At 40.3% G+C, this 57,671-nt stretch carries 49 protein-coding genes (2 of these 49 cut by a window edge); 28 read left to right on the forward strand and 21 right to left on the reverse strand.

Translation table 11 applies throughout. The features are described from left to right. Positions 1-334, reverse strand: partial view of a family 78 glycoside hydrolase catalytic domain gene (locus BUF13_RS08895; RefSeq protein ID WP_073571419.1) — the 5' end (the start) only. Its footprint begins 3,290 nt before the window's first position; the window shows 334 of its 3,624 coding nt (coding positions 1-334); it begins with the start codon at positions 332-334; its stop codon lies beyond the left edge, outside the window. Between the two features lie 449 nt (positions 335-783). Here BUF13_RS08895 and BUF13_RS08900 point away from each other — a divergent pair, with 449 nt between their 5' ends. The 9 genes from BUF13_RS08900 (at position 784) to BUF13_RS08940 (ending at position 10,090) form a co-directional block, all read left to right on the forward strand. Beyond that, positions 784-1,626 (forward strand): alpha/beta hydrolase, encoded by an 843-nt coding sequence (locus BUF13_RS08900; RefSeq protein ID WP_073571420.1) that lies wholly within the window; start codon positions 784-786, stop codon positions 1,624-1,626. A gap of 107 nt (positions 1,627-1,733) precedes the next feature. Beyond that, entirely contained in the window at positions 1,734-2,639 is a 906-nt protein-coding gene (locus tag BUF13_RS08905; protein WP_073571421.1) for a DnaJ C-terminal domain-containing protein, read from the forward strand. Continuing rightward, complete coding sequence (locus BUF13_RS08910) at positions 2,639-2,926, forward strand: chaperone modulator CbpM (RefSeq protein ID WP_073571422.1); 288 nt, start codon at positions 2,639-2,641, stop codon at positions 2,924-2,926. Before BUF13_RS08905 ends, BUF13_RS08910 begins: the two co-directional genes overlap by 1 nt. Positions 2,927-2,956: 30 nt before the next feature. Continuing rightward, complete coding sequence (locus BUF13_RS08915) at positions 2,957-3,301, forward strand: protein-tyrosine-phosphatase (protein WP_073571423.1); 345 nt, start codon at positions 2,957-2,959, stop codon at positions 3,299-3,301. A gap of 36 nt (positions 3,302-3,337) precedes the next feature. Further along, positions 3,338-4,846 (forward strand): phage tail sheath family protein, encoded by a 1,509-nt coding sequence (locus BUF13_RS08920; protein WP_073571424.1) that lies wholly within the window; start codon positions 3,338-3,340, stop codon positions 4,844-4,846. A 51-nt stretch (positions 4,847-4,897) separates the two neighbouring features. Then, the gene (locus BUF13_RS08925; RefSeq protein ID WP_073571425.1) at positions 4,898-5,314 is read left to right on the forward strand and encodes a cupin domain-containing protein; all 417 of its coding nucleotides are present in this window, start codon (positions 4,898-4,900) and stop codon (positions 5,312-5,314) included. 88 nt (positions 5,315-5,402) lie between these two features. Then, positions 5,403-8,483 carry a sialidase family protein gene (locus BUF13_RS08930; RefSeq protein ID WP_073571426.1) on the forward strand — a complete coding sequence of 1,027 codons (3,081 nt, stop codon included), beginning with the start codon at positions 5,403-5,405 and terminating at the stop codon, positions 8,481-8,483. A 140-nt stretch (positions 8,484-8,623) separates the two neighbouring features. Continuing rightward, the gene (locus BUF13_RS08935) at positions 8,624-9,517 is read left to right on the forward strand and encodes an NAD-dependent epimerase/dehydratase family protein (protein ID WP_073571427.1); all 894 of its coding nucleotides are present in this window, start codon (positions 8,624-8,626) and stop codon (positions 9,515-9,517) included. A 24-nt stretch (positions 9,518-9,541) separates the two neighbouring features. After that, complete coding sequence (locus BUF13_RS08940) at positions 9,542-10,090, forward strand: GNAT family N-acetyltransferase (RefSeq protein WP_073571428.1); 549 nt, start codon at positions 9,542-9,544, stop codon at positions 10,088-10,090. 17 nt (positions 10,091-10,107) lie between these two features. Here the strand turns inward: BUF13_RS08940 and BUF13_RS08945 are convergent, their stop codons facing one another. From BUF13_RS08945 to BUF13_RS08960, 4 genes are all read right to left on the reverse strand, one after another. After that, positions 10,108-10,773 carry a heme exporter protein CcmB gene (locus BUF13_RS08945; RefSeq protein WP_073571429.1) on the reverse strand — a complete coding sequence of 222 codons (666 nt, stop codon included), beginning with the start codon at positions 10,771-10,773 and terminating at the stop codon, positions 10,108-10,110. A gap of 24 nt (positions 10,774-10,797) precedes the next feature. Further along, positions 10,798-12,306: an amidase family protein gene (locus BUF13_RS08950; protein WP_073571430.1), complete on the reverse strand. Its 1,509-nt coding sequence runs from the start codon at positions 12,304-12,306 to the stop codon at positions 10,798-10,800. Between the two features lie 66 nt (positions 12,307-12,372). Continuing rightward, on the reverse strand, positions 12,373-14,166 hold the full coding sequence (locus tag BUF13_RS08955) for a patatin-like phospholipase family protein (RefSeq protein ID WP_073571431.1): 1,794 nt from the start codon (positions 14,164-14,166) through the stop codon (positions 12,373-12,375). 208 nt (positions 14,167-14,374) lie between these two features. Beyond that, the gene (locus BUF13_RS08960; RefSeq protein WP_073571432.1) at positions 14,375-15,508 is read right to left on the reverse strand and encodes a DmpA family aminopeptidase; all 1,134 of its coding nucleotides are present in this window, start codon (positions 15,506-15,508) and stop codon (positions 14,375-14,377) included. A 95-nt stretch (positions 15,509-15,603) separates the two neighbouring features. On the opposite strand from BUF13_RS08960, the gene nth reads away from it, so the two are divergent. From nth to BUF13_RS08975, 3 genes are read left to right on the forward strand one after another with little or no spacing between them, the layout of a single operon-like run. Next, positions 15,604-16,269, forward strand: coding sequence for an endonuclease III (gene nth / locus BUF13_RS08965; protein ID WP_073571433.1), 666 nt, complete (start codon positions 15,604-15,606; stop codon positions 16,267-16,269). Continuing rightward, on the forward strand, positions 16,269-18,044 hold the full coding sequence (asnB, locus tag BUF13_RS08970; RefSeq protein WP_073571434.1) for an asparagine synthase (glutamine-hydrolyzing): 1,776 nt from the start codon (positions 16,269-16,271) through the stop codon (positions 18,042-18,044). Before nth ends, asnB begins: the two co-directional genes overlap by 1 nt. Beyond that, entirely contained in the window at positions 18,041-19,264 is a 1,224-nt protein-coding gene (locus BUF13_RS08975) for a glycosyltransferase family 4 protein (RefSeq protein WP_073571727.1), read from the forward strand. The genes asnB and BUF13_RS08975 overlap by 4 nt, the downstream gene beginning before the upstream one ends. Here the strand turns inward: BUF13_RS08975 and gldB are convergent. After that, positions 19,227-20,234 carry a gliding motility lipoprotein GldB gene (gene gldB, locus BUF13_RS08980; protein WP_073571435.1) on the reverse strand — a complete coding sequence of 336 codons (1,008 nt, stop codon included), beginning with the start codon at positions 20,232-20,234 and terminating at the stop codon, positions 19,227-19,229. The genes BUF13_RS08975 and gldB overlap by 38 nt on opposite strands. A 101-nt stretch (positions 20,235-20,335) precedes the next feature. On the opposite strand from gldB, the gene BUF13_RS08985 reads away from it, so the two are divergent. The 10 genes from BUF13_RS08985 (at position 20,336) to BUF13_RS09030 (ending at position 33,020) form a co-directional block, all read left to right on the forward strand. Then, on the forward strand, positions 20,336-21,340 hold the full coding sequence (locus BUF13_RS08985) for a radical SAM/SPASM domain-containing protein (RefSeq protein WP_073571436.1): 1,005 nt from the start codon (positions 20,336-20,338) through the stop codon (positions 21,338-21,340). Positions 21,341-21,456: 116 nt separating this feature from the next. Further along, positions 21,457-24,042 carry an SLBB domain-containing protein gene (locus BUF13_RS08990; RefSeq protein WP_073571437.1) on the forward strand — a complete coding sequence of 862 codons (2,586 nt, stop codon included), beginning with the start codon at positions 21,457-21,459 and terminating at the stop codon, positions 24,040-24,042. Next, positions 24,042-25,106: a GumC domain-containing protein gene (locus tag BUF13_RS08995; protein WP_073571438.1), complete on the forward strand. Its 1,065-nt coding sequence runs from the start codon at positions 24,042-24,044 to the stop codon at positions 25,104-25,106. Before BUF13_RS08990 ends, BUF13_RS08995 begins: the two co-directional genes overlap by 1 nt. Positions 25,107-25,120: 14 nt before the next feature. Next, positions 25,121-26,410: an oligosaccharide flippase family protein gene (locus BUF13_RS09000; RefSeq protein WP_073571439.1), complete on the forward strand. Its 1,290-nt coding sequence runs from the start codon at positions 25,121-25,123 to the stop codon at positions 26,408-26,410. Beyond that, positions 26,394-27,356 (forward strand): glycosyltransferase family 2 protein, encoded by a 963-nt coding sequence (locus BUF13_RS09005; RefSeq protein WP_073571440.1) that lies wholly within the window; start codon positions 26,394-26,396, stop codon positions 27,354-27,356. The genes BUF13_RS09000 and BUF13_RS09005 overlap by 17 nt, the downstream gene beginning before the upstream one ends. Then, positions 27,347-28,747 (forward strand): hypothetical protein, encoded by a 1,401-nt coding sequence (locus BUF13_RS09010; RefSeq protein ID WP_073571441.1) that lies wholly within the window; start codon positions 27,347-27,349, stop codon positions 28,745-28,747. The genes BUF13_RS09005 and BUF13_RS09010 overlap by 10 nt, the downstream gene beginning before the upstream one ends. Position 28,748: 1 nt before the next feature. Further along, on the forward strand, positions 28,749-29,873 hold the full coding sequence (locus tag BUF13_RS09015; RefSeq protein ID WP_073571442.1) for a glycosyltransferase family 4 protein: 1,125 nt from the start codon (positions 28,749-28,751) through the stop codon (positions 29,871-29,873). A 3-nt stretch (positions 29,874-29,876) separates the two neighbouring features. Then, positions 29,877-30,767: a class I SAM-dependent methyltransferase gene (locus BUF13_RS09020; protein ID WP_073571443.1), complete on the forward strand. Its 891-nt coding sequence runs from the start codon at positions 29,877-29,879 to the stop codon at positions 30,765-30,767. After that, a complete protein-coding gene (locus BUF13_RS09025; RefSeq protein WP_073571444.1) occupies positions 30,760-31,920 on the forward strand; it encodes a glycosyltransferase family 4 protein in 1,161 nt (386 codons plus the stop codon). Before BUF13_RS09020 ends, BUF13_RS09025 begins: the two co-directional genes overlap by 8 nt. Next, entirely contained in the window at positions 31,896-33,020 is a 1,125-nt protein-coding gene (locus BUF13_RS09030) for a glycosyltransferase (protein WP_073571445.1), read from the forward strand. The genes BUF13_RS09025 and BUF13_RS09030 overlap by 25 nt, the downstream gene beginning before the upstream one ends. A gap of 550 nt (positions 33,021-33,570) precedes the next feature. Here BUF13_RS09030 and recG read toward each other — a convergent pair. From recG to BUF13_RS09045, 3 genes are all read right to left on the reverse strand, one after another. Then, complete coding sequence (recG, locus tag BUF13_RS09035) at positions 33,571-35,664, reverse strand: ATP-dependent DNA helicase RecG (RefSeq protein ID WP_073571446.1); 2,094 nt, start codon at positions 35,662-35,664, stop codon at positions 33,571-33,573. An 86-nt stretch (positions 35,665-35,750) separates the two neighbouring features. Beyond that, positions 35,751-36,809: a phosphotransferase enzyme family protein gene (locus tag BUF13_RS09040; RefSeq protein WP_073571447.1), complete on the reverse strand. Its 1,059-nt coding sequence runs from the start codon at positions 36,807-36,809 to the stop codon at positions 35,751-35,753. An 87-nt stretch (positions 36,810-36,896) separates the two neighbouring features. Next, the gene (locus BUF13_RS09045; RefSeq protein ID WP_073571448.1) at positions 36,897-38,396 is read right to left on the reverse strand and encodes a choice-of-anchor I family protein; all 1,500 of its coding nucleotides are present in this window, start codon (positions 38,394-38,396) and stop codon (positions 36,897-36,899) included. A gap of 290 nt (positions 38,397-38,686) precedes the next feature. Here BUF13_RS09045 and BUF13_RS09050 point away from each other — a divergent pair, with 290 nt between their 5' ends. Then, positions 38,687-40,462 (forward strand): sodium:solute symporter family protein, encoded by a 1,776-nt coding sequence (locus tag BUF13_RS09050; RefSeq protein ID WP_073571449.1) that lies wholly within the window; start codon positions 38,687-38,689, stop codon positions 40,460-40,462. On the opposite strand, the gene gldD is transcribed toward BUF13_RS09050, so the two are convergent. Continuing rightward, entirely contained in the window at positions 40,459-41,031 is a 573-nt protein-coding gene (gene gldD / locus BUF13_RS09055; protein ID WP_073571450.1) for a gliding motility lipoprotein GldD, read from the reverse strand. The genes BUF13_RS09050 and gldD overlap by 4 nt on opposite strands. A 78-nt stretch (positions 41,032-41,109) precedes the next feature. On the opposite strand from gldD, the gene BUF13_RS09060 reads away from it, so the two are divergent. Then, complete coding sequence (locus BUF13_RS09060; RefSeq protein WP_073571728.1) at positions 41,110-41,640, forward strand: DinB family protein; 531 nt, start codon at positions 41,110-41,112, stop codon at positions 41,638-41,640. Between the two features lie 71 nt (positions 41,641-41,711). On the opposite strand, the gene BUF13_RS20515 is transcribed toward BUF13_RS09060, so the two are convergent. From BUF13_RS20515 to BUF13_RS09080, 5 genes are all read right to left on the reverse strand, one after another. After that, positions 41,712-41,864: a lmo0937 family membrane protein gene (locus tag BUF13_RS20515; RefSeq protein ID WP_134204377.1), complete on the reverse strand. Its 153-nt coding sequence runs from the start codon at positions 41,862-41,864 to the stop codon at positions 41,712-41,714. Between the two features lie 204 nt (positions 41,865-42,068). Further along, complete coding sequence (locus BUF13_RS09065) at positions 42,069-42,677, reverse strand: nitroreductase family protein (protein ID WP_073571451.1); 609 nt, start codon at positions 42,675-42,677, stop codon at positions 42,069-42,071. A 16-nt stretch (positions 42,678-42,693) separates the two neighbouring features. Then, complete coding sequence (locus tag BUF13_RS09070; protein ID WP_073571452.1) at positions 42,694-44,046, reverse strand: FAD-dependent oxidoreductase; 1,353 nt, start codon at positions 44,044-44,046, stop codon at positions 42,694-42,696. A 24-nt stretch (positions 44,047-44,070) separates the two neighbouring features. Then, positions 44,071-45,348 (reverse strand): kynureninase, encoded by a 1,278-nt coding sequence (kynU, locus tag BUF13_RS09075; protein WP_073571453.1) that lies wholly within the window; start codon positions 45,346-45,348, stop codon positions 44,071-44,073. Positions 45,349-45,466: 118 nt separating this feature from the next. Then, positions 45,467-45,979 (reverse strand): 3-hydroxyanthranilate 3,4-dioxygenase, encoded by a 513-nt coding sequence (locus BUF13_RS09080; RefSeq protein WP_073571454.1) that lies wholly within the window; start codon positions 45,977-45,979, stop codon positions 45,467-45,469. Positions 45,980-46,100: 121 nt separating this feature from the next. On the opposite strand from BUF13_RS09080, the gene BUF13_RS09085 reads away from it, so the two are divergent. Then, a complete protein-coding gene (locus BUF13_RS09085) occupies positions 46,101-47,081 on the forward strand; it encodes a dipeptidase (protein ID WP_073571455.1) in 981 nt (326 codons plus the stop codon). Next, a complete protein-coding gene (locus BUF13_RS09090; protein ID WP_073571456.1) occupies positions 47,081-47,692 on the forward strand; it encodes a thiamine pyrophosphokinase in 612 nt (203 codons plus the stop codon). The genes BUF13_RS09085 and BUF13_RS09090 overlap by 1 nt, the downstream gene beginning before the upstream one ends. On the opposite strand, the gene BUF13_RS09095 is transcribed toward BUF13_RS09090, so the two are convergent. The 4 genes from BUF13_RS09095 to BUF13_RS09110 all read right to left on the reverse strand — a co-directional run bounded on the left by BUF13_RS09095 (position 47,689) and on the right by BUF13_RS09110 (position 50,923). After that, positions 47,689-48,171, reverse strand: coding sequence for a GAF domain-containing protein (locus BUF13_RS09095; protein ID WP_073571457.1), 483 nt, complete (start codon positions 48,169-48,171; stop codon positions 47,689-47,691). The genes BUF13_RS09090 and BUF13_RS09095 overlap by 4 nt on opposite strands. Next, positions 48,164-49,189, reverse strand: coding sequence for a bifunctional diaminohydroxyphosphoribosylaminopyrimidine deaminase/5-amino-6-(5-phosphoribosylamino)uracil reductase RibD (ribD, locus tag BUF13_RS09100; protein WP_073571458.1), 1,026 nt, complete (start codon positions 49,187-49,189; stop codon positions 48,164-48,166). The genes BUF13_RS09095 and ribD overlap by 8 nt, the downstream gene beginning before the upstream one ends. Beyond that, positions 49,189-49,989 carry a DUF4382 domain-containing protein gene (locus tag BUF13_RS09105; RefSeq protein WP_073571459.1) on the reverse strand — a complete coding sequence of 267 codons (801 nt, stop codon included), beginning with the start codon at positions 49,987-49,989 and terminating at the stop codon, positions 49,189-49,191. Before BUF13_RS09105 ends, ribD begins: the two co-directional genes overlap by 1 nt. A 97-nt stretch (positions 49,990-50,086) precedes the next feature. After that, positions 50,087-50,923, reverse strand: coding sequence for a DUF4382 domain-containing protein (locus BUF13_RS09110; RefSeq protein ID WP_073571460.1), 837 nt, complete (start codon positions 50,921-50,923; stop codon positions 50,087-50,089). A gap of 103 nt (positions 50,924-51,026) precedes the next feature. On the opposite strand from BUF13_RS09110, the gene dgt reads away from it, so the two are divergent. Together dgt and BUF13_RS09120 are read left to right on the forward strand one after the other, a co-directional pair. After that, positions 51,027-52,373: a dGTP triphosphohydrolase gene (gene dgt, locus BUF13_RS09115; protein WP_073571461.1), complete on the forward strand. Its 1,347-nt coding sequence runs from the start codon at positions 51,027-51,029 to the stop codon at positions 52,371-52,373. Positions 52,374-52,473: 100 nt separating this feature from the next. Beyond that, a complete protein-coding gene (locus BUF13_RS09120) occupies positions 52,474-55,476 on the forward strand; it encodes an AsmA-like C-terminal region-containing protein (protein WP_073571462.1) in 3,003 nt (1,000 codons plus the stop codon). Positions 55,477-55,574: 98 nt separating this feature from the next. On the opposite strand, the gene BUF13_RS09125 is transcribed toward BUF13_RS09120, so the two are convergent. Then, positions 55,575-56,024 carry a cupin domain-containing protein gene (locus BUF13_RS09125; protein WP_243839714.1) on the reverse strand — a complete coding sequence of 150 codons (450 nt, stop codon included), beginning with the start codon at positions 56,022-56,024 and terminating at the stop codon, positions 55,575-55,577. 93 nt (positions 56,025-56,117) lie between these two features. After that, positions 56,118-57,671, reverse strand: partial view of a helix-turn-helix domain-containing protein gene (locus BUF13_RS09130; RefSeq protein WP_073571463.1) — the 3' portion only. 585 nt of this gene lie beyond the right edge of the window; only the last 1,554 of its 2,139 coding nucleotides appear in the window; its start codon lies beyond the right edge, outside the window; the stop codon is at positions 56,118-56,120.

The following is a 57,671-nucleotide window of genomic DNA, read 5'->3' on the forward strand; positions in this document are numbered from 1 at the left end:
CGGTCAGATTCCAGTAATATCGAGTCGTAGGCTGAAGTGGTTTTCCAGCATATTTGATTCCCAAAGATTCACTTCCGTCTACTTTTCCAGAGTTCCAGACTTCAGCATCATTTTCATCTTTTACTACAATCTGCCAAGCTTCCTGAGAAAGACCTCTTTTTGTACCAATAGCATCCATTTGCCAAGAGAACCTGGGATTTGTACTCTCGATACCCATTGGTTTGGCAGCATATTCGGTTTTGAGATTGGTAATTTGAAAATCAGTCTGAGCAGGACTTTCAGAAGCAAAAGCTATTAGGAACAGCAGGAAAAAAGAAGCAGTCAAGTTTCTCATTTGGAATTGGGTTCTTGTTAATCAGATAATTAGAGCAGGGCCACTCTATTGTTCCAAAATGAGAAAATAAATTGAAAAATGTATCCTGTGGAGAAAGGTTTGGGAAATTGTTTAGTTCAAAGATGTTGTCAAAGTCTAAAAAGAATGCTTTTGATACTCTTTAAAGATAGCCTATTAACCCGCTGTTCGAGATTTGCAATCTCGAACCCTAATCCATTGAGTTTGCAACTCAACAATCAGATGATTAAAAAAAGGATGATTCCGTTTTCTCCTCTGCCACGAAAATATTGTTGCGCAGGTAGCGCAATTCTCTTGACTCGTGCTTTTAACATTGAAGTCTAAGACTGCAATATTTTTAGATTCAAGTCGAGAGACTTGAAACGCAGAAAACAAGAAAGTAAAACCAAAGAAAAAGATTAATTTAAAGCCTGAACCTCAACCCAAAAGCCATGAAAATCAGACTTTTCTTTTCTGCTTCTTTCCTTTTTTTAATTATTCTTTCAACCCATGCTCAAGAACTCTTTCTCTACAAGGAACTCGATACCACAAAGCTTTTTGTGGAAGTACTTTATCCTGAGGAAATGGAAGAGGGACAGGAGTATCCAGCAGTGGTTTTTTTCTTTGGAGGAGGATGGGTTGGCGGATCCAGAGAGCATTTTCGCCCACAGGCAACCTACTTTGCCAAAAGAGGCTTGGTTTGTTTTCTGGTAGATTATCGCACCAGAAGTGTCCATCAGACTCCTCCTTTTGAGTCTCTGAAAGATGCCAAATCAGCTATTCGCTTTGTTCGTTCCCATGCAGATCAATTTCATATAGATCCAGATCAAATCATCGCTGGTGGTGGATCAGCCGGTGGTCATTTAGCCGCTGCCACCGCTTTGGTTTCCGGATTCAATGATGAAAAAGACGATTTAGCGATCAGCCCCATTCCCAACGCATTGCTACTTTTCAATCCAGTGATCGACAATGGTCCCGGAGGATATGGATTTGAGCGAGTTGGAGAGGCTTTCAAGGAATTTTCTCCGCTTCACCTGATTCGAAAAGGAGCTCCACCCACTTTATTTCTATTAGGCACGAAGGACAATTTGGTTCCTGTGGCAACTGCAGAATACTACAAAACCGTCATGGAAAAAGTAGGCAGTCGATGCGATTTACATTTGTACCAGGATCAGCCTCATGGCTTTTTCAACTATCGGAATTTTGAGTTTTACGAGAAGACTTTGCTGGCTGCTGATGAGTTTTTACAGTCATTGGGATATCTAAGCGATCAGCCAAAAGTGAAGATTGAATGACAAAAAGCAGAAAATTAAATCACAAAAATTCTGTTACAAGCCAATCAAAATCACGAGATTAAAGAGGAGTTTTTACCGATTTAAAACCCAAAGAATCAGATCCATTTATGGCATTCATAGATTATTACGAAGTATTGGGTATCCCCAAAACTGCCGATGAAAAGGAGATCAAAGTGGCCTATCGAAAAATGGCCCGGAAGTACCATCCCGATCTCAATCCTGACAACAAGGAGGCTGAAAAGAAATTCAAGGAAGTCAACGAGGCCAACGAGGTCCTCAGCAATCCTGAAAATCGCAAGAAATACGATAAGTATGGCAAAGACTGGAAGCATGGAGAGGAGTTTGAAAAGGCCCAACAACAGCGTCGCCAGCAGCAATCCCAATATTCTCAACACGGTTCAGGTGCTGAAGGCTTCGGAGGGCAGGATTATTCTGATTTCTTTGAATCCATGTTTGGAGGGGCCAGTGGACATTCCCGACAGAGCCATAGACCCAAATTCAAAGGCCAAGATTACAATGCCGAACTGCATCTGGAACTCAAAGATGTCTACACCACCCAAAAGCAAGTGCTCACTGTCAATGACAAGAAGATCCGGATCACAATCCCTGCTGGGGTAGAAAATGGACAGCTGATCAAAATCAAAGGCAATGGCGGCCCTGGAATGAATGGTGGTCCCAATGGTGATTTGTACATCAAGTTTATCATCAACAACCACACAGAATTCAAGCGAGAGGGAAATAATCTCTATAAGGACCAGCCAGTCGATCTATATACCGCGATTTTGGGGGGAGATATTCATGTAGACACCTTTGACGGCAAAGTCAAACTGAAAGTGAAAGCTGGAACAGGAAACGGAACCAAAGTCAAGTTGAAAGGCAAAGGCTTTCCGGTTTATAAAAAAGATGGAGAATTCGGAGATTTGATTTTGACCTATCAAATCCAGATTCCGGAAAATCTATCCGAAAAAGAAATCGAGCTGTTTAAAGAATTACAAAAAATTAAAGAAGGATAATGGAAACGCAGTTTATATCGATCAGTACCATTTGTGTCAATTACCATATTGAATCCTCCTTTTTGATGGATTTAAGCAATATCGGTTTGATACAAATCGAAATTATAGAGCAAGAACAATACATCCACCATGATCAAATTGCAGATCTGGAAAAGATGATTCGTCTGCATGATGAATTGGATCTGAATCTGGAAGGAATTGATGTGGTTTTCAATTTGCTGGCAAAACAAAGAGAGCTACAAAAGGAGCTGACTACTTTGAGGAATAGATTGAGGCTTTATGAGTAAGTCTTATTTTTAGGCTTTAAACAAAATTGAATGATAGAAAGACCCAATCTGCTCGTAGTCTGTGGAAAAAATAAAAAGAGAAGTAGAACAGCAGAATCCATTTTTAAAAACGACCCACGATTTGCCATTAGATCGGTCGGATTAAGCCCAAAAAGCGAAAGAAAAATCTCAGAAAATGACCTAAACTGGTCTGATTTAGTATTGGTGATGGAAACAGATCATCGCCAAAAAATCGTGAAATTGTATAGAAACTTAGACTTACCTATTATCAAGGTCCTCCACATTCCAGACGATTATGAGTATATGGATGATGAGCTAATTGATTTATTACATGATCGAATTAATGAAGCTTTTGAATTAGAATTTGAAATCTAATTTTTGAAAATTTTATCTTTTTAAACCTCAATTTTTATGTCAGAAATCAAAAAGCCAGGTGTTTATATTGAAGAACAAAATACCTTTCCAAATTCAGTAATTGAAGTAGCTTCGGCCATTCCCGCCTTTGTGGGATATACTGAAAAAGCTTCTTACGAGGAGAAATCATTAATCAACAAACCTATTAAAATCAGTTCATTGAATGATTTTCAAGCTTGTTTTGGTGGTCCGCCTCTTCCTCAATTTTCTATCGAGAAAGTTGCTGTTCAGAGTTCGTCAGATTTGGTTTCCCATGGTCAGTTCTATCAGATCAAACAATCGGATAATAGATATCTCCTCTATTCCAGTATTTTACTTTTCTTTCAAAATGGCGGAGGCAGCTGCTATATAGTATCGGTTGGCGATTACAAAAGTCCTATTGGTGCAAATTCATTTTTTTCAGGTATAAAGACTCTGGAAAATGAGCAGGAACCAACCCTTTTGCTTATTCCAGAGGCCATCCTTCTTCCTGATTCAGATACTTGTGCAACAGTCCAAAAGGAAATGCTCAGACATTGCGGTGAAGTAATGAAAAACAGAGTTGCAATTCTGGATCTGTTTGATGGCTATAAATCTCAAAATGACTTAATAGGAAATCCAGTAGAGAGTTTTCGGAAAAATATCGGAACCGATAATCTTAGCTATGGGGCAGCATATTACCCTTGGCTCAATACAAGTATAGTCGAGAAATCTGATTTGGGAATAGCAAATATTAGCAGTGCGGAAACACTTCAAGAAATCCTAAAAAATGAGCTTATCCAAAAGGGAATTAAAGACGACGATCCCAAGTACAAGTTAGTCTATGATGATATCGACAAAATCACCGAAAGTAACTTATCCGATAGCGATCAGACTAGACTGAATCAGACTTTCTTCCAAATCGGTCAGGCCTTTCGATCCATTATCCAATCCATTCAGCAACAATTAAATCTTCTTCCTCCATCCCCTGCTTTAGCTGGAATTTATACTCTTGCAGATAATTTTGAGGGAGTCTGGAAAGCCCCTGCCAATATGAGTTTAGCATCTGTTATTTCCTTACCGGTTGCTATCAGAGATGAAGAACAAGGTGATTTGAATAGTCCTTTGGATGGAAAAGCAATCAATGCTATCCGATCTTTTATTGGACAAGGAGTTTTGGTCTGGGGAGCCAGAACATTGGATTCAAACTCCCAAGATTGGAGGTATATCAATGTTCGAAGAACAATCATCGTGCTTGAACAATCAATAAAGTTAGCTTGCAGAGCCTATGTTTTTGCTTCTAATGATACCCAAACCTGGACATCTGTCAAAAGCATGATTTCTAATTTCCTGACCAATTTTTGGAAAAGCGGCGGATTGGCGGGGCCTAGTCCGAATGATGCTTTTCAAGTATCTGTTGGACTTGGAGAAACGATGACGGCCCAAGATATTTTGGAAGGATTAATGAAAGTGGTAGTCAAAGTAGCTATTCTACGTCCTGCGGAATTCATGATAATCTCCATTGATCAACAAATGCAAAGAGCGTAATCATCCAATAGCCATTTTGATCAAACCTTGAATCTTATTTATCTTTTATCCATGAAAAGACTTTTTCTCTTAGCCATTGCTGCCACTTTTTCATTTTTTAGCTGTGAAAAAGCCAGTTCTGAAGCCCCAAGCTCCGAACTACTGATCGAGTCATTCTTATCCTGGAATGGAGATTCTCTTCCTGATTATCCTGATGGAAAACCCAAAATTTCCATCGTCAAAGTGACCATTCCTCCGCATTCCGAATTACCTAAACACTATCATCCTGTAATCAATGCTGGTGTGCTTTTGACAGGGGAATTGACTGTAATCGACACAAAAGGTGATACGCTTCATATGAAAGCCGGAGACCCAATAGTTGAGCTAGTCAACCAGGTTCACTTTGGAAAAAATGAAGGAGAGATCCCTGCAGAAATCGTAGTTTTTTATGCAGGAACAGAAGAAAGTGAAATCGTAGTGAAAAAATAAACCCACTTGATCAGACCCATTCCTAAAAAATTGACTTGAAGCATCGAGTCAAAGGGTTATATTCCAATTCATTCAGAAAACCACCTTTATGAAATTCAAATCAACCTTACTCCTTCTTGGACTAGGACTGTGCGTCCATGCGCAAGCTCAGGAATTGTCCTCGGAGCTTTTAGACGGATTACCCCTACGAAATATCGGACCGGCCACGATGAGTGGGCGAATTGTAGACCTTGCAGTCAATGAGTCAGACCCATTTACTTTTTATGCAGCTACCGCCACTGGCGGGATCTGGAAAACCACCAATAACGGGGTTTCTTTTGAGCCTGTTTTTGAAAATGAAAATACGCATTCCATCGGCGCGATTGCCTTAAACCAAGAGCACCCCAATATTATTTGGGTAGGAACCGGTGAAAGAGCTAATAGACAAAGTAACTCTTGGGGAGACGGCGTTTACGTTTCTCACGACGAAGGCAAGACCTGGAAAAATATAGGTTTAAAAGACTCCCATCATATTGGTCGAATTGCCCTGCATCCGACTGACACCGCAGTCGCTTACGTTGCTGCCATGGGACATCTTTGGGGCCCGAATGAGGAAAGGGGTCTATACAAAACTTCAGATGGAGGAAAGTCCTGGGAGCAATTGATCTATGTCGATGAAAATACCGGAGTAGTCGATGTGGCCATGGATCCTTCCGATCCTAATATTTTATATGCTGCAACCTATCAAAGAAGAAGGAAACCTTATGGATTCCATGGAGGAGGACCGGGTTCTGGCCTTCATAAATCCACGGATGGAGGAAAAACCTGGAAGGAATTAACAAATGGCCTTCCTGAAGGAGATTACGGGAGAATCGGAATTTCCATATTTAGAAATAACCCCGATGTAGTATTCATTTCTTTGGAGCAGGGCTTTCAATACAATGCCTCCACTGCTTACAATGAAAGAAGAGCCGGATTATATCGAAGTAAAGACAAAGGGGAAAGCTGGGAATTGATGAGTGACTGGAATCCAAGACCCATGTATGCTTCTCAGCCATTGGTTGACCCAAGTGATGAATCCAGAATCTACATGATGAACCAATACAGCTATTCTAGTGATAGCGGTAGAACATTTACAGCTCCCCGCCAGTCCCTACATGGAGATGATCGAATCCTTTGGGTCAATCCGAAAGACTCTCGGCATGTAATTAAAGGTGATGATGGAGGAATAGGGATTTCCTATGACCGAGGCATCCAATGGCTTTTCATCAATAATCTTCCGGTCAGTCAGTATTATCGGGTTACAGTGGATGATGCCAAACCATATAATGTTTATGGTGGATTGCAAGACAATGGAAGCTGGGTTGGACCGAGTGAAACTTACCGTAGAGATGGGATTTTGAATGAGGACTGGAAACGACTGGGTGGAGGAGATGGCTTCCTCAATCAGGTTGATCAAAATGATCCAGACGTCGTCTACACCGAATCCCAATATCTGGGACTTTCTAGATTGAATATGAAAAATGGACAGAGACAGTCCATTCGTCCGGGCGATCCAAAAGGAAAAATCGGTGCCAGAAGAAACTGGGATGCTTGGGGCCCAGGACTTCCAGAACCTGAATTGGGCAATGCCATGGCACCGGGTAACTGGGACGGTCCTTTCTTTTTGTCAAAGCATGATCCCAATACTATTTATGCAGGTACCAATGTCCTTTGGAAAAGTACGGACAATGGATCCACATGGCTTTCTTTGGGAGATCTTACTACCAAAGTGAATCGAAGAGAGTTGCTGATCATGGGCCAAAGACCGGATGAAAACACTGCCTCTTTGGATGATGGAATTCCTTACTATCCTACTTTGACTGCCATCGCTGAGGACTTATTTACTCCGGGAATGCTCTATGTCGGAACCGATGATGGATTATTGCAAGTTTCTTGGGATGATGGCAAAACTTGGAATGATATGACCAGTGCTTTGAGCGGCCTGCCAAAAGAAACCTGGATCAATACATTTGAGCCATCCAAACATACAGCAGGAACAGCCTATGTCGCTATCAATAATTATAGAAATGATGATTTCAAAAATTACATCTACAAGACCACGGATTTTGGAAAAACATGGAAATCTGTAGAAGGAGACCTGCCTGCAAATCGGGTAGCAAGAACACTTAGAGAAGATCCAAAAAATCCAGATCTTCTTTATTTGGGTACTGAATTTGGGCTTTTCATCAGCAATGATGGAGGAAATCATTGGGCAGAGCTAAAAAGCAATATGCCGACACTTCCTTTCAATGATTTGGTGATACATCCAAGAGATAATGATTTGGTTCTGGGTTCGCACGGCAGAGGGGTATGGATTCTGGATCATGTAAATGCACTTCAAGAATTGACTCCAGAAGTTCTTAAAAGTCCAGCAGCTTTATTTTCAATTTCTGAAGCTGAAATCATAAACTATACCAATGACGGTGCTCATACTGGAGATATGTACTATCGGGGTGAAAACCCAGATTTCGGAGCTGCTCTAGATTATTATTTGAAAGATTCTGTGTCTGCAGATGCTATTAGTTTGAAAATTTATGACAGCCAAGGAAACTTTGTTTCTGAAGCAAAAGCCAAGAATAAACCTGGGCTTCATCGAATCATGTGGGACCTGCGATATCAGAATGATCAAGCTGGAAGCGGAAGATCAAGAATGAGTGGTCCTTATGTCAATCCGGGACTTTATACAGCCAAATTAACTGTGAATGGAGAAGAATTTGAGCAAAAATTCAGAGTAAGTGATGATCCTAGATTGGATATTTCCATAGATGTGAGAAAAGAATGGACTGAATCTCAAATGCAGGTTTTGGCACTATCTAAAGAAATCGAAGCGGATCGAGCTGATCTAGTCAAGCTAGAAGAGCAAATCGAAAAATTGAAAGAAAAGGAAATCACGATCGATAAGAGTACAGCCGCTCCATTACTTGATTTCATGAAAAAATATGGAGAGTTAAGCAGTCGAGTTAGAGGTCTATATTCTGAAATAGGAAATTATATTGGCCCTTGGACTACTGATCAAAAAGAGCAATACGCTTATTATCTTTCCATGAAAGACAAATTGAAAGCTGAAAAAGACCAAGTAATCAAAAGCACTTTGCCTAAAATCAACAAAGGCTTGAAAAAGGAAAATTGGTTGCTGATAGCAAAGTAAAAACTTGAGGCTGTTTCAAAAAATTATTTCTTGTCAGGCTGAGCGGAGTCGAAGGCCATTTTATGTGCAAAAGCTACATTTCGACTTCGCTCAATGTGACAAAATACATTTCTGGGTAAGCCTATAAACATAAATCCAAAATGCGAATATTCTTTACAGGAGGTTCAGGAAAAGCTGGCAAGCATGTGATTCCTTACCTTTTAGAACAAGGACATCAGGTCATGAATGTGGACCTGAAACCACTTGATCATCCGGGAGTGGATAATCTCATTGCTGACATTACAGATTCTGGTCAGATGTTCAATGCGATGAGTTCTTACACCAATTTAGGCGAACTCGAACCTGGAAATGGAGTTCCAAAATTTGATGCGGTTGTACATTTTGCAGCAGTACCACGTATCCTGATCAATCCTGACAATGAAACCTTCAGAGTCAATGCAATCGGCACCTACAATGTGATTGAGGCAGCAGTGAAGTTAGGGATCAAAAAAATCATCATTGCATCCTCGGAAACAACTTATGGAGTTTGTTTTTCGGATGGAGAGACTGATCCCCATTCCCTTCCTCTGGAGGAGGATTATGATGTGGACCCAATGGATAGCTATGGTCTTTCCAAAGTTGTCAATGAAAAAACAGCCCGGACATTTCAAAGGAGATCCGGATATGATATCTATGCCCTACGTATTGGAAATGTGATTGAACCACATGAGTACAAGGAGCTTTTCCCGCACTATTTCAAACATCCTGAGGTGCGCCGTAGAAATGCTTTTTGCTATATCGATGCGAGAGATTTGGGACAGATCGTTGATCTATGTATTCAAAATGACGGCTTAGGTTTCCAGGTTTTCAATGCCGGAAATGATCATAATGGAGCTGTGATTCCAAGTAAAGAATTGGCTGAAAGGTTTTTCCCAGGTGTACCAATCACTCGTGAATTGGAAGAACATGAAGCTTTATTTTCCAATAGAAAAATCAGGGAAGTTTTGGGCTTTAAAGAGCAACATAATTGGAGGAAATACCTGGATTGGGAATAAATGTAGAAAGGTTTAGGAAGGAATATGATTACTGAATTAGAAAGTGACAGATTGGTTTTAATTCCAATTACGATTTTGGATTTGGAAAAAATCCATGCACTTCATTCCCTTCCTGAAACTGATCAATACAATACGCTGGGAATACCTGAAAGTCTAGAAGAAACCCAAACGATTATTCAGGATTGGGTAGATAAAAATTCCAATGGCCTCTACCGGAACTTTGTATTCAAAATCGAATCAAAAGAGACCAAGGATTTTATTGGATTGATCGCCATCAATTTGGGTAGCGAGAAATACAAAATTGCCGAGGTCTGGTATAAGCTTCTACCCAATTTTTGGAAAAATGGATATGCGACCGAGGCATTAAATAGAGTTCTTGAATTCGGATTCAAATCCTTGGGACTTCATCGAATTGAAGCAGGATGTGCTGTGGAAAATATTGGAAGTATCCGCGTTCTGGAAAAAGTCGGAATGACTCGAGAAGGGAGAAAAAGGAAAGTTTTACCTCTAAAATACGGCTGGACAGACAACTTCTCCTTTGCGATTTTGGAGGAGGATTTTAATTCAAACTGAGAGTTCAGCCTTGTTGATTAGCTTTTCCACAAATAAGGAAACAAAATATATCCGGCTGCCGCTACGATGGCATTGATGGCCAAAAGGCTCAGAACCTTATCAGCACTGACCGACCAATCCAGTCCGTCCATGGCATTTTTAGAAATTCGGATAGCCATCAACAAAATCGGGATGATTACAGGAAAACTTAAAATAGCCATCAAAGTGGCATTATTTCCTGCTTTGGAAGCAATCCCAGAAACCATGGTCAAACTTGCTGAAAATCCCATTGCTCCCAAGATCAGGTTCAATAAAAATAAGCCTTGATCCTGAATAGGATTTCCCAAAATCACCGAAAAAACCCCATAACCCAACAAGGCCAAAATCAATGTCAAACCCGTGTTGTAGATGATTTTTGAAAGAATAATCGCCTCAGGAGAAGCAATCATATAGTAATACAGTTGTCTTCCCTGATGTTCTTGCACAAAGCTTTTCGCCACAGCATTCACTGCCGAAAACAGGATAATGATCCAGTACAGTGCATTCCAAGTTGGGCCAGAAAGATTCCCCATTTTGGCCCCAACACTCAAATAAGTGATGAAAACCGCCGAAACCACATAAAGCAAAATCCCATTGAGGGCATACTTTTGCCTCCACTCTAAAGTGATTTCTTTTCGGATCAAAACGGAAATTTCCTTTAACATGGCCCAAAGATAGGGGATGAAATGTTAATTCGGAGTTTTTCTATGATGGGTTCCCTGCTCATAGGCATAAGTCAACTCAATCAACTTTCCTTCATCAAACATTCTTCCCAAAAATTGCAAACCAGCAGGTAGATTCCCGCTCACAAAACCCATTGGAACTGTGAAAGCTGGCTGGCCGGTATGAGGAGCGATTACTTGGGAATTATCTCCCTTATATTCTTCCTGGAAATGATCGATTCTAGCTGCAGGATGATTCCAACTCGGATAGACCAAAGCATCCAAATTCAGTGAATCCATGACATTTTCAATCGCTTCTCTGAAAGCAATTCGATGCAGATCTGTAAAAGGATCCCCACATGGTCTATCTTCTGGATTAGTCACTTCAGCAGCATATTCCAATCTAGCTTGGGCAAATTTCGAATGAGTACCTATCCGGATCACATCTTCCAAAGTTGAGACGGTATCTCGCTTGACGTAAGTTTGAAGGAAGTCCTCCAAATCATTTTTGAACTCCGGACACCACTGATTTTGTCTCAATTCTTGGAATCCTGGGACCTCCACATAATCCACTATTTCAGCTCCAAGAGTTGCCATATCCACCAAAGCTTGATTGAATAAAGCTGTAACTTCAGGGTTTGGATCGTTTTCACTCAAAGTTCTAAAAACACCGATTCTGGCATTTTCAAGTCCATTTTCCTTTAAAAAGCTGGTATATGTTTCAGGGATTTTGCCTTCCGAATGTTGAGTAATCGGATCTTTGGTATCATAGCCAGCTATCGCATCAAGCATCCGGGTTGCATCCTCCACAGTTCTACACATCGGCCCAACGACATCATTTCTCAAGTACAAAGGCACAATACCTTCTCTACTAATCAAGCCCAAAGTCGTCCTGAAACCAACCAGAGAATTGTGTGAAGAAGGACCTCGAATAGAGTTTCCTGTATCTGTCCCCAAACCAACAGTTCCAAAATTATCCGCCACTGCCGCACCTGTTCCACCACTGGATCCAGCGGGCACATGATCGAGATTATAGGGATTATGAGTTGTTCCTTTGGTTGAGCTTTCGGAGTGCATCGGGCTAAAAGCCCATTCTGCCATATTGGATTTAGCTATCACAATTGCACCGGCTTCTTTCAGTTTTTGGATTATAAAAGCATCCGATTCTGGATAGAAATCTGCCAATGCCAAAGAACCAGCTGTCGTAGGCATTCCAATCGTATTGATATTGTCCTTCACGATAACAGGTATTCCGTGAAGTGGTCTTAACTTCCCTGTTTCTTTAAATTCCAAGTCTAAAGCTTTTGCATCCTCAAGTGCTTTGGGGTTGGTCTCAGAAATTGCATTGATTGCAGAATCTTCCAAAGCAATCCGATCCAAATATGCCTGAACCAAATCCTCGGCAGTAAATTTTCCGGATTGATAGGCTTGGTGAATAGACTCAATCGTTAACTCTTCGAGAACGATGGGATCCTTTTTCTTTTCACATGAGACGAAAAGAAAAATAAGTAAGGCAAAATAGGCATAGAACTTCATGAAGGAAATTAGCAAGTTTCCTCGTATTCAAGAAATTATATTTTGTGGACTTGGGAAAAGATTGAATCAGACCAATTCTTCGTTGGTATTTTGCTTCCAAAAATGCTCTTCAGGTGGTAGGCTATCCAGGTAAAGATTCGTCTGTTCATAGCCTTTATCCAAGATTTCCTTCCACCTCTTATCATCCATAAAACCGATTCCTTTTAGATTCAGCTCAAAATAATGTGAAACTTTGGACTTGGTGACTTCTTCCTTTTGAAGGCTATTGAGCGTCAAAGAATTAATAATGATCGATCCTAAGCTTGGAATCTTAAACCTTCTTTTCTTCAGCATTTTATCCCAGAAAAGGGACCAGCCTGTCGGTGTTTCCTCATAATTGACTTGGCGATCTGGCAAGCCTCCTAGAGAAACTGCGAATATCCTGGCAACCGGAAACCGATACATAGGTTCGATTGGTAGATTATCCATTACTGAGCCATCGACATGCAAATAGTTTTCGATCACCACTGGAGGAAATACACCCGGGATCGCAATACTTGCCATCACTTGTTTCCAGATCAAACCGCTCTCATGGATTTTGGCGGATGCTCGAGAGAAATTGGTTGAAACGCAATAGGAATTAACCCAGATGTCCTCCAAATGATGATCTGAGTACATGTCTTTTGCAAACTTCTTGATCTTTTTACCTGAAAGAATCGAGACCATTGGAAAGGTCATATCATTGGAGGTAAGCTTTGATTTTACTGCGATTTCGGTCGCCTCCACAATCCTTTTAGGATCAAAATCCGCAAAACTCATCGAAATCCCATAAATCGCTCCGGCACTGGTTCCGCCTAAGAAATCAATCTCAATCCCTCTTTCCTCAAGTGCTTTCACCACACCGAGATGGGCATAGCCTTTGGCTCCTCCACCTCCCAAAACCAATCCGGTGGCATTATTAGTAATGATCCTACAAAAACGACGGATGTCTCTCATGTTCTTTTTCCTCACATGAAGATGAAGATTGACCTGTCGGTCTTCTAACCACTGACTGGTATTTTTTGGGGTTGAGGCATTCTCCTCATGAAGAAGTAGAAGGTAAATTTTCTTATTGAGGATACTCTGGGAATAAAGATCCAATTCCTTTTCTATCGAATACAATCCAGGATCCTGATCGAATCCAACAGCCAAAATGACCAAATCAGCATAAACCATGCATTGGTGAGACCATTCTGGTTCCGCTTCACTACAGACCAAAATATTGATCCCTTCGTGCTGCTCCAAAGAATCAAAAAATGCCTGATCCGCATGCTCCAATTGGGATTCGTAATCATAAACTTGGACAGGAACGCGGTTATCTTGAAAGTAATTTTCCATATCCACTGTCCAAGGAGTCAGGTCAAAATCTGCCTTCAGATTCACCAAGGCAATATTTTTAGGGGGAGTGGATTTATTCTGTTGGAAGGTATTTCTCCTCAATCTGTTGATCACAAAACCAGTCAAGGAACTAGCAAACCTTGGATATTTGGCAACAAGAGAAAGATACTCTTCTTGATCAAACTCCAACACAACAGATTTCCGAATTGCCAAAACTGAAGCCATTCTGGGCTCTCCAGTAAAAAGGGCAAATTCTCCAACTGGCTCGCCTTCTCCAATATCACCCAGGATTCTGGTTCCATTTTTATCCTCTTTGATGGCACGAAGCCTACCTGATAAAACCAGATAAAGAACATTCTCGGATTCCCCTTGATGGAAAAGGTATTCTCCTGTATTGATTTCTTTTTTGGTACCAATTTTTAAAATCTGATCCAATAATTGATCGTCCATGCCTCCAAAAAGTTTGTGGAAAAGGCGATGGTAATGTGCATTAACATCCTGCATAAACTCGGGGTCTATTTGGGTCTATTTGAAATTTTCGAAAGAAGAAAATCAGATTTGGGGTTTTGAAAAAGATCCGACTCTCCCTTCAGTATTAATTTTGTACAGCTACTAAAGTTTTCTCACAATCTGGCGAAAAATTGCTGATTTTCAAACTATAACGAAAAAAAGCCCTCAAAGGGCTTCGATATTCTCAATGGAAAATAAAATCTTAGGGATTGTTGCTCTTTATCCATTCCAAAACCTGTTCTTTCGGCAAAGCCTCGATCACTCTTCCCTCTTTTCCTGTCATGGTTTCGGCAGCAAAAAGAGAGTTAATTACTGCCTCTTCCGTTGCTTCGATCACTGCTAGAAACAATGAACTCATATCATCATTTCTGAGAAAGCTGGCTTCTTCTTTTGTACCGAATTTGGCAGAGTAGGGAATTCGCAAACCCTCAGCAGTTGAAAAGGCAATTACATAATCCCCCGAACCATTGGAAGCTATACCTCCAGTTTTGCCTAAGCCCATCATGGCTCTTTGGGCCATTCTTTCCAAATTTCTTTCCAAAACTGGTGCATCTGTAGCAATTACAATCATGCAACTACCGTCTGCTTTTTCCAAGGCATCTTTGAAAGGATATTTTCCCAATTTTTCACCAACTGGTACCCCAGCAATTTGAAGGTTCCCTCCAAAATTGGTCTGTACCAAAACACCAACAGTATATCCTCCCAAGCTTTCTGGAAGTTTTCGAGACGAACTTCCAATTCCTCCTTTCCAACCAAAGCATATCGTACCCGTACCAGCACCTACATTTCCTTCTTCCACGGAAGCTGATTTAGCGGATTTGATGGTTTGAATTACTTCTTCAGGACTGATGTGCATTCCTCGAATGTCATTGAGAAACCCATCATTAGTTTCTCCAACAACTGCATTGACAGAACCGACATTTTCATTTCCAGGACGCTCTAGAGAATACCTCACAGCTCCTTCTATTCCAGCAGCTACCGAAAGAGTATTGGTTAATATGATCGGGCTCTCGATATTTCCCAACTCCTGAACCTGCGTCACACCAGCCAATTTTCCGAAGCCATTCCCAACAAATATGGCGGCTGGGACTTTTTCCTGAAAAAGATTTCCACCATGAGGTAAAATTGCGGTCACTCCGGTTCGGATGGATTCCCCTTCAATCTTTGTAAAATGCCCAACTTTGACACCCGGCACATCCGTGATGGCATTCCAAGATCCTGTAGGCAATATTCCAAAAGGAATCCCCAGTTCTCGGGGTCTATTTTGAGCAAAAGAGTTAGAATTCATCAGAAAAAGGGATAGAAATATCAATAAAGAGCGGTTCAATTTTTTCATGCTTTGGGGAATGGGAAGCCAATTTTTTAAATTTTTCAATTTTCCAATCTTCCAATATTACCTATCTTAACCCCTCCATCCAAGAATTTCATTTCATGCTTAAAAAAGAGCGATACGAAGCTTTCATCCAATACTTTTCTGAGAATATGCCTGTGGCAGAAACAGAGCTCGACTACGAAACCCCATTTCAGCTTTTGGTGGCGGTAGTGCTCTCAGCTCAATGCACAGACAAAAGGATCAATCTAGTAACACCGGCTCTTTTTAAGGATTTTCCAACTCCGGCCCATTTGGCAGCAACTCATTTTGATGAGTTGTTTCCATATATCAAAACCGTTTCTTACCCAAATAATAAAACCAAACATTTGATCGGTTTGGGAAAAATGTTGGTAGAAGACTTCAATAGTGAAATTCCAGAGACAGTTGCTGAATTGGTGAAACTCCCAGGTGTAGGTAGAAAAACCGCCAATGTGATCACCTCTGTGGTTTGGCAACAACCAAATATGGCTGTTGATACCCACGTCTTTCGAGTTTCAAAAAGGCTAGGTCTAGTCCCCCAAACTGCCAAAACTCCTTTGGAAGTAGAAAAGCAATTGATCAAACATATTCCCAAAGAATACATCCACAAAGCTCATCATTGGTTGATTCTTCATGGTCGGTATACTTGCCTAGCAAGAAAACCCAAATGCGAGGAATGTGGAATCACCCATTTCTGTAAGTATTTTGAAAAGAACTTTGGCAAAGTAACCCGAGAAGAAAAGTAATGTGTGGAATCCATTTGATTTGGGGAAAAGGAGCTAACCAGGAATCAATTGAGTTTCTGGTTAATCATTCTACTCATCGAGGACCTGATCAAAAGGCTTTTTTCAGCCCTTGGCCTAGCTTGTGGATCGGTGTCAACCGACTAAAAATCCTTCACCCTGGTCCAGATGCAGACCAGCCATTTTTTGCTCCAGACGGAAACAGTTTTCTCATTTGGAATGGAGAGGTCTACAATTACAAAAACCTGAGAAACATCCTTGAAAAGATGGGTATTGAATTTATCACCCAGTCTGACACAGAAGTTCTTTTACATTGGCTCAAGATTTTTGGGGCCAAAGGTCTTGAAAGTGTCAAAGGAATGTTCTCATTGATTTTTGTTGATTTGGCATCTCAAAATGTCTTGGTTGCCAGAGATAAAAATGGAGAAAAACCCCTCTATTACCATCAAGATCCAACTACCTTAATGATCTCCTCTGAGTCCAAAGGTTTGGGGAAATTATTGGGTTCCAAACTGGATGAGGGCCAATTGGACAATTATTACTTCATGCGTACCGCTCTTCCTGGCAAGACATTCTACAAAGGGGTCAAAGAATGGAAAGCAGCACGGTTTTCATTGATTCGCCAGCATTCTGCATTCCGATGGGATAATATTCCAGAAATCAAGAAAGAGGAGTCTTTATTTAACAAGGAACGTTTCAAAGAGCTTTTACTGCAATCAATTCAGAGACAATTTCATGCTGATATGCCAGTTGGAATGCTTTTGAGTGGTGGTGCTGATAGCTCTTTACTGTATTCGCTTTGGTACAAAGAAACAGGGATTTCCCTTCCGACTTTTACTATCGAACACGAGGCAAAATATTCCAAAAAGTACGATGATGCGCAAGCTGTATCAAAGCTTGAAAATAGCATCCCTTTGGAAAAAAACCCTATTCAGGTCAGTCAAAAAATCTTTTGGGAAAACTGGGGTGAGTACCTTTTACAACTTGATCTACCAGTCGGGGATTCCGCCAGTTTTTTGACTTGGCTGATTGGGAAAGAAGCCAAGAAATCAGTGAAGGTTTTGATCTCAGGGGCAGGAGCTGATGAATTGTGGGGTGGATACAATCGTCATCAGGCTTTCCTGAAATATCAGGAAAATAAAGGCTTATTTCTACCATTAAAGTCCTTTTTGGGTATGCTTCCTTTGGGAAGAAACTGGAAAAAATTTCTGGAAGGAATAGAACCGGATTCCAAAAAGACATTTCTGAACTTTACTGCATTGGAGCGTATAGATCATGATATTTTCTCTGATTACGAACGGATTTTTGATCAAAAATTAAGTCCTTATAAACAGATTCTGGATTTTGACAGAAGGGTCTTTTTGGTTCAGGATATATTAAAGATTCAGGACAATGCCTTAATGGCTCATGGCTTGGAAGGAAGGTCTCCTTATTTGGATGAGGATCTTTTGAATTTTTGGCATCAAATCAAGGATGAAGAAGTCCTCAAAGGCAAAAAATGGATCAGGGAAATCCTCACAGATCTAGACTTAGAATGGGTTAGTCAGCGCAAAAAATTGGGATTTGGCCTACCTCTTTTAGAATGGTTTTCAGAGGAAGGCGAATTTGCTTCACGAGTTTACGCCTCTCTGGAATCCTTTAAAAATAAATACAAATCCAGCCTTCCAAAACCAGCCCTACAACTTTTGGAGAATCCTCGAAAGCATGTCAAAACGCATTTCTTAACTTTATACAATCTGTTTTTACTGGCAGAATGGCTCAAGTTGAACAAGCTATGAAAGTCTATTACATCCATCAATATTTCAAAACACCTGAGGAAGGAGGAGCCGTAAGGTCTTTTCATCTTGCCAAAGGCTTAGTGAAAAATGGAATCAAGGTGGAAATCATCACTGCCGGCAACCAGCAAGGTTATGATCAAAAATGGATTGAGGGTTTTAAAGTCCACTATTTACCTGTTTCCTATCAGCAGGAATTTGGTTTCTTGAAAAGAATTCAGGCCTTTTATTCCTTTGTCAAGCAAGCAAAAAAACTGATTCAAAAGCTCCCGCGACCGGATTTATTGTATATCAGCTCCACGCCTTTGACCACAGGTTGGATTGGGCTTTGGGCAAAAAAGAAATTCGCTCTTCCTTATATTTTTGAAGTACGAGATCTTTGGCCGGAAGCGCCTATTCAGGTGGGAGCGATTCGTCAGAAATTCCTGAAAACTTACCTATACGGATTAGAAAAAAGGATTTATCAACAGGCTTTGAGTATAGTGGCTCTTTCTCCGGGAATTGCTTCTTACATCCGAACCAAAGTTTCAAACCTGAAAATTTCCATCATCCCCAACTTTTCAGATTTGGAGCAATTTTATCCACAAAACAAAAATGAAAAGCTCCGAGAAGAACTGAGTTTAAAAAAGGGTTTGACCATTGCCTATGCCGGAGCTTTGGGAAAAGTAAATGCCGTGGATGAATTGATTGATCTGGCAAATATGGCCCAGCAACAAAAGAAAAACTGGCAGTTTCTCATTATGGGCGAAGGGAGTAAAAAGGGACTCTTAGAGGAAAAAAGCAATCGTCTGGGCTTAAAAAATCTGGTTTTTGTGCCTTTTGGCCCAAAAGAGGAAGTCAATCAAATTTTAGGTTTGGCAGATTTTGCCTGGATTTCATTTGCTCACCTGCCAGTACTGAAAACTAATAGTCCCAATAAGTTCTTTGATGCTTTGGCAGCTGGTAAAGCCATTATCGTTAACCACAAAGGCTGGGTACATCAGCTGGTGAAGAAAAATGATTTGGGCATTTCTTGCCTTCCTGGCAAAATGGGAAACTGCTTCAGTAAGCTTGAGAAATTGGAATCAAATCCTGAAAAACTGGCTCGATTTCAGCAAAACTCCAGACAATTGGCAGAGCGATATTTCACCAAAGAAATTGCTGTTGAGAAGCTCGCATCAATCATTGACCCGAGTAAGACTCCTCCTACGCAGGGGGACGAGGTCTATATCCTGACTGCCTGAAAATCAACTCTGCATCCGGATTCATCATCAGCATCTGCAAGGTGACATCCTGATTCATTACATAATCATCGACAATATTCCACCCTAACCATCTACCGAGTCTTCCAGGAGCCTTGGTGCTAATGGCGTCAGTAAATGGAGCCTCTCCCATGTATTTTCTGATCTCAAATGGATTAGTCTCATAAAGCAGTTCATTCTGGACAAAATGTGACCAGATAAATTCCTCATTTGCATAGCACTCAGAAATCTCGTCAGGAGTATAACCAATGATAAATTGATCTGAAGTGCAAGGAATAATTGCCTTTGTGAAATGATATGCTTTGCCATAATAGATCATCTCCGCCAAGAGCGTATTATCCTGAGGGTTGGTATTGTTGAATTGTGAGGAGATCGCAGTCACAATCATCGGAACGATATAAGGTCTGTCATATCTCTCAGCCATGTACCTGGCTAGCTCGGGCTGAAACTCATGTGTAGGAGGTAGAAAATAATCCAAACCTATCACGATCACTTCTTCCGTGACTACCAAGTCTGTATTGAAACCAGAAACAAATGTGTAGACTTTCGGAACCTGAAATTCTGGAAAGTAATATTTGATGGCTTTGAAAGCAGTTTCAAGCTCTTTTTCAATATCAGAGAAATCATTGAACACTAATTGTACCGAGTCATTTAAGGTTCTCATCGAAGAATCCTGATGGATCATCAACAATTCAGCCGTCAATGTATCCAATGAAGGGTATAAATCTGGTCGTAAATATGTCTCCGTAAACTCTGGGTACTTTTCAATCAAAAATGAAAAATCCTCTTGGCTTTTGGCATCAAAAAATTCCCTTTCCAATCGGACAATTTCCAAATCCAATTCCTGATTTAGGATCTCCGAATCCAACTCACAATTCTCCTCCTCCTTTTTTCCGCAGGAGAAAATCAGAAGACAAATGCCGGCAATCCAAAAAAGATTTGAATACTTCATAGGTGATTATTTTGTTCAAAAGTAATGATTTCAATGTGAATCTTAGAAAACGCAAAACTCATCATTTGAGTATTCTAGCAAGTTTGCCTTAACTTTCTGATGTGAACAACTCTTTTCAAACGGCCATCTCCTATATCCAACATCTCAACATTCAAAAGTTGACCAATTTGGCTTTACTGGGCCTTTCTTTTCAATTGAGCAGAGTTGTCAACAAACCGATTCTTTGGGGAAAGCCTACCACTTTAAGCATCGAACCAACTACTTCCTGCAATCTTCGATGTCCAGAATGTCCCTCAGGCTTGAGAGCCTTTTCCCGACCTACTGGCATGCTGGATGAAGTACTTTTTGAAAAGGTGATCCAGCAATCCAAAAAGCATCTGACCTGGTTGCATTTATATTTTCAGGGAGAACCATTTTTACATCCCAATTTTTCAAAACTAGTGTCTCTGGCTTCCAAAAATGGGATTTTCACCTCCACCTCTACCAATGCACATTATTTAACAGAAAACCGAGTGGAAGAAATTCTCGAGAGCAGATTGAAGCAATTGATTATCTCGATGGATGGAATTTCTCAAGATGTCTATGAGAAATATCGAATTGGGGGAAACCTGAAAAAAGTGCAGGAAGGGATTTCTCTATTGGTTAGAAAACGAAAAGAGGCCAAGAAATCATATCCACGAATCGTCCTTCAATTCTTAGTCACAGGACAAAATGAACATCAAATTCCTTCTCTCAAATCTTGGGCGGATGAGATTGGAGTGGACGAATTGCAACTCAAGACCACCCAAATTTATGGCTTTGAAAATGGATCTGAATTGATCCCATCAGATTTGAAGTACGCCCGATATATCCCAGATGGTAATGGAAAATGGAAGCTGAAAAAGGAAATCGAAAATAAGTGCTGGAGAATGTGGCAAGGAGCCGTCGTAACTTGGGATGGAAAAGTCGTTCCATGTTGCTTTGACAAAGATGCCAAACATGTCATGGGAAGTTTTGAAAAGGAAAGTCTTGATTCCATCTGGAAATCCAATAAATATCAACAGTTCCGAAGTCAATTGCTTAAAGGCCGAGATCAAATCGATATTTGTAAAAACTGTACCGAATAGCCGCCGCTGCAGCTCGCAAAACAATCCTTTTTGGAACTATTTTTGGTTTGGAAGAGAAATTCACGGATTTTTAGGGTGCATATTTGTTTGAAATTCACCCGGGACAGCATTTTCGCATGATTTTAAAAAAACGATTCTGGTACTTTTTAGGCCTTTTAGGATTTATCCTACTCGCTTCTCCTGAGCCTATTCAAGCTCAACAGACCACAGACATTTCTACTATTAAGGTAGACGAACTCAGCGATGAGCAAGTAGAAGAGCTACTTAACAGGGCAAGTGAAGCAGGACTGAGTGCCGAAGAATTCCTTCAAATGGCCCAATTAAGGGGCATGCCCTCTTCTGAAGTAGCAAAGCTCCGTAACAGAATTGAGGCTTTGGACCCAAGTGGTGCCGCTAGCAGAAGTACAAATGCTTCCAAAAGAGATCCTCGCCAGCAAGTAGATATCAACAATATCACCCAAGGAATTTATAATCCTCAAACTGAATTGGTGGATGTAGATCAATCCAATCAGATTTTTGGAAACTCACTTTTTTACCAGAATAATAGACGATTAAGCTTTGAACCAAGCTTGAATCAAGCTACACCAAAAAGCTACGTTTTGGGACCAGGTGATGTGGTCTATGTGGACATTTATGGGCAATCTGAACAGTATTATGAAGCGACTGTCAACCCTGACGGCTTCGTTTTGTTGGATAATATTGGTCCGGTTTCAGTTTCTGGAAAAACAATTGAAGAGGCTACTGGAATCATCAAAAACCGAGTGAGTAGATTTTACACTGGTTTGAATGGAGCAAATCCAAATACTTTCATTCAAGTAACTTTGGGGAATGTCAGAACCATTAAAGTTCACATTTTAGGGGAAGTTAGATTACCGGGAACTTTCACATTGAGTGCTTTTTCCACTGTTTTCAATGCCCTTTACGCTGCTGGTGGTCCCAATGAAAACGGAACCATGCGTGAAATCAAAGTGGTCAGAAATAACAAATCACTTGCATCGGTTGATGTCTATGACCTTTTGATCAATGGAACTGCCAATTTGGATATTCAGCTTCAAGATCAAGATGTGATTTTGGTAACTCCTTTTATCTCCAGAGTTCAGATTAAAGGTGAGGTGAAAAGACCTATGAAGTATGAGGTCAAAGAAGGTGACACATTCAAAGACTTGGTTGAATATTCAGGCGGCTTCACGGATTTGGCCTTCAAAGACCGCGTAGCAATCTCGAGAATTACAGACAATCAAAGGTCCGTTTCTGATGTCTATCAAAATCAATTTGGGATGTTTATCCTAAAAGGTGGAGATGAAATCACGGTTGGAAAAATCTTGGATCGATATAGCAATAGAGTTCAGATCAAAGGAGCCGTTTACCGAGAAGGCACTTTTGCTTTGGAAGATGATTTGACTTTGAAAAAACTCATCCAAAATGCCGATGGTCTTCGTGGTGATGCATATACGGATCAGGCTAGCATCCTTCGGACCAAAAAGGATCTAAGCACTGAAATGATTGAGGTGAATTTGAAGGCTGTTCTGGATGGAACTGCCCCAGATATTACCCTTCAGAGAGAGGATGTTGTTCGTATTTCCAGCATTTACGATATCAGAAACGAACAATATGTTCAGATTCTAGGGGAAGTGAAAAAGCCAGGGGTTTATCCTTTCTCAGAATCCATGACCGTGGAAGAACTGGTGATTTCGGCAGGAGGTTTCCAAGAATCTGCCAATCCAAATGACATTGAAATTGCAAGAAGATTGGAAGATGCTGATTTGGGCACTCTTTCAGACATAATCCCTGTTCAAGTCAATCCAAACTTATCTTATCGATCCGATTCCAAAACATTGCTTCCATATGATCAAGTGATCGTAAGAAAGAAGGCAAGCTTTACCATGCAGAAACTGGTGGCAGTAGAAGGCCAGGTGAATTCGCCGGGGATGTTTGCGATTCAAAGTTCAGATGAAAGAATCTCGGATTTGATTAATCGAGCTGGAGGTATCAACCAATTCGCCTATGCGAAAGGAGCAACTTTGATCCGCAGAACGGAGTTTTTCAATACCGAATCTGAGGAAATCAGAAGACAAAGAAATCTAGAAGCTCTTCGCCTCAAATTGATGGAAGATCCAAACAATTCAGAGGCTCAGGAAGAATTGATTCAACGATTATTTACCAATCTGCCAAAGGCGGAAAACCCTGTAGACAATCAATTGGCTCAGACTAAAAAAGAGTCTTTGGATCAAATCGCTTCAGAAACACCTGGTTTTGCAGTAAAGATTAAGGATACCGAAGCAGTAGCCATCGATTTGGAAGCAATCCTTAAAAATCCGGGGTCTGAAAATGACCTTTTACTTGTAGAAGGAGATATCCTTTCGGTACCTAAGTTATTGCAGACAGTCCGCATGCGAGGAGATGTCGTATATCCGACTACCATGCGTCACGAAAGTGGTAGAAGCTTGAAACACTATATCAATGGGGCTGGAGGTTTCGAAAGAAGAGCCAATAGAAAGCAAACTTATGTAGTCTATGCCAATGGGGCTGTAAAGCGAACCAAGGGCTTTTTGGGTATTAGAAATTATCCTCCGGTAGAACCAGGAGCTGAAGTAATTGTTCCAACCAAAGGACCAAAAGTTCCCCTTAGACTGGGCGATGTAGTGGGTATCACTACCGGATTGGCAACACTCGCATTGGTAGTTTCACAAATCAACTGGTAATGGCTTCGAAACACTTTTCAGACAATCAATTTACACTCAAAGAAGTCATCCAAAATCTGGGTGAATGGTTTGCCTATTTCCTTTCCAAATGGAAAATTTTAATTGCAGCCGGAATCTTGGGAATGGTTTTGGGAGCCTTGGTTTCCATGTTCAAAAAACCAGTTTTTCATGCGGAAACCTCCTTTGTATTAGAAGAAGGTGACGCTGGAGGGATCGGGCAAATGTCAGGATTGGCATCTCTAGTAGGAGTGAACTTAGGTTCACTAGGCGGAACATCCGGACTGTTTCAAGGAGACAATATCATGGAGCTTTATCGATCTGATCGGATGCTTGGAGAAACGCTTTTAAGACCTTTTAGCGAGAATCAGCTTTTGATTGATCGCTTTGTGGAGTTCGAAGAGCTAGATAAGAAGTGGGCTTCTAAAGTTGATATACCTTCAATGGACTTTTCCATTCCAAGAGATCAATATTCAGTATCCCAAGATTCTGTGGTAAAGGAAGTCTCTAAACTCATCAGAGAAAATCAACTCAGCGTAGCCAAACCGGATCGTAAGTTGAGCATCATTCAGGTAAGCATTTCTTCCAAGGATGAGGATTTTGCGAAAGCCTTCAATGAAACTTTGGTCGACAATGTGAATACATTCTACTTTCAGACCAAAACGAAGAAAACGGGTGAAAATCTTCAGATTCTCCAATCTCAGGCAGATTCTGTAAGAGCTATTTTGGATGAAAGTTTGGCTGAATTTGCAACTGCCACAGATCGAGTTCCAAATGCCAACCCACTATTGAGTTCCGCTCAAGTGGAAAGCCGAAAAAGGCAAATTGACGTGCAGGCAACTGGTGCTGTTTATCAAGAAATCGTCAAGAATCTGGAAATAGCCAAGGTCAATCATCGCAATAATTCGCCCTTGATCCAGATCATTGATTCACCAAGATTTCCTTTGAAAAGAAGTGAAATCAGATTGGTAAAAGGAATTGTTTTAGGAGCCATCATCACAGGGCTATTGGTACTTTTTGGATTGTATTTCCATCGACTGTACCAAAAACATGTGCAGGAAAGCTAACCCATTAAGCTGCCATGTTCGAAAAATTATCCCTCATTTCTTTAAGCAATTTCATCCGGAATAAGTCTATTCAAAACTTCTTATTTCTGGCAGTTATTCAATCTTCCAATGTCCTGATTTCTATCATTTCAATGCCTTTGTTGATCCAAGGTATTGGAGTGGATCAGTTTGGCTTGGTCAATCTTGCCCTATCCGTCATTATTTTGCTGAATATCCTGGTGGGATTTGGATATAACTTGAGTGCTCCCAGAGAAGTAGCGGTCAATCAACAGGACAAGGACGCCCTTTCACACCTAGTTTCTAATGTATTTTCCAGCAAAATCATCCTTGCCAGTATGGCAACTTTTGTGATTTTTCTGGGAGTATTTGGCTTTAACTTGTTTCAGGAATACCAAATGATTTTGGTTTTCTCATCTCTGCTTTTGTTTTCAGAAGCCACGCTTCCTTTGTGGTTTTTCCAGGGGATGGAAAAAATGAAACTCGTTTCCATCGCCAATATTTTCTCCAAACTCCTATTTCTGATGGGTATAGTGTTGTTTATCCACAGTCCTGCTCAAAGCAAATGGGTAAATTTTATGATGGGATTCTTTGGGCTCGCGATTAACCTTTCCCTTCTTGCCTACATCCATTTTTTCATGGGTGTCAAGTTTTATAGACCCGAGTTTTCAGCCATTTGGAAAAGCCTCAAAGAGAATGTTTTGCTGTTCTTTTCCAATCTTGCCAGCCATATTTCGATCAATGGAGGATTGATCATTTTGAGCTTTTTCTCGGTAGCAGAAACCTTAGGAATGTATTCATTGGCAGAGCGAGTGGTGATGGTTTTGAGATTATTTCCGGCACTTATCATCCAAGCAATTTTCCCGAACGCATCCAAGCTGTATAAATCGGATACTGAGCGATTTTATAAGTTCATGAAGAACGTTTATCTGAGAGTCTTATTCTTTGGAGCATTGATCTCGTTGGGTGCCTACTTGACTGCTCCATGGATTATCAAAGTTCTTTCTCGATCAGAATTGGATGAATCGGTTCTTTATCTGAAAACTCTTGCAATTGTTCCTTTTATGGCCTGCCTGAATGTGGGAAATGTAGTTCTTTTGCTCGTAGCAGATCTGAAAGAACTTCTTTTCAAAGCGAGCTGGATGATGTGCGTATATATGATTATCGCTTCTTCCATTCTTACCTATTTCTTTGGAGGAGTTGGCCTGAGTTATGGTATCATTTCTACAGAAATCGTAGTCTTTTTGATTTGTCTTGTGCTGCTATACCAACATAAAAAAGAATTGGTCCATGGCTTCTACACCTGATATTTCTGTCGCCATCATATTAGTCAATTGGAACGGGTTTACATTCACAAAAGCCTGTCTGGAGTCTTTAAAAGCAATCGATTTTCCTAACCATAAGATAATTGTGGTTGACAATGATTCCCACAAGCCGGAAGGTCAATGGCTGTCCAAGGAATTTCCAGAAATCATTTTGATAGAAAACTCCCAAAATTTAGGTTTTACTGGAGGAAATAATGTCGGGATAAAAAAGGCCCTTGAAATGGGTTTCTCACATATTCTTTTATTGAATAATGATACTGAAGTAGAGCCCGATTTCCTGGGTAAAATGGTTTCCACTTTTCAGCAACATCCGAAAGCAGGTGTGATTCAGCCTGTCATTTGTTTTTTGGAAGAAAAGCAAAAAATCTGGAGTGCCGGCGGAAAATGGGTCAATTCTTTGGGTAGTGCAATTACAATTGGAGATAGAAAACCTATTCAAGGATTTCAATTCCAAGAAAATCTCGACTGGGCCACTGGTTGTGCGATGCTGGTTTCCAGAGAAGCCATCATCCAATCTGGTTTATTGAATGACCAGTATTTCGCCTATTTCGAAGATGTGGAGTGGTCCTTGAGAATCCGAAATCAGGGTTTTTCGATTCACCTTTCTACAGAAGCAAAAATATACCATGAGGCTGGAGCCTCTTCCAAAAAGAAAGGGCCGGAAGGAACTCTGAGCGCCAATGTTTTTTATTGGAATGTCAGAAACCAGTTCTATTTACTCAGAGGTTTAAAAAAACTCTCCAAGGGTTCGAAACCCTTGGAGAGTTCACCAACAAACATAATCGCCTATCCCTACCATCTAGGGAGATTTTTCCTATGGATGCTTTACTTCTTGCTAAGAGGTCGATTCCAAAAATTTAAGGCCGTGGCTAAAGGAATAAAAGATGGGCTATCCAATAAACTTCAAGCGATATCGACATGGCCCTGATATTTTTCCTCATCATAGCGATCGCTGTTGGAGCTGGTTTTGTTTGGACAGTCCAAGAAATGATTTTCAAGGGAAAATGGTCTCATTTCATTTTCTTTTTAGCTGCATTCTTACCCTTCTATATCACCAGCTTAAGCGTGGTGTATTTGGCAACTCGTTCTCCTGAATTAGTAAGCTTGTTCCAAATTCTCAAGGAATTGGTCGTTTTGATCGCGCTTTTGGTTTTCATTCTCTACCAAAGGAAAATAGCCGATTACCCATTCCGCATGATGTCCACAGATTGGATGATGATCTCTTTTTTAGGATTGGCTTTTACCTATTTGATTTTGCCTTTGGGTCAGGCTTCCTTTCTCAACAAAGCCCTTTATTTCAAAAGTATGCTGATCCCAGGATTTGTCTATTTCTTGGGAAGAAATACACATTTTGAGGATTGGGAAATCAATAGAATCTTCAAAATCATCTTTATCGTAGCGATTGGTGCATTTGTAGTCAACTTGATTGAAAACTTTATTCTACAAGCACATTTGCAGCAATTCTCTGGCTATGCCTTATACAATTTGGCAATCAATGATATTGAACCAACCGGAAATTTTGGCCTTACTTGGACCTTCGAAACCCAAGCTGTAACCAAACGATTGGCGAGCTTTTTCTCGGATCCTTTAGAGATGGCTAGTTCGGTTTTGATGGGTTTTGCCGCAGGCCTGATTTGGTTTTTGACTAGTAAAAAAGAATACAACTGGTTTTACATTTTGGTCATGGCTTGTTCTTTGGGAAGCCTGGTCTTTTCTGCTTCCAGAGCGGCTTTTGGGGCTTTTTTCGTCATGATCTTTTTTATTGCCCTGGTTTTCCGACTTTACAAACTCATAGCAGCGGGTTTTTTTGTTTTGGTAGCTTTTGGAATTTATGTCCTCTTTTTTGCCTCAGAAGACTTCTATTTCTTTGTTCTAGATACGCTTACATTTGAAAATACTTCCAGTATCGGCCACGTAGTCGAATGGGTTCTGGCACTTGATTCCATGGTAGGAAATCCATTCGGAATCGGACTGGCAATGAGTGGAAACGCAGGTAGTGTGACCGACGAATTGAGAGTTGGTGGAGAGAATCAATTTTTGATTTATGGGGTACAGCTCGGTTGGCTTGGTATGATTTTATACATACTCACCTTAGCCACTGGAGTCATTTTGAGCTTGAGAGTCTTTTACCAAACAGAGAATACTCAAGTCGCAAGAATTGCCTTTGTAGGAGCAGTTGTAAAAGTAGGTTTGCTTTTGCCCTTGTTCACCGCCAATGCTGAAATGTACACCTACGTAGCTTGGCTGACATGGTGGATGATCGGCTACAGTGTGCACGAGTATAGCAGAATCCAATTATCTTTGAGAAAATCCCTTTAGTTTGAAAGTCCTTTTAGACCTGCAATATTTGAATGTGGCTACCACAGGCATCAAAACCTACATGGTGGAATTGGCCAAAGCCATTCGGAAATATCCCCATCCCGAAGTAGAATTCATTTTTACCCATGAACCGGATAAACAGTCAAAAGACAATTCATTTAAAGGCACTCAATCTAAAATCCAGCGACTCAACTATCACTTGGATTATTTTCGCTGGAAGGAATTTCAGCTTCCAGATTTGGTCAAAAAGCATCAGCCGGATGTCTTAATTTGTCCTGATTTTGTTTCTCCTGCAGCATCACTTCCTTGCCGAAGATTGACTGTGGTACATGATGCATTTTTTTGGCAAATGCCACAGAACTATCCGAAATGGTGGAGAACTTACTTTCTCAACCTGATCAAAAAGGGGCTAAAGGAAAAAACGGAAATCATTACGACAACAGATTATTCCAAGAGATCATTGGAGAAACATTTGGGAAAAAACTGGCCGATCTCTGTCATCTACCAGTGTCCAAAAAGCCTCAAAGCAGCTTCTGATCCTCAGATTTTGAAAAAGTTAGGATTGGTAAACCAGTCTTACTTTCTACACATCGGCACCTTTGATAAAAGAAAACAGCTGCCACTTCTGACAAAGACATTTGCGGAATTTTTGAAGCAAACCAAATCTTCCAAAAAACTCCTGCTGGTAGGTGGGCCGGGTCAAAGCGCCCAAATGAATGACTTCCCTAAAGTCGAAAAACTGGTAAAAGAGCTTGGTTTGGAAAAGCATGTAATATTGCCCGGATTCCTTTCAGATGGGGAAATCAAGGCACTTTACGAGCATGCTTTTGCCTATTTATTCCCATCCGAAAATGAAGGTTTTGGAATCCCCATTCCAGAAGCCATGGGCTTTGGATTGCCTGTGATTCACTCAGATCAAGAAGCGCTATTGGAGGTTGCTGACGGAGCAGGGCTCCCTTTCCAAACCGGAAATCAGGAAGATTTATTGGAAAAAATGGTACTTTTGGACCGCGATTCTGAGCTTTGCCAGAGTCTGAGTGAAAAAGGAAAAATCCGTTCCGGAGACTTTTCAGCTCAAAAATTTGTAGAAGCTTTTCATCAGATCATTCTGAAACCCGGATTGTAAGCCATGCGGCAAACCCAATGTCCTGTCTGCCAAACGCCGACTGATAATTACCCAACAGCAAATTCCCTCGTTTCCTGTCCTTCATGTAGGGTAAAGTGGACTTATTTGCCTGAGGAATTTGATGCAGAAGCACTGTATTCGGACGAGGTATATGCAGTAGTGGACAATCGAAAATCAATTTTCGAAAGAATCATTTTTTCTGAAGCCAAAAAGGTTCTCAAAAAAGCCAAAAGACTTAACCCTAAGGTAAAACGATTATTGGACTTTGGGTCTGGAAAAGGCCTTTTCCTATATGTAGCCAAATCAATGGGCTGGGATGGATTCGGCATAGAAACTTCTCAGGATAGAGCCAACTTTGCCATCGAAAAGTATGATGTCAAAGTCCTTTCTGAATATTATTCTCATGGGAAAATTGAAGGTGGAAATTTTGATTTGATTACTCTCAATCATGTGTTGGAGCACCTTCCAGAACCCATTGTTTTACTTGAAGAGCTTTTAAAAGAAAATGCCAAAGGTCTTCTATATATCGAAGTTCCGAGAGAGAATTCTTGGCAGGCCAAAATTGCAGGAAACAATTGGATGCATTGGGATATCCCGAAGCATTTGAGTCATTGGAACGAAGAAACTTTGGGAAATGAAATTGGGAAATTAGGCTTTAAAAAGGTTGGCTCTCGTTCTTACTCTTTCCATTTGGGAGTTTTAGGAATGCTCCAGGCGATGTTATTTAAACTTGGTTTCAAAGAAAATCTTATTTTGCGGCTGAAACGGAAAAAGACCATTGGCTTACTTTTAGCTATAGCTATGGTTCTCCCATTTGCCTGGATTCTAGAGATTATTTCCACCTTTTTTGGAAAGTCAGGAATTCTAGGGATTTATTTTCAAAAGAATGCCTAAAACCCGAAATGTCCTTTTTCTCCAGAGCTCCTCTGAGCTTTATGGATCCGGCAAAATCATTTTGCAGGTCCTTCGAGTTTATCAAAAGGAAGGCTTTAATCCAATAGTCGTCCTTACCGGACCAGGAGCGATTCAAGGGTATTTAGAGAAGGAAAATATTCCGGTCTATATTCAGAATTTGGGCATTCTGAGAAGAAAATACGTCAATCCACAAGGTCTGATTAATCGATTCAACAAGAATCTAAAAGCCTACAGGTTCCTTAGCGAATTGCATGAAAAGTATCAATTCGAATTGGTGTATTCCAATACTTTGGCAGTAATCGTGGGGGCTTATTGGGCTCAAAAAAATCAGCTTCCCCATATTTGGCATATTCATGAGATTCTTCCGGGACCAGCACCTCTAGTGAAGCTTTTGAGCAAAATACTGGACAAAAGCACCGCAAAACCCATTGCTGTTTCACAAGCTGTAGCTGACCATTGGCAAGGTTTTCTGAAAAAAGCCCAGATAGAAGTCATCCACAACGGGATACCTTATGGGGAATTTTTGGATAATTTTCCAAATGCAAAAAAAGAACTGGGGATTCCTGAAAGCTCAATTGTCATAGGAATGATTGGAAGAATCAATCCGGGAAAAGGCCAACTTTTCTTTTTGGAAATGGCTAGACAACTCAGCTTGAAATATCCTGAAACTCATTTTGTTTTGGTAGGGGATCCTTTTCCGGGATATGAACCAATCCTAGATGAAATAATTGAAAAAATCCAACATGAAGATTTTGAAGGGAAAGTTAGCTATTTGGGTTTTCGAGAGGATATTCCAAAAGTTTTGGCTGGCCTAGATATTTTTGTTTTGCCCTCTATTTTGCCAGATTCATTTCCTACAGTAATTTTGGAGGCTATGGCCGCTGCGAAACCAATCCTTGCGACTCGAACTGGAGGTGCTGTGGAAATGGTAGCAGAGGGCAAAACTGGATTTATTATTGAGCCGGAAGATCTGGAAACAGGAGTTTCTCAGCTCAGTAAATTAATAGAACAAAAAGATCTTAGAAACCAATTGGGAGAAGCAGGAAGAAATAGAGTTCTTTCAGAATTTAGCCTGGAAGCTTTCGAGGAGAGAATTAAAAAACACCTATGGGAGCATCTGGAAAAAAATTAAAAGTAGCGATCATGGGTGCCAAAGGTTACCCCTATGTCTATGGTGGCTATGATACGATGATTCGTGAGCTGGGTGAAAGATTGGTGGCGAAAGGCGTTCACGTCAGAGTCTATAATCACCGTTCTTTATTTCCTAAAAAACCTCGCTTTGTCAATGGAATCGAATGCATTTATACTCCAGCAATCGAAACCAAAAAGCTAACTCAATTATCCCATACATTCTTTTCTATGGTTCATGCCTGTTTCTCAGATGTGGACGTGATTTTTGTGGTGAATTCTGGAAATGGACCATTTGGAATCATTGCTAGAATTTTCAGAAAACCTACAGCCATCAATGTTGATGGTTTGGAGTGGTTGAGGCCAAAGTGGAAAGGCTTTGGCGCCAAATATTTCAAATGGGCATCCAGAATGGCCACCAAACACTACGATCAAATCATCAATGATTCAGATGAAATGCGAAGAGTGTACCTAGAGCTTTTCAATAAAGATTCAAGAGTAATCGCATACGGTGCCAATCCAAGAGAAAGTGTTGATGCTGCTCCGATCAAAAAATGGGATTTGGAAAGTAGAGACTATTTCTTGATTGTAGGAAGATTGGTTCCGGACAATAACGCCGAACTGATCGTTAACGGATTTCTAAAATCAGATTCCAAACGAAAGCTGGTTATTGTTGGAGATGTACCTTTTGAAGATGAATGGTCCAATCGATTAAAACAGGTTCAGGATCCTCGATTATTTTTTATCGGCTATGTGACTGATCCAAATGAATTAGCTGCTCTTTATTCGCATTGTTATGCCTATTTCCATGGTCACGAGTTTGGTGGAACCAATCCGGCAATGCTGAAAGCCCTAGGCTATGGGTGCTCAATTTTGGCTTTGGATACTCCTTTCAATCAGGAAATGCTTCAGAATGGAAAGCATGGTTGGTATTTCCAAAAAGAACCGCAATCAGTTAAAGAAATCGTAGAAAAGGCTGAGGCTGAACCTGAATCCATGGATAGCTTCCGAAATTCAGCCCGTTCAGGATTAACCCAACGCTATAATTGGGATTATGTGACTGAACAGTATCTGGAAGTGTTTGAGGAATTGGCAGGGAAATAAGATTCGATTTAGAAAATACGAAAAGAGAAACACGGATAGGAATTAAGGGTAATTGTTTTAATACAATATCAAACGCTAACTCTGAATCAAAATTGGAGAAAAACTTTCCACCCTTGCCAATTTCAAACTTTCAACCATCCAATCTCTGAAAGATCGAACATCGAATGATGAATAGCGAATAATGAAGGAAAGATAGTCTCTTCTATCTACTATGGTCTATCGTCAATCACTATTCTCTCTTTTCTCAATCTCTAATAATGAAGATGGGAAAAGGAACGTTAGAATCCAGTTTTTGAATAGGAATGGAGCTTTAGCCCATTCAATCATGATCAATTATTCCACATCTGGGCTTTAGCCCAATTTTTCAATAAGATTTGGGCTAAAGCCACGCCGATTTTTTTCAATTTATATCCACCAGCTAAAGCGGGTGGCAATTGAATCTCCAGTCTCTATTCTCGCATTCTCTCAATCTCGAATAATGAACATCGAATGTTCAATGTCAAATAATGAAGTTTAGGAAAACCATGGTCTATGGACTATCAACAATGGACTATGAAATCCGACTCCAATTTACAGCCGTTTTCTTTTGCTGCTTGACCTGACGAAGGATTGGAGCATTGACAGGCTGCGTCAAGTGTGGATCATTCGCTAAAATCTGCTGTGCTGCATCTCTAGCCAACGTAAGAATCGGAGCATCCTTGCTCAAATCAGCAATCAACAAATCAGTAATCCCACTCTGCTGAGTACCCATCAAATCTCCAGGGCCTCTCAATCTCAAATCCACATCTGCGATTTCAAACCCATCATTGGTTCGTACCATCGTTTCTAATCGGATTCTGGAATCTTTAGAGAGTTCGTATTTGCTCATCAATACGCAGTAGCTTTGCTCGGCTCCTCTACCTACTCTTCCTCTCAACTGATGAAGCTGTGAAAGCCCAAATCTCTCAGCGTTTTCTATGATCATCACTGAAGCATTTGGCACATTCACACCCACTTCTATCACGGTAGTGGCAACCATGATTTTGGTTTCTCCTTTTACGAAACGCTGCATTTCATAATCCTTGTCCTCCGACTTCATCGCTCCATGCACAATGCTCAAAGGATATTGTGGAAAGGCTCTGGCTATACTTTCATAGCCATCCATCAGTGATTTGAGATCCAGTTTTTCTGAATCCTCAATTAATGGATATACGATATAGACTTGCCTCCCTTTTTTGACTTCTTCATTGATAAAGCCAAAAACCTTCAGCCTATCCTTTTCATAGCGGTGAACCGTTTGAATTGGTTTTCTTCCTGCCGGCAATTCATCAATGACTGACACATCCAAATCACCATAGAGTGTCATTGCTAATGTTCTGGGAATTGGGGTTGCTGTCATCACCAAAACATGAGGGATAAACTCTTCATTTTTCGCCCAAAGTTTAGCTCTTTGAGCAACCCCAAATCGATGCTGCTCATCTACAATTGCCAATCCTAGGTTTTTAAATTGGACCACATCTTCTAAAAGCGCGTGTGTTCCTATCAAAATTTTGAGCTCTCCATTCAAAAGCTCCTCATGGATGATTTTACGAGCAGATTTCTTTACTGACCCTGTCAAAATGGAAATCTTCAACCCCATCATATCGGCAAATTCCTTCAAGCCCTCATAATGCTGATTTGCCAGAATCTCCGTTGGGGCCATCAAACAGGCCTGTGTACCGGAACTAATCGCTATCAACATACAAATGAAGGCAACCATGGTTTTTCCACTTCCTACATCCCCTTGTACTAGCCGGTTCATCTGCTTACCAGATTTCAGGTCATGATAGGCTTCTCTAATCACCCTTTTCTGTGCTCCTGTCAGCTCAAATGGAATATGATTCTGGTAGAAATCAGTAAGCAATTCGGTATTGTCTAAAATCTGCCCCCGGAACTTTTCAGTCCTGCTTACCTTCATCATCAAAAGACGCAGTTGCAAGAAGAAGAACTCCTCAAATTTCAACCGTTTCCTAGCTCTTTGAAGTAGACCCGGTTCAGAAGGAAAATGGATCTCCTTTACCGCTTCTCTTTTCCCGATCAATTGGTATTGATCCAAAACTTCTTGAGACAAAGTTTCAGAAATATGTGGATAGCAAACTTGAATGAGTCCCTCCAAAATCTTGGAAATTCCCCTGCTATCCAGAAATCTAGCTCGGAGTTTATCCGTAGAGGAATAAACTGGTTGGAAGGTATTTCGCTTTTCCGTGGCTTGTGAAAGTGGCTCCATTTCTGGATGGGCAATGCTCCATTTTCTGCCAAATTGGGCTGGTTTTCCAAAAAATATATAAACCGCGCCAACGGGCAATTTTTTCTGCACCCATTGAATTCCTTTGAACCAGGTCATTTCCATTTCCCCAGTTTCATCGGCCACATAAGCTACCAAACGCCTCTTTCCTCCCACTCCGACCAATTCAATTTTTCGGATTCTGGCGATGACCTGAACATTTTCCAAATCCGGCTGGAGCTCACGGATTTTATAAAATTTACTTCTATCCTCGTATCTGAAAGGATAGTGTTGCAGTAAATCTCCATAAGTGAAAATTGAAAGCTCTTTGTTCAGTAGCTCTGCCTTTTGAGGCCCTACTCCCTTGAGAAATTCAATTTTGGTGTCGAAAAATCCGGACAAAGCTTAATCTTGTTTGCGACAAATTAATCTTGCTAAAATCAATTGCCAAGGAATTGACTGGAATTGTCAATTGGAAAGAATGAAAATCAAATTTGGTCGATCAATGCCTTTAGAGTTCCTCTTTTTTGCTGAAGATCTCTCAGGTAAATCATTTGATTTTTGGCTCGGTGTAAATTCTGCTCAGGGTATTGAACTCGATAGTAAACGTTTCCCATCAAGTGATCAGTAAAAAATCGCAATCCCATCATGCAAGTCATCACTTCACCAGCCAAAAGCAAGGATTCTTTCTCCTCAGGAGTGGCAATGGACTTTAGACCTGACCAATAACCTTCCAGCAATTGCTCAAATACCTTTTCTTCTAGACATAACTTCTCCCATTGGGTATCTGTTTCAGGAATGGAACAGGCAACTGTCCTTACCATATCCCCGAAGTCATACATCAAAAAGCCCGGCATCACTGTATCCAAATCAATCAAAGCCTCCACCTTGCTCAAATCTTTGGAAAAAATCAGGTTATTGATTTTGGTGTCGCTATGCGTCAATCGAACCGGAAGCTTTTGAGCAAATTCTTTGTATGCCTCTATCAAAGGCTTTTGATTGACGTAAAACAGTAGAATAGATTGTTCTTCTTCATCCAAATTTTGGGCTTTTCCTGCCTCTTGAAGGAACTTTTCATAGCGAAGATCCAATCTATGAAAATCAGGAATGGTTTCCTGAAATGCTCCCATATCCAATTGAGCTCCAGCTAATGAAAATTTTGCAAAAGCGAATGCTGCATTTTTTGCTTGATCCAAAGCTGTGATTTGCTCCAGGGTATTTCCCTCTACAAATTCAAAAATCCTCCAAGACTTTCCATCTACCTCGGTCAATTGCTTTCCTTCCAAATTGAGTAATGGCAAAGGAAGAAAGTAAGGCAATTGATCATTCACTTTTTCACGGATCAAAATCCCCAAATTATTGGCAATGCGCTCAGGAAATGGGAATACCGACTGATTGTAGGCTTGCAAAACGTAAGCACCATCTGCGGTTGTAATCCTGTAGGTATCATGAATCAGCCCATTACCAAGTGCATTGATACTGGACAATTCCTGAAAAGGAAGGCTAGGGTATAGGGATAGTATTTGGTGAATTTTCTGAAGATCCATCCCCAAAATTATTCAGAAATTTGATTGGGTCTAAAAAAAGCTGCCTCCTTTACAGAAGACAGCTTTATCAATCACAATTTCAGGGCATTAGTTTTGGAAAACTTTTATCACCCCATCATCTTCGGAGCTTACAACCAAAGTAGCTCGACCATTTGGACTTTCTTCTTCAGGAATAAACAAGACTCCCTCAGGAGCGTCTCCCACTTTCAGTAATTGTATAAACTCAATAGAACCAACACCTCTTAATTCATATACACCAACAGCATCTGCTCTTTCCATTCCTACAAACAGATAGGTTCTTCCTCCACTTGTTCCGATTTCTACAGCCTCTGGCTCCACTCCTTTGTTATCACTTCTTCCATCGTCATAAAGGGACGAATTGGTATTGATCAAATCCATTTCCAAAGTCTTGTAATCATTGACCATTGCACCATTGGCATTCCAAATGGTAAAAGATCTACCTCCAAAACCATGAATCTCATCAAAATCTCCATCGCCATCTAGATCACCTGATATCGTGGTGGCAGTATATCTACCTAAATTTCCTTTCTTTTGAAGCTCCTCCCAATTTGGAAATGCCGTTTCATCCAACATCAAATCTTCCACTCTAGACTCCTCTTCAAAACCATCATATTCTCTAGCATCACCTTCATTTGCAGTAATTAAAAAGTCAGTATTACCCACAGAATAAGCTACAATCGCGTCGGGCATGAAATAAGTCTTCAATGGCCAGTTCCCTAATTCTATGGCATCATCTTTATCACTAGGATCTAAGACATTGGCTTTCTTAGAATAATCCTTCATTCCCAAAGGAAGAATTTCTGTGATCTGCTTTCCTAACAAATCAACTTTGGCTATTCCATTGTTTTCTTGAAGTGTAACCCAAGCAGTGGTTGAGTTAGCACTGATGGCTACATATTCCGGCTCTGTATCCATTGCCAGAGTAGCTTCTGGACCAAAAACTCTATAGCCTTGATCCATCAATGCTTCCTTTTGACTTTCAAATGCTCCAAAACCCAAAGTTTGGTAAGAAAACCCATCAGTTACATCAATAATAGAAATACTACCTTCTGGGTCGACAGAATAATCATCATTTGGCTCTCCTTCATTTGCAGAAACTATGAATTGACCATTTGGACTGAAAGTCACCATATCTGGCAAAGCGCCGACAGGAATTACTTGGATTGGGGTAATAAGATTTGTGGTTTCAAAAATTACAATGGAACCATTATCTGTTTTGGTATTTGCCTCTACCGCCATAGCTAGCAAACCGTTTTTCACTGCTACGGAATTAACACCCCCTCCATAAGGAGTTACATCAATACTTTCTCCTGGCAAATCCATCAAATTTTTGATATCGGAAAAATCAATGACATTCACTTTGGAGTCGAGTTCATTATTTACTACAAAAAGTCTTTGAGTCATTGGATCATAAGCAGAAATCTCTGCAGCTCCTTCACCTCCTTGACTTATGTCTATATCTGACACTTCAGAAAAATTTGTAAAAACGGGAACCCCTTTCCCGATACGCTCTTGGCAGGAAAAAAGCACTCCGGCCATTAAAACAACAATCCCAATTCTTTTCATTTAATTATAAGGTTATGGTGGATGTATAAAGAATTGAAATTACCTGAAACGGATACTAAGAGGTTGATTTTTAGATTATTAAAAAATTACCAACCTATTAAAAATTCACTTCTTAGCTAAAAAGATGTAACATATACTTAATGTATCAAGAAATTAGGCCAACTTACCTTATCAAAATAAATAGCAAATCACACTTAAAATTGGCCTGTTTATAAAATTTATTAAAAAAGTTGAAAGGCATTTAGATAAATTTTTTGTTATTTGTCTGCATTAAATAAACGCTTCCCCTTATGAATGTAAGTACGATTGACTGGGCCATTATCGGAGCCTTCTTTGTAGTCTCATTACTCATTGGACTTTTTACTTCGAAAAAAGCCGGTACCTCAGCCAAAGAATTTTTCCTATCAGGAAGAAATATGCCATGGTGGCTATTGGGTGTTTCCATGGTGGCAACCACCTTTTCAGCTGATACTCCCAACTTGGTAACAGACATTGTCCGTAAAAACGGCGTTGCTGGTAACTGGGCTTGGTGGGCATTCTTGCTTACTGGGATGCTTACAGTGTTTGTTTATGCAAAACTTTGGAGAAGATCTGAAGTAACTACCGATTTGGAATTTTATGAATTGCGCTATTCTGGAAAAGGAGCGGCATTCTTAAGAGCATTTAGAGCGATTTATTTGGGAGTATTCTTCAATGTGGTCATTATGGCTACTGTTTCCCTTGCCGCAATCAAAATCGGTGGGGTAATGTTGGGCTTGAGTCCGGTTCAGACGCTATTGATTGCCTCCATCGTAACAGTGGTATATAGCTCTCTAGGTGGATTGAAAGGGGTTCTTTTGACTGACTTCTTCCAATTCTTCATTGCAATGATTGGATCATTCGGAGCGGCTTATTTCATTTTGGATTTACCAGAAATCGGAAGCTTGAATAATCTTTTGACTCATGAGAATGTTGCAGACAAATTAAATTTCCTTCCAGATTTCACGGATCCTAATGTTTACATTCCTTTGTTCATTCTACCAATTGCAATCCAATGGTGGGCGACATGGTACCCAGGATCTGAGCCAGGTGGTGGTGGTTACATCGCTCAAAGAATGCTTTCTGCAAAAGATGAAAAGAATGCAATGGGTGCTACACTTTTCTACAACGTAGCTCATTATGCCATGAGACCTTGGCCTTGGATTTTGATTGCACTTTCCTCATTGGTGCTTTTCCCAAATATCAGTGACCTTCAAGCAGCATTCCCGAATATCCCTGCTGATAAATTAGGTGATGACTTGGCTTATTCTGCCATGTTGACTTTCCTTCCAACAGGTTTGATTGGTATCGTGTTGGCATCTTTGATTGCTGCGGTTATGTCTACGCTTTCTACTCATTTGAACTGGGGATCTTCTTATGTTGTAAATGATTTCTACCTAAGATTTATCAAGCCTGATGCTTCTGACAAGCAATTGGTAGCCGTTGGTAGAATTTCTACTGTGGTATTGATGGTCCTATCTGCAATCCTTGCTTTGGCGCTTTCTTCTGCTTTAGATGCATTTAATATCTTATTGCAAATCGGTGCTGGTACTGGTTTGATCTTTATCCTAAGATGGTTCTGGTGGAGAATCAACGCATTCACAGAAATCTCAGCAATGGCGATTTCTTTCGTGGTTGCAATCTTCTTCGAGGTGATCAATCCAAATATCAACTTGATCCACATCCCTGCTGAGCAGGCATATTTGAAATTGATCTATTCGGTTTCTATCACAACAATCGGATGGATGTTGGTGACATTCTTAACTGCTCCAGAGAAAGACGAGGTTTTGTTAAGTTTCTACAGAAAAGTGAGACCTGCTGCTTACGGTTGGAAAAAAGTCTTGGATAGATTCCCTGCTGAAAAGCAAGAGCAAGGTCAATTGCCAAAAGAAATTGGTTTGATGCTAGCAGGTACCGTGATGGTTTATTCTGCACTATTCTCCACAGGTTTCTTTATCTATGGAAATACTCTTGGAGGAATTATCGGAGCTGTAATTTCAATCGCTTGTAGCATTGTAATTATCCGAGCTTGGAAAACCCTACATTAATCAAAAAATTTGACGGAATTCATCAGGTGGGCCATGTCCACCTTGATGTATTCTATCACCGGAGCCAAAGAATCATTTTTCATTGCGGTATTAAAATACAGGGCTCCACGCAAAAAGTGATCTGTTGAATCAGTCACAAAGAATTGAAACTGGGTAGGCACCTCTCCAGTCAATTCCGCAACTACTCCAGTATAGCCGTTCGGCGTCACCAACACATTTTCTGAGATCCCATAGGCCATTTTCTGATGCTTTGCTGTCAAATTGAAAGCATCATTGCTCAAGGTTCTAAAGTCGTATTGCTCATTGATGGGTTTATACGTCAAATGTACTTTTGCCTCAAAACCCTGGTAATCCAGATTGATCCAATATTTTTCTTTAAGATTAAATGAATCTGGCTCCACCAAGCTATGAACCGAGTATTCAAAATTGTAAGGATAATCCCCCTGCAGTGACGAAAAAGTATGTGAAGGTAAATCTATTCGATTATAACCAGGAGGTTTGGGAAGATAGGTTTCTTCACAGGAACTCAAAATACCAACTGCTAAACCGAACAAGATTAATTTTCTCATGACCTAAAATTAGACTTTGGATTTGAATTGATTGGGGAAAAGTTGAAATTTATGAAAATAACCAAGACCTCTTTTAACATGAAAAAGACATTTACAACACTAGTTTTTAGTTTGGCAACATTCCTATTTGTCTGCCTTGCTGGATTTTCCAACGCTCAAACCACCATGGATGAGTTTTTAGGAAAATGGAATAATAGCAAACAATTCACAATTGACGTTTTGAACAAAATGCCTGATTCAGGTATGAATTACAAAACGGATCCGGGAGCAATGAGTTTCAAAGAGCAAATCCACCATATCGGAAATGCAATTGTTGGTATTTCTCAGGGATTCTTAGGAGGACCAGATCCAGGATTTACTATCGACGTAGAAACAGCAAGCAAAGCTGAATTGGCTGATTATGTAGCAAAAGCCTATGATTATGGAGCAATGGTCATGAAATCTCTGACTCCTGAGCAAGCTGGTGAATTGATGGAAGTATTTGGTAATAACGTATCCAAAAGACAAGTAATGGCTTTATTGATGGACCATAGTACTCATCATAGAGGATCCGCAATTGCTTACTTGAGAGCAAACGGGGTAGAACCGCCTGCATTCGTAGGATTCTAAAACAAAAAAATCAAAATGAAAAAGGCCTGACATTTAATAGATGTCAGGCCTTTTATTTTTATTCTCTTTCATCAGACTGTTCGGCCTGAGATCAATCTCAATAAAATAGCAACTACTGCTAATACCAATAGGATGTGGATCAATCCTCCAACGCTGTACACAAAGAATCCAAAGATCCATCCAATAATCAAAATCACTGCGATTAAATAAAGTAAAGAATTCATTTTCTTGTTTTTTGGTTGAACACTTTACTTATTTCAATCAAGGTGCCTATTCCTAAAAAATAGTCAAAAACTGCGTTTCTGAACAATAAGGGCCTATTTTTCAAAAAATTAATATCTATAGAACAGGAATTCTCCCCAATTTTATTCCTCAGCTTGGGAAAAATTTTTCACAAAAAAATCCCGACCATCAGGCCGGGACATCTTTTATTCTGTGATCCATGCTACTTTCTCAGCAATTGAATCTCTTTTGCCTTCTGGCCAATTTTCAATTCCTGGTTTTGCCACATAAAAAAAGCCCATCAACATATCTTCCCCTTCCAAACCGAAGTCTTCACGAGCTTCCGGCCAGAAAGTAGGTCCGCCTGTTCCCCAGTATGCTGCCAGTCCATGTGCGGATGCTGTCAAATACATATTTTGAACCGCCATAGAAACCGCTGCGATCTCTTCCATAACCGGGATGCCAGAACCTTCAGTTCTTTTCATCAAAATGGCAATCACGTGAGATGCTTTCAATGGATTCTCCTTGAACTTATTGAAAGTAGCTTCGATAAATGGTGTTCCATTTTTCTCAGCTCTCATTTTGTAAAGGTTTGCCTGATAGTCAGCAAACTTCTTCAACCCTTCACCTTTGTAAACAATAAATCTCCAAGGTTGGGTCAATTTATGAGTTGGGGCCCAATTGGCATTTTCCAACATTTCCTCGATGATAGCATCATCAACAGGATCGTTTTCTTTGAATTGGGATACAAAAAGGGAACGTCTCCCTCTGATAATTTTGGTTACCTCTTCTGTGTTAAAGTCAGGTCTTTGCATAAAGTAAAGTATAGTCTTAAACCGCCTTCGCAGTTTCCATTTTATTGATGATTTCCTCGTAATCCAGCTTGTCCCAGTTTTCGGTGATCAAAGGGTCTTCCATCACTCTGTCCATGATTTCTTCCTGCAGCTTCCCTTGTGCATAAGCCTCCGCATAGCCCATGTCAGAGAAAGTCACCATAGAATACAATGGAATCCAGTCATTGGGATAGAGGTCATTGAGCTTAGCTTCAATTTTCTTACGAAGAACAAACTTTGGATCAGCCACAGAATCTCTCATTTCGATGAAATTCTCCATTGCCAATTGGCAAATCGCATCTGTATCCAGTTTTCTGTTCTTTTGAAATTTTTCGAAAACCAAATCCCAAGAATTCAAGCCATACTTTTCCAACAAGCCATTCAAAATGAAGCAGTCCTCAAAACCACAATTCATCCCTTGTCCGTAGAAAGGAACCATCGCATGAGAAGCATCGCCCAACAAGATGCTATGCCCCTGAACCCAAGGGAAGCATTCTACATTGATTAAAGCCGCTGTAGGATTTTTGAAGAATTCAGTCTTCAAATCTGGCATCAATTGGTAGGCATCATCAAAATAATGTCTGAAAACTGACTCCAAATCCTTTTCATCATTGATTTTATCAAAACACACTTTGGTTCCTTGGAAAGGAAGGAAAAGTGTACAAGTGAAAGACTTATCCGGATTCGGAAGAGCGATCAACATGAACTTTCCTCTAGGCCAGATGTGAAGTGCATTCGGGTCCATGGCAAACTCTCCATCAGCAGTAGCTGGGATCGTCAATTCTTTATAGCCATGGCTTAAATATTCTTGCTTGTAATTAAAACGGATTTGCTTTTGCATGGAAAGACGAAGCGCAGAATAGGCCCCATCTGCTCCAACGATCACCGGTGCATGTTTCTTTTTGATCCCGTCCTTGGTTTCAAAAGTGATCTCCTGACTTTGGAAATCTACTTCTAGGCATTTGTGCTCAAATTCTAAATGAGCACCCAATCTTTCTGCTTCTTCAGCTAACAATTGGTTGAATTTTCCCCTTGAAATGGAATAAATGGCTTGCTTATCTTTTCCATAAGGAATGAAAGAAGTACCACCGTGCTCGTCGTGGATTTTACGACCATACATAGGAATCGCCAAAGGCAAAACCTGATCTTTCAATCCAACTTGCTCTAAACTTTTCCAACCTCTATGGCTCAAAGCCATGTTGATGGAACGGCCACCTTCGTAATAGGGAGTTTTGCGTTTGTCCGGTCTTTTGTCATAAATCGTGACATCCAAACCTTGACGCTTGAGATATATTGCCATCAAAGAGCCAATCAAACCAGCTCCTAAGACAGTTATTTCATTCTGTTTCATGTGGAATTTATTCTCCTCGCTCTTTTAAGCGAATTTTTTGATGGATTGTTCCAAAATCTTCGCAAATCTGAAAACATCCATATAGCTATTATAAAGAGGGGTAGGGGCCAATCTTATCACATTTGGGTTTCTCCAGTCACCCACTACTCCATGTTGATACCACTCATCGAAGACGGCCTTACCGCCACGATGAATCAGCAAAGATAATTGACAACCTCTTTCCGAGGGGTTTTCTGGGGTAATAATTTCCAAAATGCCTGATTCTCCGCTGATTTCACGGATCAAATACTCCAAATAGCCAGTAAGAGAAACACTTTTATTCCTCAAATTTTCGATTCCAGCTTCCATAAAAATATCCAATGAAGCCTGATGAGCTGCCAAAGCCAAGATATTGGTATTAGCTAACTGCCATCCATCCGCTCCAAACATGGGAAGAAATCCTTTTTCCATTTTAAAGCGCTGGCCTTCATCGTGACCCCACCAACCGGCAAAGCGAGGTATATCCGGCCTTTCGGCAAATCGCTCATGAACATAAATTCCGGAAATATTTCCTGGACCGGAATTCATATACTTATAGCTACACCAGGTCGCAAAATCTACATCCCAATCATGTAATTTCAATAGAGCATTACCTGCAGCATGCGCCAAATCAAATCCAGCATAAGCTCCCACTTCATGAGCGGCCTTGGTGATTGCCTCCAAATCAAATAGCTGTCCTGAATAATATTGGATACCGGCCATATTGACCAAAGCCAAAGCATCACCCTGCTTTTTGATTTCAGCAACAATATCTTCCGTTCTCAAGGTATGTTCACCAGCTCTCGGCTTCAATTCCACGATGACTTCCTCAGGATTCAGGCCGTGGAACTTCACCTGAGTCTCTAACATATATTGATCAGATGGAAAAGCTCCTGCCTCCACGATGATCTTGTATTTCTCTGACGTAGGTCGATAAAAAGAAACCATCAACAGGTGCAAATTCACACTGAGGTTGTTCATTGCTACCACTTCATGCTCATGAGCCCCCATGATTTCAGCTAAAGCAGGCTTGGATTTATTCTTTGCATAAAACCAAGCATCTTCCCCATGAAAATGCCCATCTACAGCCATCTTAGCCCAGTTTTGAAGCTCTCGGTCCAATCCATTTCGAACGGTTTTAGGCTGAAGTCCTAAGGAATTTCCACAGAAATAAATAGCTTCCTCCCCATTCACCTGAGGGAAAATGAATTGATCTCTAAACTTTGCCAAAGGATCTTTTTGATCCATTTCTAGGGCAAAGGATTCTGAATATTGGTAGTTCATGTAATAGGTTACAAGTTTTAAAGTCGGAAGGTTCAAAGGTTCAAAGTTTTAAGACCGCCCAAAAAGTGTGGGTCATCTTTACCACTTTTTAACCTTCCAACCTTTCAACTCATTTGGTCTATTTTGTCATCACCGTACCACAGTTTTTGCAGGTACAGTTTTCAGGATTGTTCCAAAATCTATCCATAATCGGAGGCAATTGATTGACGATATCAGTCAGCTCAACATACTCTTCGTAAAGCAAATTTCCACAGTTTTCACAATGCCAGATAAAGCCATCTTTCTCTCCTGGTCTTCTGTATCTTTCTACCACTAGACCCACTGTATTGGCTGGTCTTCTAGGAGAATGAGGAACTTTTGGGGGCAAAAGGAAAATTTCTCCCTCTTTGATATGAATATCCTTTGGCTTGCCATCCTCAATAACCTTGAGCACGATATCTCCTTCCAATTGATAAAAGAATTCTTCCCCTTCATCGTAGTGATAGTCCTTTCGAGAATTAGGCCCACCGACAACCATGATAATGAAATCATCATTCCCTTTGTAAACTTGCTGATTGCCAACAGGTGGTTTTAATAGATGTCTATTATCATCAATCCATTTTTTGAAATTGAAAGGTTGGGACAAGGCCATAATTTGATTTTTTTAGTGGAAAAGGGCATTCTCAACAGGATTTTCGCCCAATTGAATTAGGTACTAAAAGTATTAAAAAACACGCGTTTTTTTCCCTTACTTTGTTCAAAAGGCCGAATTCATGTCATTACCAATTATTGATCTACACTGCGATTTACTTTCTTACCTAGCTCGAATCCCCGATGCAAGTCCATTTGCAGGAGATGAGATTGCTTGTGCATTTCCACATCTTAAATCAGGAAATGTCAAAGTCCAGGTTTGTGCGATTTACACAGATGTCAGACCTATTTCCATGGATTTGGCTTGGAAGCAGGCAGAGAAATTTAATGAACTTGTTAGTCAAGAAAAGGAGTCCTTTTCGGCCTTTGATTGCAAAATTCTTCCTTCAGATGAGACTGTTTCGCTTTTCGCATCCATTGAAAATGCTGCTGGATTGGGAAATGAAGATGCCACTTGGGATGAAATTTATGCTCAGTTTGACAGGATACTCGAGAAAACAGAAAAGCTTGCCTATATCGGATTGACCCACCATACTGAAAACCGTTTCGGAGGGGGAAATTATACCGAAGGAATCGGCCTGAAAGACGATGGCAAAAAACTACTCGATTACATGAGTGGAAAGAAAATCCCAGTAGACTTCAGCCATACATCTGATTTGCTAGCAGAAGGGATCTTAAATCATATTGCGCAAGCAAACTTGGATATTCCAATCATTGCGAGTCACTCGAATTATCGAGCTATTTGGGATCATAAAAGAAACTTACCTGATGAGTTTGCTCAAGAAATCATCCGTAGAAAAGGAATTATCGGAGTGAACTTCCTTCGTGCATTTTTAGATACTGATGTTCCTGAAAGGTTGTTTGAACATATCCTTCATGGATTTGAAATTGGTGGAAAAGAGGCACAAGGATTTGGGGCCGATTACTTTTATACCAAGGATTTTGGTGATCCTAACCGCTTTCCATTCTATTTCCCTTTGGCAGATGATGCCAGCAAATACCCAAGTTTGTTGGAAAGCTTGAGCAGCAAATTGGATTCTGAATCTCTAGAAAACCTAGCTTACAAAAACGTCTTAACTTTCTACCAAAACCTTCACAGCTGATGTCTTCCCATCATTTTGTCAAAGAGCAACAGGAACCGGCAGTTCTGATTTTGGATACCCAGGGAATTTCCTTCGATTCCATCAGTCCTTTGTTGGAATGGGTTCCAACAGTGCTAGTTGCCGAAAATTGTGTAGATCAAGTTCTCTCTTGGGGAATCAAAATCGATGTGGTTTTAGCGAGTGAAGACTTTCAAAAGGCAAATCTGAATCTTTTGGAAGAGCAATATCCATTGAGATTTTACACTTCCTCCACTGATAATTTTTTGGGAGACGGACTCCACTATCTAATGGCATCCAATCATCAAGCAGCTCATCTGGTAGGGTTTCCACATGAGAAGGCATTGGAGCTCGGATTGTTTTTGGAGGAAATGGATCTTACGATTCAAGAAGCCGAATGGAAGTTTTATCCCGTGAAAGGCGGAAAATTCAAGAAGTGGTTCCGATCCAGTGAAATTGAGATTTTTGGACAGGAAGGCTTACCCGTAGAATTGGAAAATGAGAACGGAAAACTCATTTTACCCCTCACTTATGTGACGATATTGGAAGTTCCGGAAGGCTTTACTGAAATACAGGCTCCGGGAGTTTTTTGGATTGGAGAGAGAACTACTTAAAGCGTTCCCGACAAAACAGCCATCAACTTTTCCAAATAGAGCTGATCAGTTTCGTCGAAATCATTCAATTGATCGCTGTCCACATCCAAGACCATGGCAACTTCAGAACCTTTGAATACCGGAACTACAATTTCAGATCTGGAAGCTGAACTACAGGCAATATGTCCAGGAAATGCATCCACATCCGGCACCAATTGAGTTTTGGCATCTTTCCAAGCCGTACCACAGACACCCTTCCCTAAATTAATTCGGGTACAGGCAATAGGTCCCTGAAAAGGTCCGAGAACTAGTTGCTCACCTTTAACCACGTAGAATCCAACCCAGAAAAAATCAAAGGCCTGCTTCAATGCCGCTGCGATGTTGGAGAGGTTGGCATACATATCTGGTTCTCCAGAAATCAAGGCTTCGATTTGCGGAAGAACTGCTTCGTATTGCTCTGCTTTCGTAGCAGATTCAGGAACGTATAGATTTTCAGACATGGTAATAAATGGCTAATTCGTCTTCTAGGAAATAAACTCTTTCACTTGAGGGATGAGAAATTTGAGGGGCATTGATTCCTTCCAAAAATTTCACCTGGCTGGTAAACACCCTTGCTTCATCCCAAAGTTCAGATTCGATGAATTTATTTAAAAGGAAGGAACCTCCTTCTACTATCAAACTCTGGATTTTCCGCTCCTGCAGATCATCCAAAATCTCCTGGATTTCAAACTTTGGAGAAAGCTTTTTCCACTCCAGATTCCCATTGGTTTCTGACTTTTTCAGGTTGTAGCAAATCGTCGGAATTCCATGATCGAATAATTTCAACTCATGTGAAAGCTGCAATTGTCTATCTATGACCAAGCGAAGAGGATTTTTTCCAACCCAATCACGCACATTTAAAGAAGGATCATCGTACTGAGCAGTATTCCTTCCCACCAAAATGGCATCTTCCTCAGCTCTCCACTTATGAACCTGCTGACGGCTTAGGGAATTGGAAATCCATTTGGAGGAGTAATCTTTTCGAGCCACAAAACCATCTAAGGTCTGTGCCCATTTCAGGATTACATAAGGTCTTTTCTTTTCGATTTGGGTAAAAAACCGTCGGTTTTGCGATCGGGCTTCTTGTTCCAAAATCCCTGTCTCGACTTCAATTCCAGCATCTTTTAGAATTTGGATTCCTTTTCCTCCAACCAATGGATTGGAATCAAAAGCCGCGATTACGACTTTTTTAACACTCTTTTCCACCAAAAGATTGGCACAAGGAGGAGTTTTACCAAAATGAGCACAAGGCTCCAAAGTCACATAAACCGTAGATTCTGGAAGCAATTCAGGGTTTTTCACCGAATTTACCGCATTGACTTCCGCATGGGGACCCCCATATACTTTATGAAATCCCTCTCCGATAATCACCCCGTCATGAACAATGACACAGCCCACCATAGGATTAGGGCTGACATTTCCACGACCCCACTCTGCTAGCTCTAAAGCTCTTCGCATGTATTGAGCGTGCATTTCCATCAAGGTTTGATTCTAAAGGTTAATAAATCCAAGGTTTGACTTTCTCCAGCTACCACCTCCAATCCAAGAAGTGTATCAGCTAAAAATCCATCATTTTTTGGATCAAAATAAAGGTCATAGGTGCCTTCAGGTAATCTGAAATAATAGCCCATATCTTCATTGACATGAGTACTAGTAGAATCACCATCCTGGATAGCAAATATTGCGGGTCTTAACTGATCTTGCGAAATAGTCCCATAGATTTCCCCCAAGTCTCCTGGCAATAGCACATGCAAATAGGGATCGAAAGACAAGGTCAGCGGATCTGGATTGACAGTCTGAATGGATTTTTCCAAATCAAAATCCAAAACAACATCATAAGAGAGACCTGATTCCAGAAACATTTCAATATCAATGGGAATAAGAGTAGTAGCAGTCTCCACCAAAGGTAGATTATATCTGTCTTCACTTTCCCAGAGGTAATTGCTGGTACCGATTTCGAGTTCCATCCCGATAATCTGCCCTGGAGGTAAAGGCTCTCTACCCAATAGTAATACTTCTCCTCCCACATAATCTGAGACCTTAACTTGCTTATCTCCCAGTTCATATTCGATAAAAAATGTCTGCTCTTCGGTCTCTCTTCCCTGCACATTCATGGTGACATTCACTCCAAAGATTTCCACAAAAACAGAATCGTATAGAGGCGGAGCGTCGATTAGAACAACATTGAGCAAAGCTTCCGGCTTGTCGTCAGCACTGGAACAGGCTCCAAGGAAGCCCAAAAACAATAAAACTGCTGGGAAAAGGTTTCTTATTCTCACATTACAAATTTAGACCAAATCTTGGTTTAGGTAGAATTGTTTGAAAGCAAAAAAGCCGGCTTAGCCGGCTTTTAACATCTTACTGAGAATATTTCAATTATAAGAGATCCAAGATGATAGGATCTACTACAGTCATTTCTCCATCTACTACTAAGATTCCATCAATTTGAACTGGAGCATACAATTCATTTGGAGTAATTACCAAAGAGTAGGTTCCTGAATCCAAACCTTGAATTTTGAAGTTTCCGTTTTCATCAACGTAGGTAGTATAGTTGTCATCTCCATCTACCGCAGTCACTTCGATCATTTGTGCTTCAATTGGTAAAATCTGTCCAGAGATTCCTGCAGCTTCTTGTAGATAGGCTCTCAAAACAGGCTTCAAATTGATATTTCCTGAATTTCCAGCAACTACAATTGATTTAGCAACATCGAAGTCAATGATCAAATCATAGGTCTGACCAGCTTCTAGTTCTTGATCGATTTTGATTTTCAATCCACTCTGTTGAGCACTTGGAGTTTTCAAATCGGACTCTACTCCATCTTTTACCACATAATTGTTGGTACCTAAAATCAATCTGATTTGATCGATTTCACCCTCTTCAAAATCTTCAGTACCCAAAAGCAAAGAATTAGCTCCTGTTAAATCTAAAAGGTTGACCATTTGGCTCTCTCCTTCATAGGAAATCTCTTGCCAAGAGTCATAATTGTCATCATCGTCTCCTTGAGAATTGTCATCATCCATGGAGTTGTCATCCATTTTCACACGTACAGCAAGTACTTCCACCCATACTTCATCAAAATCTCCCGGTGCATCCACTAGGTAAAAATTAACTCTTGCTTTCCCATCCAAATTTCCCGGAGAATCATCCGAGGTACATGAAGCAGCAAATATGACAGTTAGGGCAGTTAGAAAATATGAAATGTACTTTTTCATAAATATTTGGTTTATGTTCACCAATTCATTTTCAAGCTTTATGCCAGACTCTAATTTACTTCTTTTTTGAGGGTTTTCTCTGCAGGCATTCTTATTTTTGAGGATGATGAAATGGGAACGACTCCTTACACGTGGTAGATTTGGAGACAAACCGGGGTTTATCCCCACACAAGCAACTAGAAGTGAATTTGAAGTCGATTATGATCGAATCATTTTTTCATCCCCTTTTAGAAACCTTCAGGATAAAACTCAGGTCTTCCCTCTACCCGATCAGGCTTTTGTCCATACCCGATTGACTCATAGCTTGGAAGTTTCCTCCGTCGGAAGATCTTTAGGAAAATCAGCCGGAGAATACCTTTTGAGTAAATATCCGAACCTAGAAAAAACAGGAATCACTTCTTCAGAAATCGGTGGAATCGTCGCCGCAGCTGCCTTGACACATGATATCGGAAATCCGCCATTTGGACATGCGGGAGAGGAAGCCATTTCCGACTTTTTCAAATTTCATCCTTTGGGACAAGTTTGGAAAAATCATGTAAGATCAGAGCAATGGGCGGATTTATGCAATTTCGAAGGAAATGCGCAAGGCTTTAGAATGCTTGTTTCAAAACAGTTTGGGTTGAAATTGACTTATGCGACTTTGGCTGCATTTACAAAGTACCCAAGACCAAGTTTGATTTCCCATCGAGATGTGGCAAGAAGAAGCCAGAAGAAATTCGGATTTTTCATCAATCAGCTAGCGGATTTTGAGCAGATGGCAGCCTTTCTTGGAATCGGGAAATCCAGTGAAGAATGTTGGATGCGGCACCCATTGGCTTTTTTGGTGGAAGCTGCAGATGATATCTGCTATAGCATCATTGATTTGGAAGATGGATGCACGATGGGGCTCGTAAGTTTTGAAGAGACAGTCTCCCTTTTAGCTCCGATCTTAAAGGATAAATTTGATCCGGAAAAATTAAAAAATCGAACCAATGCCCAAAACTTGGGTGCATTGCGCGCTTTGGCTATTGGCGAGCTAATCCAGGAAACTGTAGAAGCTTTTTCACAGTATGAGGAAAGCATGTGCAAGGGAAACTTTGATAAAGCCCTGACAGACATCATCCCTTCTGCCAAATACCTTCAGAAAATCACCGAAGTATCCGTCTTCAAAATCTATCGATCCAAAGTGGTTTTGGAAAAAGAAGCAGCAGGATTCCAGGTATTGGAAGGACTTCTTTCTGTTTTCTCAAAAGCCTTGTACCATCAGTTTTATGCTCCAGATCGCTTCTCAGGGCAGGATAAAAGCATTTTGAGGCTCTTGCCGGAGGATTTTCCTTTGAAAGGTTGGGGAGAGGAAGTCAATCCCTATCCTTTAATTCGAATCTTAGTGGACTATATCTCAGGAATGACTGATAAATACGCATTGAACCTATATCGGAGAGTCAAAGGTATCTCATTTCCAGGAAGCTAAATTAGCTTCCTTTTTTTTGGAAAAATTATTGAACAAATACCTCCTGTAAGTGAATCAATTAGATACAGTTTCCGTATTTAGTTGCCTAAAGAATTAGACAATGAAAAAAGCCCTTTACATATTTCTTGGAGTTTTCTTTTTCCTATTGGTCTCTGCAGTCGCAATCCCCTTTTTATTTAAGGATAAAATCATAGAGCGCATCAATCGTGAGTTGGATAATTCTCTCAATGCACAAGTGTACTATGATCCAGAAAAAATTTCCTTGAGCCTTTTAAGGCATTTTCCAAATGTGAGTGCAACCATTGGAGATTTTGGAATTGTGGGAAAAGAAGAATTCGCTGCCGACACCCTGATTCAAGTGGATGAGTTGGATTTAGCCTTTAACCTTAAATCCATCATTTTTGATGAAAACCCATCTTTATCTGCCTTGAGCTTGATAGGAGGAGATATGTATATCAAGGTTTTGGAGGATGGAAAAGCCAATTATGATATCGTAAAGGATGATGGTTCCGCTCCTGAAGAGGAATCTGAATCAACTTTTAAACTGGGAATAGAATCCATTGAGCTCGATCAGGTCAATGTGATTTACGATGATCGCCAAATGCAATTTGCAATGGCCCTTGCTGAAATCTCTGCGAAAGGTTCTGGTGATTTTACCTTGGATGTCTATGATTTACCGCTGCAGGTAGAAGCCACAATCGCGGATATGGCATATGAAGGAGTACATTATTTGACCAATAAGAAATTCGAAGGAGAGACAACACTTCAAGTGGATATGAACCAAATGAAATTCAGTTTTGCTGAAGGCACATTTGGCTTAAATGATTTTTACTTCAATCTAGATGGATTTGTAGCCTTGCCGGAGGACGGAATCGATTTGGATCTTCAATTCGGAGCGATGGATTCTGATTTCAAAAGCATTCTTTCTTTGGTTCCTGGAATCTATACTGAGTCATTTTCCAGTGTCAAATCTTCTGGAACCATGGCTTTCAATGGATTTGTGAAAGGACTTTATAGCGAAACTGAACTACCAACTTTTGATATCAATTTGGAAGTAAAAGATGGAATGTTTCAATATCCTGATCTTCCAAAGCCTGTCGATGCCATTAACGTGAAGCTTCAGGCAAAAAATGAAACCAGCATTCTGGAAAATACCAGTTTGGACATCCCGACATTCTCCATGAGATTTGGAAGCAATCCGATTTCAGGAAACTTCCACTTGGCCAATTTGAAGGACTACTTTATGGAAGGTCAGTTAATCGGAAAGTTGGATTTAAAAGAATTGACGTCCATTTTCCCAATCGAAGGAACCCAACTTGCTGGGATTTTGGATATCGATGCAAAGGCAAAAGGAAAATACGATTCCATCAACCATGTATTGCCTGCAATCACAGCCGATATCAATTTGGCCAATGGCTATGCTAAAAATCAGGATTATCCATCAGCATTGGAAAACATCCGAGCCAAAGCAAAAATCACTAGCAATACGGGACAGATGAAGGATTTTGTTGCTGATTTTCCTGATTTTGGTTTTGATCTGGAAGGAGAAAGAATTGCCGGAAATTTGAAGATTCAGGATTTTGAAGCATTAAACTGGAACGGGGAAGTTGTAGGAGCCGTGGATTTAGAAAAAATCATGGCCATTTTCCCAATCGAAGACACTGAGCTCAAAGGAAAAATCAATGCGGATATCAAAACCTCGGGTTCATATGAGGCGGTCGAAAAGAATCAATACGCCAAACTCAACACCTCTGGTGATATGCAGGTTCAGGACTTTTTCTACAAATCTCTGGACTACCCTCAAGGAGTCAGTATCAAGAAAGCAGATGCATCTTTCAGTCCCGCTCAGGCAGATTTGAAGGAATTTGATGCCCAATTGGGAAAAAGCCCATTGAAAGCTACAGGTACTTTGAGCAATTACATGGATTATTTGCTGTCAGACTCTGGAGTACTCAAAGGTCAGCTCAATCTCAATTCCAGTCATTTTGATGTCAATGAATGGATGACTGAAAGTAGTACTTCGGCAGATACTGCAAGTTTGGAAGTACTTCCATTGCCAGAAAATATAGATTTCACTATGGCTGTAGCTGCTGATGAAGTATTATATGACAACTTGGATCTGAAGGAAGTTCGAGGAAAAATGATTCTTAGGGATGGGGTTTTGACTTTTTCAGATGCCGGAATGAAAACTTTGGATGGAAGAATCACAGTCAATGGAAACTACGATCCTCGTGATTTGGCCAATCCAAAATTCGCAATGAAACTGGACATCACTGAACTTAGCATCGCCAAGGCATTCCAATCATTGACGACCGTAAAAGCATTTGCTCCGATCGCCCAGGATATTACAGGTAGATTCAATTCCCAATTGGAATTCTCCGGTCTGCTGGGTTCGGATATGATGCCGGTACTTTCTTCGATCGATGTGAATGGAATTTTGGCAGTACTGGATGCAGCATTGAAAGAAAATAAAATACTTCAAGGCTTGACGAGCTTAACCAAATTGCCCGCTGCCAACTCACTTCAATTCAAAGATCTCAAAATCCCGGTAACAATCGAAAATGGGATGATGGATGTCAAACCATTTAATGTCAAGCTTTGGGATTATCAAACGACTGTTCAAGGAAGCGCTGGCTTTGACGGATCTATTAATTATTTGCTCAATATGCAGGTTCCGGCAGGGAAATTTGGAGCCCAAGCCAATTCACTTTTGGCGAGCATCTCTGGAACAGAAGCCAATGAATCCACAATCATTCCTGTAGCCATTAATTTATCTGGAACCTACAAATCTCCACAGGTGAGCTTGGCTGGTGGAAATAGCATGGAGACTCTTTTGACAAATGCACTGAAGTCTAGATTTGATAGTGAAAAGCAAAATTTACAGGCTGAAGCCAAGGAACAATTCCAAGCTAGCCAAGATAGTATCAAGCAGGAAATGAAACTGAAAGCCCAAGCTTTTCAGGATAGCGTAAAAGCTGAATTGGCTAAGAAATCCGGGGAAAGTGGCGAAAAGGTCGTTGAGGAAGCCAAAAATCTATTGAAAGGATTCCTAAAAAGCAACACCCAAACCAAGAAGGATACGACTGTGAAGAAGGATAATTAAGTAGTCCATAGATAATAGTCGATAGACAATAGAATGAAATAGCCCACGGTTGAAACCATGGGCTATTCTTTTTTATGAGGAATAATCAGTAGCAATATTTAGTTATTACTCATTTCTGCCACTTTTTTCTCAATATGTTCAACCACCTGTTTCATTCCTTTTTCCGGACTGAAATCTAACAATTTCAAGTCGTCCAAAACTACACCTGAATGTCCAGGAGGCATATAAAACAAATCTCCTTCATTTAAGATTACTTCTCCTTCCTCATCATAAATCATTTTCAAAGACCCTTTTATGATGTATCCCCAATGAGGAACTTGACAAGAATTATTTTTCAGGCCTTCCAACAAAGGCCCCAAGTCTGTACCAGCAGGCATTTCGTTTACTGCTACAGACATTCCTCCCCAATCATCCAAGTGATTGATGACCATATTCTTAGGAAAATCAGAGATCGCAATATGTTTTTCAGAATTGGCTTTTTCTTTAAAGCCCATTGCAGCCAAAAATCCCAGAAGGAAAACTGCCGACATGATAAAGTAATTTTTCATAGCTCTAATGTTTAATTTGCTATGGAAATTCGCCATGAATCTTGTGGCATACATATCAAATCTGTTGCATATCCTTATAAAATAGTTGCAAAATCAGCTTTCCACTTGAACAAGTTTTAGAAAATCAGGGTCATCAAAAAGCGAGACTAAAAATATATCTCTTTCATAATCCCAATAATGCCTTAATTGTCCTTCTTCCTTGGCTATTGCCAATTGTGAAATCGCTTCTTTTTTAAATCCTGCCAAAGCTAAAATTCTGGCTTTATGATAGGCAATGTGGTAGGGATATTCGTGCCGTCTCCATTTTAATTCTGACTTATCTTCAAACTGATCTAGAAGATTTTCAATTTGATCAAACGAACCTCTTTTGGCTCTCACATAAGTCAAATAGATCTCCAATTCTAGCTTCAATTGTGGCTGAAGTTTTAGCCTATCATTTATCAAACTCTCAGCACTTTCCAGATCTCCAGTTAAAAAGTAAGCGTCGATCAAGTCATAATCTCCAACTCCTTCATTTGGAATTTCTTTTAGGAATTCAATCGCTTTATTCGCAAAATACTTCGATGAAGAATCATTAGATTTTAATTGATATTCCAATGCTGCATGAACCAAATATGCTGGATAAAATGATTGATCACGATAGGTATATAGCAAACTATCCACCGAGTCCCTTCCTTTCCCCATTGCTACATAGGTACTAATCCATAATTCGGGAATAGCCGAATTTTGTAGATCTTCCGGAATCGACTTTAAATATTCCACACATTCATCAAACCTGTGGAGCATCAGGAGAGATTCTGCTTTATTCCTAGTTTTGAAATAATGCCAAATCAAACCCATTTCATTGACATTGGGATCCTGAACTTGGGCTAATACTTCCAAGGCTTTTTCGGGCATAAAAAGGGACTTGTATTTATGTCCTGCCATAATATTGAAATAATAATCCTGCTGATAATCATCCAATACATCCAAGCAAACTTGTAAAGCTTCCTTATACCGTCTTTGAAACATATTTGATTGCTCTAGGTATAAGGCCTTTTCATACTGGGTCATGGTGGGAATTTTTTCAACCTTTTCCATGATTGAGTCAACCTTTGAATAATCGACAAACCAGGACATAAAAATCTGGGCCATGACAAAATTGGGTTCCAGAGTGGTAGCTTCTCTGAAATAATTATGGGCCTTAGATGGATATAAACCATCTTTCATTTCAGCAAGTCCTTTTAAATATGCACTGTAGGCATCATAGCTCGGAGGTTTCAATTTCCCGATTTTTACATCTTCCAAATTGACAAGGAGTCCCAAGACATCCAGTCTTATTTCTTCAATTATGGACATTACGCTATCCCTATGTCCTTTATTGATTGGAAAATGATAGATTGATTCCAACGTAATTCCATCAATCAAATTCACATCAAAATAGATTTCATTGTTGGATAGGTAATAATTCCCAGTGAGTAAATTTCGCGCATCAACCAATTCTGAGAATGTAGGTCGATTGTCCTGATCATTGCGAAATACACCCAAGCTTGAAAGATATTCATCCACTGTAAAAGCAGGAACAGTTTTGACACCTTCCACATTATCCAGCTGCGTGGCAATCCAACTACTGGCAATTTCACCTATGGAATTCAGCTGAGGATTTCC

It is taken from the genome of Algoriphagus zhangzhouensis, assembly GCF_900148515.1.
Classification (GTDB): domain Bacteria; phylum Bacteroidota; class Bacteroidia; order Cytophagales; family Cyclobacteriaceae; genus Algoriphagus; species Algoriphagus zhangzhouensis.

Coding starts and splice junctions, on each gene's coding strand:
- BUF13_RS08915 (WP_073571423.1), top strand. CDS start 2,957: ATGATAGAAAGACCCAATCTGCTCGTAGTCTGTGGAAAAAATAAAAAG.
- BUF13_RS08990 (WP_073571437.1), top strand. CDS start 21,457: ATGATTTTAAAAAAACGATTCTGGTACTTTTTAGGCCTTTTAGGATTT.
- BUF13_RS09110 (WP_073571460.1), bottom strand. CDS start 50,923: ATGAAAAAGTACATTTCATATTTTCTAACTGCCCTAACTGTCATATTT.
- BUF13_RS08995 (WP_073571438.1), top strand. CDS start 24,042: ATGGCTTCGAAACACTTTTCAGACAATCAATTTACACTCAAAGAAGTC.
- BUF13_RS08975 (WP_073571727.1), top strand. CDS start 18,041: ATGAAAGTCTATTACATCCATCAATATTTCAAAACACCTGAGGAAGGA.
- asnB (WP_073571434.1), top strand. CDS start 16,269: ATGTGTGGAATCCATTTGATTTGGGGAAAAGGAGCTAACCAGGAATCA.
- BUF13_RS09090 (WP_073571456.1), top strand. CDS start 47,081: ATGTCTTCCCATCATTTTGTCAAAGAGCAACAGGAACCGGCAGTTCTG.
- BUF13_RS09080 (WP_073571454.1), bottom strand. CDS start 45,979: ATGGCCTTGTCCCAACCTTTCAATTTCAAAAAATGGATTGATGATAAT.
- BUF13_RS08940 (WP_073571428.1), top strand. CDS start 9,542: ATGATTACTGAATTAGAAAGTGACAGATTGGTTTTAATTCCAATTACG.
- BUF13_RS08910 (WP_073571422.1), top strand. CDS start 2,639: ATGGAAACGCAGTTTATATCGATCAGTACCATTTGTGTCAATTACCAT.
- nth (WP_073571433.1), top strand. CDS start 15,604: ATGCTTAAAAAAGAGCGATACGAAGCTTTCATCCAATACTTTTCTGAG.
- BUF13_RS08905 (WP_073571421.1), top strand. CDS start 1,734: ATGGCATTCATAGATTATTACGAAGTATTGGGTATCCCCAAAACTGCC.
- BUF13_RS09060 (WP_073571728.1), top strand. CDS start 41,110: ATGAAAAAGACATTTACAACACTAGTTTTTAGTTTGGCAACATTCCTA.
- BUF13_RS20515 (WP_134204377.1), bottom strand. CDS start 41,864: ATGAATTCTTTACTTTATTTAATCGCAGTGATTTTGATTATTGGATGG.
- BUF13_RS08950 (WP_073571430.1), bottom strand. CDS start 12,306: ATGAAGTTCTATGCCTATTTTGCCTTACTTATTTTTCTTTTCGTCTCA.
- kynU (WP_073571453.1), bottom strand. CDS start 45,348: ATGAACTACCAATATTCAGAATCCTTTGCCCTAGAAATGGATCAAAAA.
- BUF13_RS09020 (WP_073571443.1), top strand. CDS start 29,877: ATGCGGCAAACCCAATGTCCTGTCTGCCAAACGCCGACTGATAATTAC.
- BUF13_RS08925 (WP_073571425.1), top strand. CDS start 4,898: ATGAAAAGACTTTTTCTCTTAGCCATTGCTGCCACTTTTTCATTTTTT.
- BUF13_RS09125 (WP_243839714.1), bottom strand. CDS start 56,024: ATGAAAAATTACTTTATCATGTCGGCAGTTTTCCTTCTGGGATTTTTG.
- BUF13_RS09005 (WP_073571440.1), top strand. CDS start 26,394: ATGGCTTCTACACCTGATATTTCTGTCGCCATCATATTAGTCAATTGG.
- BUF13_RS09025 (WP_073571444.1), top strand. CDS start 30,760: ATGCCTAAAACCCGAAATGTCCTTTTTCTCCAGAGCTCCTCTGAGCTT.
- gldB (WP_073571435.1), bottom strand. CDS start 20,234: ATGAAGTATTCAAATCTTTTTTGGATTGCCGGCATTTGTCTTCTGATT.
- BUF13_RS09095 (WP_073571457.1), bottom strand. CDS start 48,171: ATGTCTGAAAATCTATACGTTCCTGAATCTGCTACGAAAGCAGAGCAA.
- BUF13_RS08920 (WP_073571424.1), top strand. CDS start 3,338: ATGTCAGAAATCAAAAAGCCAGGTGTTTATATTGAAGAACAAAATACC.
- BUF13_RS09040 (WP_073571447.1), bottom strand. CDS start 36,809: ATGGATCTTCAGAAAATTCACCAAATACTATCCCTATACCCTAGCCTT.
- BUF13_RS08945 (WP_073571429.1), bottom strand. CDS start 10,773: ATGTTAAAGGAAATTTCCGTTTTGATCCGAAAAGAAATCACTTTAGAG.
- BUF13_RS08935 (WP_073571427.1), top strand. CDS start 8,624: ATGCGAATATTCTTTACAGGAGGTTCAGGAAAAGCTGGCAAGCATGTG.
- BUF13_RS08960 (WP_073571432.1), bottom strand. CDS start 15,508: ATGAAAAAATTGAACCGCTCTTTATTGATATTTCTATCCCTTTTTCTG.
- BUF13_RS09045 (WP_073571448.1), bottom strand. CDS start 38,396: ATGAAAAGAATTGGGATTGTTGTTTTAATGGCCGGAGTGCTTTTTTCC.
- BUF13_RS09010 (WP_073571441.1), top strand. CDS start 27,347: ATGGCCCTGATATTTTTCCTCATCATAGCGATCGCTGTTGGAGCTGGT.
- BUF13_RS09050 (WP_073571449.1), top strand. CDS start 38,687: ATGAATGTAAGTACGATTGACTGGGCCATTATCGGAGCCTTCTTTGTA.
- BUF13_RS08930 (WP_073571426.1), top strand. CDS start 5,403: ATGAAATTCAAATCAACCTTACTCCTTCTTGGACTAGGACTGTGCGTC.
- ribD (WP_073571458.1), bottom strand. CDS start 49,189: ATGGAAATGCACGCTCAATACATGCGAAGAGCTTTAGAGCTAGCAGAG.
- dgt (WP_073571461.1), top strand. CDS start 51,027: ATGATGAAATGGGAACGACTCCTTACACGTGGTAGATTTGGAGACAAA.
- BUF13_RS09070 (WP_073571452.1), bottom strand. CDS start 44,046: ATGAAACAGAATGAAATAACTGTCTTAGGAGCTGGTTTGATTGGCTCT.
- BUF13_RS09065 (WP_073571451.1), bottom strand. CDS start 42,677: ATGCAAAGACCTGACTTTAACACAGAAGAGGTAACCAAAATTATCAGA.
- BUF13_RS09030 (WP_073571445.1), top strand. CDS start 31,896: ATGGGAGCATCTGGAAAAAAATTAAAAGTAGCGATCATGGGTGCCAAA.
- BUF13_RS09085 (WP_073571455.1), top strand. CDS start 46,101: ATGTCATTACCAATTATTGATCTACACTGCGATTTACTTTCTTACCTA.
- BUF13_RS09000 (WP_073571439.1), top strand. CDS start 25,121: ATGTTCGAAAAATTATCCCTCATTTCTTTAAGCAATTTCATCCGGAAT.
- BUF13_RS08955 (WP_073571431.1), bottom strand. CDS start 14,166: ATGCAGGATGTTAATGCACATTACCATCGCCTTTTCCACAAACTTTTT.
- gldD (WP_073571450.1), bottom strand. CDS start 41,031: ATGAGAAAATTAATCTTGTTCGGTTTAGCAGTTGGTATTTTGAGTTCC.
- BUF13_RS08900 (WP_073571420.1), top strand. CDS start 784: ATGAAAATCAGACTTTTCTTTTCTGCTTCTTTCCTTTTTTTAATTATT.
- BUF13_RS09120 (WP_073571462.1), top strand. CDS start 52,474: ATGAAAAAAGCCCTTTACATATTTCTTGGAGTTTTCTTTTTCCTATTG.